This window comes from Allobosea sp. P1_A7 (assembly GCF_056406775.1).
The window spans coordinates 1-44,018 of sequence record NZ_JBFTZN010000050.1; the positions used below are offsets into that span (position 1 = coordinate 1).

Genomic DNA, 44,018 nt, shown 5'->3' on the forward strand with positions numbered 1-44,018 from the left:
CGCCCGGACCGACGCGCCAGGACGCGAGCAGGCCCTCGGTCATGGTCAGGCCGAGCTTGGGCATCACGATGGGGGCGGCGCTCGACATGGTCACACGCCCCGGAAGCTGGCTTGGCGCTTCTGCAGGAAGGCCTGGCAGCCTTCATGTGCGTCGGCGGAATCGAGCACGAGGCCGATCATCGCCTGCTCATGGCGCAGCGCCGAGGGCAGCGGCATATCCGCACCGTCATTGAGCGTGCGCTTCAGGAGTTTCAGGACGAGCGGGGATTTGGTCGCGATGCTGGCCGCAAGCGCCAGCGCCTGGTCGAGCAGTTCGGCATCGGGCACTACGCGGTTGATCAAGCCGAGCCGCTCCGCCTCGGCCGCATCGATGCGGCCGCCGGTGAACATCAGCTCCTTCGCCCGGCACAGCGGGATCTGGCGGATCAGCCGCTGAGAGCCGCCTGCGCCGGGGAACAGGCCCAGATTGATCTCGGGCAGGCCGAACTTGGCCGAGCTCGCGGCAAGGCGAATATCGAGGCAGAGCAGCAATTCGGTGCCGCCGCCCAGCGCCCAGCCGTTCACCGCGGCGATCGTCGGCTTGTCCAGCGTCTCGATGCGGCGGAAGACGCTGTGCAGCCGCTCGCCGAGCTCGAGATAATGCGGCAGGCCCTGGCGGCTATCGAGATCGGCGATATCGCCGCCGGCGACGAAGGCGCGCTCGCCGGCTCCGGTCAGGACGACGACCTTGACCAGCGGATCGGCCCCGGCGCGGCCCACGGCCTCGTCGAGCGCCGCAAGCGTCGCCATGTCGAGCGCATTCAGCGTCGCTGGCCGATTGATCGTGATCAGGGCGGTGGCGTCACGGCGCTCATAGAGAATGCTGTCGGACACGGGTGTTCCTCTCGATCTCAGGCGAGTGTGCGGCGCACGGCTTGCACCACCCGCTCGGCGGAAGGCAGGTAGGCCGTCTCCAACCCCTTGGAGAACGGCACCGGCATGAAGGGTGCGCCGACCCGTACGATCGGCCCGTCGAGTTCGTCGAAACCGATATCGGCCATCCGGGCGACGATCTCGGCGCCGACGCCAAAGGCCTCGACGGCCTCGTGCACCACGACGAGGCGATGGGTTTTGGCGAGCGAGCGCAGGACGGCCTGCTCGTCCCAGGGCTGGATGCTGCGCAGGTCCAGGATTTCGGCCTCGACGCCCTCCCCCGCGAGCTGGGAGGCAGCGGCCAGGGCCGTGTGGACGGCGGCGCCATAGGCAATGATGCTGACATCCCTGCCCTCGCGCAGCGTCGCCGCCTGGCCGAGCGGGATGACCGGCAGCTCGGCCGGCACGTCGGCCTTCATGGCGTAGAGCGCCTTGTTCTCGACGAAGACGACCGGGTCGGGATCGGCGATCGCCGCGCGCAGCAGGCCATAGGCGCTGGCCGGGTCGGAGGGGCAAACGACCTTCAGCCCCGGCACATGGGCAAACCAGGCCTCCAGGCATTGCGAATGCTGGGGGCCGGCGCCAAGGCCGCCGCCATGCGGCGTGCGCAGCACCATCGGCACGGAGCTCTGGCCGCCGAACATGAAGCGCGCCTTGGCTGCCTGGTTCACCATCGCGTCCATGACCAGCGTGGTGAAATCCATGAACATGATCTCGACGACCGGCCTGAGGCCGCTGAGCGCGGCTCCCACGGCGGCACCCGCGATCGCGGCCTCGGAGATCGGCGTATCGACGATGCGTTCGGCACCGAAGCGCTCGCGCAGGCCGCGGCTGGCCCCGAAGGCGCCGCCGGCCTCGGAGACATCCTCGCCGATCAGGATGACGGTGGGGTCGGCCGCCATCGCGTCGGCCAAGGCGAGGTTGATCGCCTTGAGATAACGAAGCTCCGGCATCAGTGTGCCTCCATCCCGGCTGGCGCCGCTGTGTAGACATCCGCGAGCGCAGCCTCGAAACCGGGGCCAGGTGCCGCGCGCGCCGCCTCGACCGCGGCATGAATGCGCGCCTTGACCTCTTCGGTGATGCTGGCCAAGGCGTCCTCGGCGATGCCGGCCTCAACCAGCTGCGTCGCGGTGATCCGCAGCGGGTCGCGTTCGCTCAGCGCAGCGAGGTCGGCGGCATCACGGTATTTCTGGGCATCGCCCTCGAAATGGCCACGCACGCGCGTCGTCATGCATTCGAGGATGCGCGGGCCGTCCGCCCGGACCTCGGGCACGATCCGCGCGGCGGCCTCGGCAACGGCAGCGACATCGTTGCCGTCGACCAGGACATGCGGGATCCGGTAGGCGGCGGCCAGATCCTTCAATGCAAAGGAGAGCTGCTTCGAGGTCGGCAGGAATTCGCCCCAGCCATTGTTCTCGCAGACGAAGAGCATGGGCAGCCGCCAGAGCGCCGCCATGTTCAGGCATTCATGCACGAGGCCCTCGGCCAGCGCCCCGTCACCGAAGAAGGCAACCGCGATCGCGCCGTTCTTCTGCGTCCGATGCGCGAGCGCGCTGCCGAGCGCGATCGAGAGCCCGGCCCCGACAATGCCGTTGGCGCCAAGCATGCCGACCGACATGTCGGCGACATGCATCGAGCCGCCGCGGCCGCGGCAGAGCCCGGTATCCCGGGCCAGCAGTTCCGCAAAGAACCCGTCGAGCGAAAGCCCCTTGGCGATGGCATGGCCGTGGCCGCGATGGGTCGAGGCGATCGTATCCTGCGCCGTCAGGGCCGCCATGACGCCAACCGACACCGCCTCCTGGCCGATGCTCAGATGGATGAAACCCGGCACCTCGCCATCGGCGAACATCGCGCTCAGCCGCTCTTCGCTGCAGCGGATCAGCACCAGCGAACGATAGAGCGCGAGCAACCCGTGGGCGGCGTTGTGGCCGGCCGGCGCGACGGAAGGGTCCAATGGTTCTGTCATGAAGCTCTCAATCACCAGGAGTCGCATTTAACATAAAATGATTTATGAGTCATAATTCATTTTTTGAGAATGCAACTGCTTCGATGCCAGGACGTTGATGCGAAGCGGGTCACGCCAAGTGGATCACGCCGGGCTACGCCGCCCGGCGCCGGCCTTCGATCTCCGAGAAGAGCCCGACGACCTCCGCGATGGCGCCATGCGGCAGGGCATCGACGACGGCCTCGATCCGCTCGAACAGAGATCGCGGCAGCCCCTGCTCGCTGCCGATGCGACCGAGCAATTCACGCAAGGTCGCGCGATCGAAGGCATAGTCGGCGGGCGTCATCCGCTGTTCATGGATCAGGGTCTCGCCGTCCAGCGTGTCGGCCTCGAGCACTGCGCTGAGCACCGGCACGCCGGGATCGGTGACGAGCGCGATCCTCTCGACCAGCGCATTCACCGCGGCATCGTCATAGGTCGTCATCTGCCGCGTGCTCGGCGCGCCGTGGACCAGGGTCGTGGCAATGCAGAACGGAATGCTCATCAGCGTGCCTGAAATCGAGCTGAACGGGCCGGTGGCATCCATGCCGGCATAACCGGTCTCATAGGGGTTCATCCGCACGCGCACCGCCGCGAGCGGCCTGCTAGCCAGCACCTCGCGCAGGGCGAGCGCACCGGTCACCGGCGTCTGGTTGAAAGCGCAAACCGGAAAGGGCTTGAAGGTGACGCGCAGGATCGCCCAGTCGCGGCCGAGGCTGGCGGCGAGACCGGCCGGCGCCTCCACCCCGGCAAAGCTGCGCGCGAGCCCCGCCCTGCCCTCCACGGCATGCGGCGCGGAGACCGAGCCGGCCGCGGCAAGCTCGGCGGCGGCCAGGCCGTTGCGGGCGACGATGCCGACCTGGTAGCGCCATTCGTCGGTGCCGTCGGCAAAGGATTGCAGGACGCCGCCGGTGAACGAGACGGCATTGGCCAGCGCTGCCGCGAGCGTCGCCTCGTCAAGCTCCATCAGCGTGCCGGCCGCAGCCGCAGCCGCAACGGTGCCATAGGTCGCGGAGGAGCGGAACCCGGCCGGCGTCGTGCGGCCGGCGAAGGCCTGCTCCAGCAAGCCGCCAGCCTCGTAGCCCGCGACCAGCGCCGGAAGCAGCCTTGCGAGCGGATAGGCCCTGGCCTCGATCATCGCCAGCAGCATCGGGATCAGGATCGTGCCGAAATGCGCCGCCCCGCAGGTATCCTCCTGGGCCCGGCCATGGAACAGCGCTGCATTGGCGAGGCAGGCAGCGCCGATCGTGCTGCGCCTGCCATCGCCGAGCAGGGTCGCCCCGTGGGCGATCTCGCCATCGAGCGCCAGGGCGGCCTTGCGCGCCACCGGCGCATAGGGCGTATCGAAGCCATTGACCGCCATGCCGAGCGCATTGACGAGGCAGGACCGGGCCTTGGCCACAACCTCGGGCGGCAGGGTCTCCGTGCGCAGCTGCACGACAAAACGGGCGATCTCGCGGGTGAGCGTCGGCACGAGCAATCTCCTGGGCGATCAGAGCGCGAGATAACGCTGGCGGATGTCGTCATTCGCCTTCAGGGCCGCGATCGAGCCCTTGAAGACGATCTGGCCCTTGTCGATCACGGTCGCGTCCGTCGCGAGGCCGAGGCAGAAATGCATGTTCTGCTCGGCGATCAGGATCGTGACGCCGGTCTGGCGCAGCGTGCGGATCAGCTCGCCGATGCGCTGCACGATGATGGGCGCGAGGCCTTCGCTGGGCTCGTCCAGAAGCAGCACCGAGGGGTTGCCCATCAGCATGCGGGCGATCGCGAGCATCTGCTGCTCGCCGCCTGAGAGGCGCCCGGCCATGCGCTGGCGCAGGGGCACGAGCAGCGGGAACACCTCGTAGATGCGTTCGAGGTTCCACTCGTCCCGCCCATCGGGGCCCTTCTTCGCGGCGATCAGCAGGTTGTCCTCGACGCTGTGCTGCGGAAAGACCTGCCTGTCCTCGGGCACGAAGCCGAGCCCGGCGCAGGCGATGCGATGCGGTTTCTGGCGCGTCGTCTCGGCGCCGTTCAGGCGCACGCTGCCGCGCCGCGGCGGGGCAAGACCGGCGATCGCCTTCATCGTCGTGCTCTTGCCGGCGCCGTTGCGGCCGAGCAGCGCCATGGTCTGGCCCTGCTCGACGGAAAAGCCGACACCGAACAGGATCTGGCTCGCCCCATAGAAGACGTCGACGCCGGACAGCGCGATGACCGCAGGGCTGGTGACGGAACCGCCGCTCATGCCGCCACCTCATGCTCGCTGCCGAGATAGGCCTCGATCACGGCCGGATTGGTCCGGATCTGCTGCGGCGTGCCTTCCGCCAGAACCCGGCCATAGCTCAGGACGCGGATCGACGGGGCGATCTTGAAGACGATGTCCATGTCGTGCTCGATGAAGACCACGGTCATCTTCTGCCGTTCCCAGAGCTCATGGACCTTGTCGATGACGCCCCAGCGTTCCTCGGGGCCCATGCCGGCGGTCGGCTCGTCGAGCAGGAGCACGCGCGGCTCGAGCACCAGGGCAAGCGCGATATCGAGCAGCTTCTGGTCGCCATGCGAGAGATTGGCCGAGAGGATGTGGCGCTTGTCGTGAAGCCCGACCATCGCGACGCAATGGCCGGCATGGGCGCGCGTCGAGGCGAGCGGGAAACGCGTGCCGAGGCGGCCCGCGTGGCGGTGATGCGCGGAGACCGCGGCCAGCAGGGTTTCCTCGACCGTCAGCGACGGGAAGATGCTCGCGACCTGGAAGGCCCGCCCGACCCCGCGCCGGACGATCTCACCGATGCTCAATCCGACGAGGTTCTGGCCATCGAGCCGGATCTCGCCGCTATCGGGCCGGATCGCCCCCGAGAGCTGGTTGAAGAAGGTGCTCTTTCCCGCGCCGTTCGGCCCGATGATCGCGGTCAGCGAGGCGGTCTCGAAGGTCAGCGTGACGTCGTCGGTCGCGCGCACCCCGCCAAAGGCCTTCACCAGATTGCGGATCTCAAGCATCGCTGCCGTTCCCCGGATCGCGGAAGCCGCCATAGCTGTGCCAGGAGGTGCCCGCGAGCCAGCCGCAATCGACGGGAACGTCGATGCCCGTGATCGCGGACGCGTCGGGCGAGGCCAGGAAGGCGACGACGCGCGCGACCTCGTCAGGCTCGACCAGGCGGCCGAGCGCTGCGCTGCCGACGAGGTTGGTGATGTCGCGCTCACCCTTGTCGATCGCGGCCTGCAATGCCGGCGTGCGGGTATAGCCCGGCGAGACGCTGTTGACGCGGACCTGGGCTGGTCCCCATTCGGCGGCGAGCCCGCGCGTGATCGCGATGACGGCGGCCTTGGCCGGCGCATAGGCGTGAAGCGGGACCGAGCGCGAGCCGGTGATCGAGGCGATGTTGACGATGCTGCCGGCGCGACGCGTCAGCATCGCCGCCCCGAAGACGACGCAGGCCAGATAGGTCCCGCGCTGGTCGATATGGATGACATGGTCCCAGACCGCCATCGGCAGCTCGGTCGGCCGCAGGGGCGGCTGCAGCACGCCGGCGCTGTTGACAAGAATGCCGACCGGGCCGATCTCGGCCTCGATCCGCGCCGCCACGCGCCGCAGCCCCTCCTCGTCGCCGACATCGCCCTGGACGGCGTGGCCGCCGAGCTCGGCGGCGACGCTTTCCGCCAGCGCCAGGTCGCGGTCTAGGATCACGATCCGGGCGCCGCGCTTGGCCAGTTCGCGGCAGCAGGCGGCGCCGATGCCACTTGCGCCCCCGGTGACGACGGCGATGGTCTTCTCGGTCATGTCGACGTCCCCTTCACTGCGACGGGAGCAGGCGTGGCGGCACCGCGCGTGCGCCGCGCCGCCAGCCATTCCATCACGAAATCCAGCAGGCCTTTGCGCAGGCCGAGCGCGAAGAGCAGGATGACCGAGCCGAGCACGAGCCCGTGATGCTCGGCCGTGCGCGTGACGAAATCGTTCAGCAGCAGCAGGATTCCGGTTCCGACCAGCGGCCCGAGGAAGTTTGCCGTGCCGCCGAGCATGACGATGAAGACGGCCTCGCCCGACATCGTCCAGAAGGCGAACTCGGGATAGGCGCCCGAGACGAACAGACTCATGATCACGCCGCCGAGGCTGGCGAAGGCGCCGGCGAGAACGAAGGCGGTCAGCCTCGTGCGATAGACATTGATGCCGAGAAAGCCAGCGCGGGTGGCGTTGTCGCGGACCATGCGCAGCGCATAGCCGAAGGGCGAGGACACGATGTGCCGCATCGCCAGGAGCCCGAGCACCAGCAGCGCGGCGCTGAACAGATAGAGCTGCTTCTGGTCGGAGAGGTTGATGCCGAGGAAGGCCGGGCGCGGGATGCCGCCGCGCAGGCCCTGGTCGCCACCGGTGACCGGCACCCAGGCGATGATCATGCTGTGGATCAGCATCTGGAAGGCCAGCGTCACGAAGGCGAAATAGATCTCCTTCAGCCGCACGYAGATCGCGCCGACGACGAGCGCGACCAGCGCCGAGATGCAGAGCGTCAGCAGGACGGCGAGCGGGATCGGCATGCCGGTGCGCTGCATCAGGATGCCGAAGCTGTAGGCGCCCATGCCGAAGAACAGGCCATGGCCGAAGGAGACCATGCCGCCATAGCCGACGAGCAGGTTGAGCGAGGTCGCAAACAGGCCGAGCGCGGCGCAGCGGATGACGAAATCGATCAGCGCGCTGCTGCTGGTGATGAGCGGCAGGATGGCCAGGACGAGGAAACCGGCAAGGGCGAGCGCGGCGTCGCGAAGGGCTGGGCGGGTCATCTCAGGCCGCCTCGCGTCCGAACAGGCCGGTCGGCTTCACGATGAGGACGAGCGCCATGCAAAGATACATCAGAGCCTCGGTGAAGAGCGGAAAGCCGAGCGCGCCAAAGGCCCTGATCAGCCCGATCAGGATCGCGCCGACCAGCGCGCCCATGATCGAGCCCATGCCGCCGATCACGGTGACGATGAAGGACTCGATCAGGATCGAGAAGCCCACGCCCGGCGTCAGCGAACGGACCGGCGCAGCAAGCCCGCCGGCGAGACCCGCGAGCAGGCAGCCGAGYGCAAACAGGGCCGTGAAGAGCAGGCCGGTATTGATGCCCAGCACGGAGACCATCGCCGGGTTGTGAGCAGCCGCACGGATCGTCTTGCCGATCCTCGTCTTCGCGATGGCCAGGCCGAGCACCCCCGCCATCAGCAGCGCCGCGGCGATCAGGAACAGATAGAAGGGCGGAACGACCCCGCCCATGATGAAGAGCGGCGGCACCTGGAAGGCCGGCGGCATGCCCATGGCGCGGAATTCCGGCCCCCAGACGATCCGCACGAGATCGTCGAGGATCAGCACCAGCGCGTAGCAGACGAGCAGCTGCATCAGGACGTTGCCGCCATAGATGCGCTGCATGAAGAAGCGCTCGATGACGATCCCGATCAGGCAGGTCCCGACCGCGGCACCGAGCAGTGCGAGCGCATAGCTCTGCGTCGCCTGGAACACCGTCATCGCGAGATAGGCGCCGATCATGTAGAAGGCGCCATGGCTGAAGTTCACGATCTTCATCACGCCGAAGATCAGCGTCAGCCCGACCGCGACGAGGAAGAGCAGCATCCCGATAATGAAGCCGCTCGTCGCCTGCGTCACGAGGCAGGATGACGAGGACAGGCAGTCCGTCAGGGCGTTGAGGTCCATCGCGCGCTCGCCGGGAGGAAATGGGCCGGGCCGCGCGCCAGGGCGCGGCCGGATCTGATGGGACGCAGGCGTCGGGTCGACCCCGACGGATCAGGACGGGCTTCAGACGAAGCCCTTGTCCTTCTTCCACTCGGCCTCGAGCTCGAAGATGCGCTGCCAGGACACGCTCTTCATCTCGGGAACATAGGGCTCCTTGGCGATCGTCGTGCCCCAGCCGACGGCATAGTCGACGAGCGTCTGGTCGTCGGCCCGCATCGTGACCTTGCCCTCGGCGCCAAAGGGCGACTCGATCGTCAAGCCGCGCAGGACCTCGGCCAGCTTCTTGCCGTCGGCCGAATTCGCCTTCTTCGCGGCAGCGGCGAGGAAATTGACCGCCAAGGCGTTCTGCCAGGCCCAGTTGGTCGGGTACTCGCCATATTTCGCGCGATAGGCGTCGCCCCAAGCGGCGTTCTGGGGCGTCGCCGGGAAGGTCTTGATGTAGCGATTGCCGGAATGGATGCCGGGCGGCAGGTTCTTGACCGTGGTCAGCGCCGTGTAATCGGCCATGTTGACCGCGAAGAACTGCATCTGCGCGAAGAGCGCATAGATGCCGGCCTGGTCGATGAAGGAGGTCAGGTCGCCGCCCCAGAGGCAGGAATAGAGCGCCTGCGGCTTGGCCTGCAGCAGCTTGGTGATCGACTCGGTATAGTCGGGCTGGAAGATCTTCGGCCAGGATTCCGCGACGACCTCGGCCTTGGGCGCGAAACGCTTGAGATACATCACGAATTCGGCGGTCGTATCGCGGCCGTAGGCGTAGTCCGGCGAGCAGGTCGCCCAGCGCGTCAGCCCCTTGGCATTGACGATCTCGGCCGCATAGGTTCCGCCCGCGACGGAATCATGGATGCCCTGGCGCGCGCAACGGAAGGCGTTCGGCAGTTTGAGCTTGGGATCGGCCGTCAGGGACGAGGTTTCGGAATTGCTGTGAATGCAGAGAACGCCGAGATCGCGCGCCACCTCATGGACGGCGAAGGCGCCGGTCRAGGCTTCCGCGTCGATCAGGATCTCGCAGCCGTCGGAATTGACCAGTTCGCGGGCGACGCGGGCGGCCTCCTGCGGCTGCCCCTTGGTGTCGCGCACCACGAGCTCGATCGGCCGGCCGGCAAGCCCGCCGGCGGCATTGGCCTTCTCGACCTCCATCTGCGCGGCATTGCGCGAGGATGTGCCGAGCTGGGCGACGCGCCCCGACAAAATGGTCGGCATGCCCACCTTGACGGCCTTGGCCTGGGCGCGGGCGACCCAGGGCGCGGCCATCACGCCGGCGGCTCCGGCCGTCAGCGCCAGAACGGCGCGCCGATTCATCGGCAAGGACGGTGTTTTGGTCATCACGCTTCTCCCTGGGGCCTTTGGCCGTTTCCTTTCCGGGTTGATCCGGAAGGCGGCATCTTGTCGGCGCCGCTGTGCGGCACGCGCTTCTTGCAGCGATATTCGGCAGCCGCCGGGGTGACGTCAAGAGAAAAATGAATTACGAGTCATAAATCAGAAAAAGGAGATGGCGAGGCCTCGCGAGCTTTGCCAAGAGGGTGGAATGATCAATCTCTCGAGCTTCGTCCGCTACCACGCGAGCCGGACGCCGGACCGTACCGCTGTCATCTTCGACGAGGCCCGCATCTCCTATGGCGCGCTTGCCGGGCGGGTCGCGCGGAGCGCCGGCTGGATTGCCGCGCGCGGCATCGTGGCGGGCGATGTCGTTGCCGTGCTGATGAAGAACAGCGCCGCCTTCGTCGAGCTGGCGATCGCGGTCGGGCATCTCGGMGCCGTCTTCCTGCCGATCAATTTCCGCCTCTCCGCCGACGAGGTGCGCTACATCGTCGAGGATTCCGGCGCCAGGCTGCTGATCGCCGATGAGGAGCTTGCAGCCTCGGCCCGCGAGGCCGGCCCGGTCGTCCTGGTCGATGCGGCAGCGCGCGCCGACAGCACGCGGCTCGGCTCCGGGGCTGCGCCTGCCGATCCGGTGCCGCGCAAGCCGTCCGACCTGTTTCGGCTGATGTACACGTCGGGGACCACCGACCGCCCCAAGGGCGTGATGCACAGCTACGAGAATTTCTACTGGAAATGCAGCGACCATATCGTGGCGCTTGGCCTCACCCGGGAGGACCGGCTTCTCGTCGTCGGGCCGCTCTACCATGTCGGAGCCTTCGACCTGCCCGGCCTGGCCGTGCTCTGGGTCGGCGGCATCCTGTGCATCCAGCGCGAGTTCTCGCCGGTTGCCGCGCTCCAGGCGATTGGCAGGGAACGGTTGAACTGCGCCTGGCTCGCCCCCGTGATGATGAGCGCGATGCTCGCAGCCACGGAAGAGGTAGGCCAGGATCTGTCCAGCCTGCGCTGGGTCATCGGCGGTGGCGAGCGCACGCCCGAGGCGCGCATCCGCAGCTTCAGCGCCGCCTTCCCCAATGCCCGCTATATCGACGCCTACGGCCTGACGGAGACCTGCAGCGGCGATACGCTGATGGAGGCAGGTCGCGAGATCGAGAAGATCGGCTCTGTCGGCCGGGCGCTTGCCCATGTCGAAATCCAGATCAGGGACGAGGCCGGCAGGGTCCTGCCGCCGGGCGCGACCGGAGAGATCTGCCTGCGCGGCGCCAAGATCACCAGCGGCTACTGGAACGATGCGGCCAAGACCGAAGCCGCGTTCTACGGCGACTGGTTCCGCAGCGGCGACATGGGCTATCTCGACCCGGACGGCTTCCTCTATCTGACCGACCGCATGAAGGACATGATCATCTCCGGCGGCGAGAATATCGCCTCCTCGGAGGTCGAGCGCGCCATCTTCGAGCTGCCGCAGGTGCGCGAGGTCGCGGTGATCGRCGCGCCCGACGAACGCTGGGGCGAAAGGCCGGTTGCCTTCGTCGTTCTCGAGCCCGGCAGCGCCCTCACCCTCGATGCGCTCGCCGCCCATTGCCGCAGCCGGCTCGCCGCCTTCAAGGCCCCGCGCCAGCTGATCCTGCGGGAAAGCCTGCCGCGCAATCCATCGGGCAAGATCCTGAAGCGGGTCCTCCGCGACGAGTTGCGATCCTAGCCCGATCTGCGAGTTTGATCACACGTCAGCCCAAGAGCCCCGGATACGAGACCGCATGACGACACAAGCCCGTGCGAGCAGCAGCGCAAAACGCCCGAAGCTGACCCGCAGCGAGAAGAATGACGACGTCAAACGCCGCCTGTTCGGCGCCGCGGCGAAGGTCGTCGGCAAATACGGCTATGCCGAGGCCTCGGTGGCCCGCATCACGGACCTGGCGGGCGTGGCGCAGGGAACCTTCTACAATCATTTCGAGAACCGGCAGGAACTGCTCGAGCAATTGCTGCCGGTCATCGGCCAGCACATGGTCGACTTCATCCGCGAGAAGATCGAGGCGTCAGCCTCCGAGCTCGAGAAGGAGGTCGCCCGCTTTCGCGCCTTCTTCGAATTCCTGCAGGATACACCTGAATTCCTGCGCATCCTGAACGAGGCCGAGGTTTTCGCGCCGCTCGGCTACCAGCAGCATCTCGACAATATCTCCGCGGCCTATGTGCGGCTGCTCAAGCGCGCACGCGGCCCCGGCAAGATCGGCGACTACAGCGACGAAGAGCTGGAGGTCATCGTCCATATCCTGATGGGTGCACGCGGCTATCTCAGCCGGCGCTATGCCTATGGCGAGGACGGCGTGAACCCCGTCCCCGAGCATGTCATCACCGCCTATGAGAAGCTGATGCGCTCAGGCCTGATCGAGGGATAGGCCGCGAACGCCGCCGGCCGGTCGGATCATCATGCCGTGTTTGCATCGGCTTTACCGAAAACCGCGATCCACTTTTCGGGCCGATGCTTTAGGGCCGTTCGGCGGGGCAGCTGCCCGGCCCGCGTCCTTCGTTTCCGGCCCTGGCCAGTTCGAGCGCGCTGATCGACCGGACGCAATGCGTCAGCCGGTCGAGCAGTCGCGCGGCCAGGCGCGTGCGCTGCCAGTACAGCGTGACGGAGATAGGCCGATGCGGCGGCAGCTCCACCAGGCGACCGGCATCGAGATGCGGCGTTGCCAGCGGCAGCGGCGTCATCGACCAGCCCAACCCGGCCAGCGTCATGTCCAGCATGCCCTGGGTCGAGGGTATCCAATGGACGGGGGGCGAAACCGGCGTCCCCCAGGACTGCCGCACCCAGCGCGCCTGCAACTCGTCGCGACGGTCGAAGCGCAGCATCGGCGCTTCCTGAAGGCTCGCGGCATCGACGCCGTCGGGAAAGAACCGGCTGATGAAGCCGGGGCTGGCCGTCGCCACATAGTCGATGGCGCCGAGCGGATAGATCTTGCAACCGGGAACGGGGGCGGGATCGGCCGTCACAGCCGCCAGAACCTCTCCCGTGCGTAGCCGCTCGGCCGTATGGGCCTCATCATCCATGACGAGGTCGAGCATCGCACCGGTCTGCGCCGCGAACTGTGCCGCCGCCCGGGGAAACCAGGTGCTGACGCTGTCGGCATTGACGGCGACCCTGACCGTGGTCGCGCCGGGCTCCTGAACCGCCAGTCCCGGCAGATCATGGACGACTTCGCCTTCGAGCAGCCGAACCTGCTCGACATGGGCGCAGAGCTTGGCGCCGATCTCGGTCGGGCGACAGGGAACGCCCCTTGTCAGCAGGATCGCGCCGAGCCGTTCCTCCAACCCCTTCACACGCTGAGACACAGCCGATGGCGTGACGCCGAGCGCCACTGCGGCCTTCTCGAAACTGCCCTCGCGGGCGACGGCAGCGACGGCCGCCAGGGACGCATAGTCCAGCATTAACTTGCCTAATTCATGATTAGCTTCTTTAGCTAGACTACATCGGCAGTCGCGCGCATCAAGGCCGGCATGACCAGCTCTCTCATGCCCTCTCTTTTGCCCGCCTTCGCCAAGGGTTTTGCCCTTTCCGCCGGCCTGATCATGGCCATCGGCGCCCAGAACATGTTCGTGCTGCGCCAGGGGCTCAAACGGGAGCATGTCTGGCCTATCGTCCTGTTCTGCGCGGCGGCCGACGCTGCGCTGATCGTGGCAGGCGTCAGCGGCCTCGGCAGCGCACTCGCCCTCATTCCCGGCCTGTCGCTCGGCCTCAGCCTGGGTGGCGCGGCCTTTCTCAGCTGGTACGGCGTTTCGGCGCTCAGGCGGGCCGCCAACCCTTCCGTCCTCCTTGTCGAGCAACAAGGCGGCATGACGCTCGGCGCAGCGCTGGCCGGCACCGCCGCCTTCACCTTCCTCAACCCTCACGTCTATATCGACACGGTCATGCTCATGGGGGCCGTCGGGACGAGCCTTCCGCCGATCGAGCGGCCTCCGTTCATGGCCGGCGCGGCGATTGCCAGCTTTGCCTGGTTCGCTTCGCTTGGCTTCGGCGCGCGCTTCCTCGCCCCGCTCCTGTCCCGGCCCGCCTCCTGGCGCGTTCTCGACCTCGGCATCGGCGCGATGATGCTGGCGCTCGCGGCAAGCCTGCTCCGCGACGCGCTGATCCCCTGACCCAACGCCCTCGCCGAGCGGCCCACTCCGCGGAAAAGGCGGGAGCGCCCTAACAAAATTCGCATTCCCTTCCCCCCGACCGGGAACGGGCAGTGTTCTGGCACGTTCTCAAACAGGAGCCCGCCCATCTCTCCTTCGCCAGGAGCGGAGCATGAGCCGTTATTTCTTCGACAGCACGGATGGCGACTTCGTCGATATCGACGAGGACGGAATCGAACTTGCCAGCGACGGAGAAGCGCGGCTGTCGGCTTTGGACGCCTTGCCCGACATGGCCCGCGCGGTGATGCCAAACGGCGACTGTCGGTTGTTCGTGGTCAGCGTCCGCCGGGACGATGGCGGCGTCATATATCGGGCGAGCATGGAACTCTTGGGTGAGCGGACCGAACGCTGGACCGCAACGGAGGTCGACATGGCGAAGGCAGATCAAGACAAGCCGACCGGACAGCCCGGCAGGACAAGCGATAGCCGCCCACGGCCGGGGACAGGCATACCCACGGACGATCGGGCGAAGCCGGCGGCGGACGCGAATGTCGTTGCGCCAGCAAAGGGCGATCCAAAGCCCTCCAGTTCACCGAGCGCCCTCGACCCTGGGCGTCCCGTGAAGAAGAACTGATTGCGGTGGCGATGGACCTTGCGATGGCGGTGGAACACTCGGGATTCTGCGAGTGGACGGGTTTGGTGGCATGCCAGCCCGACCATGACAGAGGTCCGCTTCCCGGCTGCGCCGACGGACCTGCGTCAGGACGCGTATCAGGCCTCAAGCCGGACTGAAGCTCTTCCCTTTGGAAGCGGTTGGTCGTCGGGCCTCGGGTGCACGTAGCGCCGTCTTGATCTTTAGCCTTCGAACGAGGAAGAAGCGCGCCATCTCCTTGGAGGCGTCGGGTCCGGCACTGTCCGTAAGCGCCCCAAAGACTTTGCCGCCGGACCAGGCGTGTCCAGTACCATGGACAAGCCATGTCTCCAGCAGGACATCGCCGCCAAGGGGACGGTAGCTTGTTCGGGTGAAATCACGCCCTCGATCAGATCGTCCGGTGCGGGTCTCGACCGCAAGCGTCGATCCGCAGGACTGTCGCAATCGATGGACAAAGCCGTCCGCATTCGCCGGATGTACCGTCGTGTCGCGATCGCCGTGAAAGAGGATCGTCGGAGGCGGCTGGGCGATCTGTCCGGTCGGAGCCGGAGGATTTGATCCTGGCCCCTGCCGCATGGCCAGGCGGGCTTGCGTCAGGCCGCTGACGGCCTCGCCCGAGAGGCCGGAATGGACGCCTACCGCGGCATAGAGATCGGGATACGCCGCGCCAGCGATCGCCGCTGCCGCGCCTCCCGCGGAGATGCCCGCAATATACACGCGCGTGGGGTTACCCTTGCAGAGGGTGAGCACGTTTCGCGTCAGCGCCGCGATCATCGCGGGTTCGCCGGAGCCCCGCTTTTGATTGGCAGGCCGATGCCAGTTCCAGCAGCGTGCCATATTGGCCGACGCCGCCTGCTCGGGATACAGCACGAGGAAGCCGAGTTCGTCCGCGACATCGTTCATGCCTGTTCCGGACGCGAAGTCCGAAGCCGATTGAGTGCAACCATGGAGCATGACCAACAGGGGCAAGCGCCTGCGGGTTGAGCCAATGGGCGTGTAGAGCTTGTAGCGCAGTGTGCCCTTGGCTCCACTGAATCGATCGCTGATGAAACTGCCCGCCGCGGGTCTGCGCGGCGGAACCGCGCTCCGTTTGGCCGTTTTGGTGGTCTTCTTGGCGCGTGCCGGCTTCGGCAGCTTTGTCAGCTTTCGGATGAGGGCAGTTGAGCGGGCCGCGCTCCTGTTTGCGGCGCGCGTTGCTCTCAACAGCGATCGAAAAGGATTTCTCACGCGCAGATCCCCTGCCGGGCGCTTTCAACTGCGCATGAGAGCCCAACCGTTCACGGCTCGAAATGATCCCGCACTGCAGCATTGTTTTTGAACGGCGCACCACTCCCGTCCCCTCGTCAGCGATCGGTCGCTGCCGCGCTAAGGAACGACCGGGAGATCCCCTGGATTCACCGCCCCGAGCTGGCTGTGAAAGGTCAGCGTCCGGTCGAAACTCTGTTGTTGCGAAACCCCGGAAATGACGTGTTCGCCGGTGTCGTAGACCGTTCRCCTAGTTCCATCATCGATGACCAGGCGCCGCGCTGTCGGGAAGAACGCATACCGCATGTCGTTTTGGCTACCAGCCGTTGCCGCGTCCCCAAATTCTGCTGGCCAGCTCCTGGATTCCCGGTCTTTCCGCGCCTCGGCTTCGTTTGCGGCATGTGGCGCTTCCATCGCGCCTTCGCCGCGCCGAAGCGCGTCCGCCAGATCCCCAAGAACACCGTCGAATTTCGCCTTGGTCGCAGTATTGAACATGTCACCGATCATGCTCATTCCGCCGGTCGACCATTGGGCCATGCCGCCGAAGGCAGGGTGAGAAAACTGGGCCATCGTCCCCCGACCTCGACGAAGCGCTGCCAACGCCGCCTCCACAGCGTCGACGGCGACCCCATGATTCTGCGCCGTCCGTGTGATCAGGTCAGATGTCCCGTCCGCCAGTCCCTCCTCGGACGGGCGGGCATCGGTTCGGGATGTAAAATCCTGCTCGGGGGGAAGAGGGTTTCCGTGTCCGTCTTTCACCATGACGTCGTCCTCCATCTAGCACACCAAAGGGCCGGTCGGAACGCGGTCTCAGTCGATCTCGAGACGGTCACTGGTCCGAGAGCGTAACCCACGCCATGGCTGATCCCTGGACCAGTCTCGCSCGTGCGACGGCGCAATCCTCGACATAGAGCCGTCGCGCTGCCGACGTGTTGCGCAGCCCATGATCCGAGAGCCATTTCAGGAGCGGGGTGCGCCGAACCGTCACGATCTGGATTGCCATTCCCGCGTTCAAGAACCGGGAATAGACGCCCGAAGCACGCTGGTGCCACTCGGAGTAGGACCGCGGCAAAACTGCTCGGTCTTCCGCAAGCGCCCAGAGTTCATCGAAATCCGACTGCTTGTACCAGGGAAGCGCAAGCCGATAGGTTTCAGACGGTGTATCCATGAAAACGTCTACCTACCTCGTGCGCATATCCTAATAGTGAACGCTTGATCGAGCTTTCATTCGATACTCGAAAGATGTGTCAGAAGAGAGTCCCTCCCTTCTTCGGATTGTCTGGCCAACAATTCGATCGACGATCCGATGGCCGGCGCAGTCGTCTCCACGAAAGGGGAACCGCTGTTCAAGTCCTTTGTTCCCACCGGCTGATCCATCAAGAATCCGCGAGTCCATTACAGCCCGCGCAGAATCACGCCCAGTCGCTCGTTACCGCACCAGAGCGAGGCGCCCTTGCGTACGAGTGCGCTTCAGCCGCAAGGCCGAGCCAGAACGCCACAGGAAGCGTTCGTCGCTGAGGAACATCGTTGCGACATTGCGGTTCCATGGGGCTCCAAGGAGGTTACCATGCCGGACGATCTTACCAACCGCGACGCGCAAGACCGCGCCCGCATCAATCTGAATGAACCTCACGACGTCAAATACTGGACCCAAAAATGGGGCGTGAGCCTTGAGCAATTGAAGATGGCCGTTGCAAAGGCGGGCTCACGCTCGGCCGCGGTCGCGAAGCTATTGGGCCGACCCCTCTAGCGCATCGCAGGGAGTAGGCCTTTTCCGCGTCGGCAGTCGCCAAACGTCCGCCGGTCAGCGACCCTTCCGGAACACTCTCTGTGGGTGCGGGTTCAAAGGCCTCCACCGGGAGAGATCATCATGGGTCGCGGTATTTTGCTTTGGATGCTCGGCATTCCTCTTCCGCTCATCATCCTCCTCGCGTTCTTTCGGTAGCGACCTGAAGCGTCGTTCGATCGCCACATGACGTTCGGACGCTGGCCGCGCATCGCTGGATTTGTGCGATCACTCGACGTTTCCGCTGACTGCGGAAACGTCACGGGGACCATTATGGATGTCGGCTGGTTCCTGGCTCGCGTCCGAGACGCCAGTGCAGACTCGCGGCGCGTCGCCCCAGCAACGACCGTGTGAAGTCAGCCTCGACCGCCTGCCGAAATCGGGGCGCAACGTCCCGGCCCGCATCAGGGAGCGTGATTGCGTCGTCGTTGCCACCACGCCCGCAGCCTGATCCATAGATTCACGGTGGCAAGAGCAAAGCGCGCCATCGGCTTTCTCAATGGCGGGAAGTCTGCGGCGATCAGCAACAGGCCAAGAGGCAGCATCCAAAGCCCGAGCGCGGGTAAGATCGAAAAGATGCCGCCGACGATCAGGAGAAGCCCCACGGGCAGTCGAACCCAACGCGAGGCCGGGTGCCGCAGCCAACGCAATGTTGCTGAGAACCGCTCTGGAACCTCCCGCTCGATGTGCTTGAATGCCCGCCGGAGTTCCTGCTTCCCCTCGTCCATCATGCCTCCCGAACGCTCGCGCCGGTGGACAACGCGCGACGCCGGAGTTCGTTCATCGCACGGGCGCAGCCGACCTGGTCTCAGCATTGACGATCAACCGGTCAGGCCGCGTTCGGCTTCCAGTCGGCGACCGCGACGGCGAGTTCCGCCGCGGCCTCGACGATCGGCCGCGCCGGCATCGTCACATAGGATGCGGTGAAACTCATCGGGGTCGGCACCCAATCGCAGTTGAGGGCGACGAGTTCGCCGGATTCGACGAAGCGCTCGACCAGCGGCGACGGCAAGGTCGCGATGCCGAGGCCATCCAGCGTCATGTTCAGGCAGGCCGCCAGATTACTCGACGAGACCGGGCGGCTGAGCCGGCTGCTGTTGCGCTTGAAGTAGTCGACGACCTCCGCATAGGGCCGCGTGTTCTTGGCATGGGTCAGGATCGGAAACCGGGCGAGGTCATCGGCCCCGACGGGGTCGGGCAAGGCTGCGGCAAACCGGGGGGCAGCGACCCAGGGCAGCGCCACCGTCCCCAGCGGCAGATTGGTGACAGAAAGGTCGGAGATCGGCCCGTTGAGGAAGGCAATGTCGAGTGAGCCGTCCATGAGGTTGCGCTGGAGATTGAAGGTCAGGTCGACACTCAGCTCGACCACGACCTCGGGAAAGCGCACGGCCATCTCGCGCAGGAAGCGATGCAGCCAGGTCTGGGCCACGGTTTCCGCGACGCCGAGCTTCAGGATGGATTGCCGGCTCGCCGCATCGCCCGCCTGGAGCAGCGCCTCGGTCGCCTCGAGCGCCCGCGCCGCGAGCGGAAGCACGCTCTTGCCTTGATCCGTCAGCACGACCGATCCGGCATCGCGTTCGAACAGGCGCAGGTTCAGGACCGTCTCGAGCGCCGATATCCGCGCCGAAATATTCGGCTGCGTCGTGTTCATCTGTTCGGCGACGCGGCGGAAATTCCTGAGCGAGGCCAGCCGGACGAAGGTTTCGATCTGCTTGAGCGTGATCTGCATCGAGAACCCCGGTCTGCGCCGCCTGGGACCGCGCCACAGGATCAATATTTTCTATCATCACGAGACAATCAAATAATTAGACGTGATCATCGATCGCGGCCATCTTTTTGGAGGTTCGGCTCTCCCGCAGCGCCGGGCATCTCCTTGCACTGAAAGGTGGTTTCGATGAGGGGCGCTGCATCCTCCCAAGGCAATCTGGGCGCCGATATTGGCGGCACTTTCACGGATGTCGTGCTGGAAATCGGGGGCGAAAGTTACTCCGCCAAGGTGCTGACCACCTATGACGCACCCGAGCGCGCCATCATCGAGGGCATGCACCGCGTCTGCGCCAAGGCGGGCGTGACGCCCGCCGCCATCGGCCGGATCATCCACGGCACGACGCTTGCGACCAACGCTCTGATCGAACGCCGCGGCGCGAAGACGGCGCTGATCACGACCGAAGGTTTTCGCGACGTGATCGAGATGCGGACCGAAAGCCGGTTCGAGCAATACGACCTCAACCTGACGCTGCCCCAGCCCCTGCTGCCGCGCAACCGGCGCTACACGCTGCGCGAGCGCGTCGCGGCCAGCGGCAAGACGCTGATCCCGCTCCGGCGCACGGATATCGTCGCGCTGGCCGAGCAGATCGCAGAAGCGGGCTATGAGAGCGTCGCGGTCGGGCTGATCCATTCCTATCTCGACCCCAGCCATGAGCGGCTGGTCCGCGAGGTGCTGCTGGAGCGGATGCCGGGTCTTGCGGTCTCGATCTCGTCGGAGGTGTCGCCGCAGATGCGCGAATACGAGCGCTTCAACACGGTGGTGGCCAATGCCTATGTCAAGCCGATGATGAAGCGCTATCTCGCCAGCCTGGCCGCAAGACTGGCTGGCGAAGGTGCGGACTGCCCGATATTCCTGATGCATTCCGGCGGCGGCATCATGTCGCTCGAAGGGGCGGCGGAGTTCCCGGTTCGCCTCGTCGAATCCGGCCCGGCCGGCGGCGCGATCTATGCCGCCGATGTCGCCGCGCGCTTCGGCCTCGACCGGGTGCTCTCCTTCGACATGGGTGGGACGACGGCCAAGATCTGCCTGATCAAGAACCAGACACCGAAGACGAGCCGGGTCTTCGAGGTGGCACGGAGCTACCGCTTCAAGAAGGGCTCGGGCATGCCGATCTCGATCCCGGTGATCGACATGGTCGAGATCGGCGCTGGCGGCGGCTCGCTCGCCCAGGTCGATTCGATGCGCCAGATCCGCGTCGGGCCGGAGAGCGCCGGCTCGGAGCCCGGCCCCGCCTGCTATGGCCGCGGCGGCACACGGCCCGCCGTGACCGATGCCGACCTCCTGCTCGGCAAGATCGACCCTGCCAATTTCGCCGGCGGCAGCATGGAGCTGGACACAGCCGCCTCGCGCACAGCCGTGACGGCTGCGATCGGCGAACGGCTCGGGATGAGCGGCGAAACCGCCGCCTTCGGCATCGTCGAGGTCGTCGACGAGAACATGGCGAATGCCGCCCGCGTCCACGCCGTCGAGAATGGCGATGATCTCTCCGGCTATACAATGATCGCCTTCGGCGGCGCGGCGCCGCTCCATGCCGGACGGCTCTGCGAGAAGCTCGGCATTGCGCGCCTGCTGGTGCCGCCCGGGGCCGGTGTCGGCTCGGCCATCGGCTTCCTGCGGGCGCCGTTCAGCTTCGAGGCGACGCGCAGCGTCTATATGCGCCTGGCGGATTTCGACGCCTCGCTGGTGCGCGGCCTGCTCGCAGAACTCGAAAGCGAGGCTACGAGCTTCGTCCGCTCCTGCGACGCGCAGGCGCCGCTCAGCGTCGAGACCAAGGTCTATATGCGCTATGTCGGCCAAGGCTGGGAAATCCCGATCGATGTCAGCCGGGCCGCACCGACGATCGATGCCTATCGCGACCTGTTCGAGGCCGAATACGCCAAGCTGTTCTCAAGGACCGTCCAAGGTCTGGACATAGAGATCACCGTCTGGGCGGTGAATGCGAGCACGGCGAAGACGGTGCCGGTGCGGGCCGAGGGGCTGGGCGCCCTGGCGCCGCTGACGGCGACCGCACAGCGCGAGGTCTTCGACCCTGCGCTCGGCGTTCGGGTGACGGCCGGCGTGTTCGCGCGCTCGGAGGTCGCAATCGGCCGGCTCGTGGCCGGCCCCTGCGTCATCGTCGAGGATGAAACCACGATCATCGTGCCGGCCGGCTGCGCGGCGACCTGCCGCTCGGATGGTTGCATCGAAGTCTTCAAGCAGAGCACCGACGCGGTGGAAGCCCGTCTCGCCGACATGATCGAGGCCTGACCATGATGACGCTCTCCACCGTCTCGCTGCAGGTGATGTGGAACCGCCTGATCTCGATCGTCGAGGAGCAGGCCCAGGCCCTGATCCGCACGGCCTTCTCGACCTCGGTGCGCGAGGCAGGCGACCTCTCGGCCGGCGTCTACAACCGGGCCGGGCTGATGCTGGCCCAGGCCGTGACCGGCACGCCAGGCCATGTCAACGCCATGGCCGACGCGGTCGCGCATTTCATCCGTGAGATCGGCCCCGGCAACATCCTCGAAGGCGATATCTACATCACCAACGACCCCTGGATGGGGACCGGGCACCTGCACGACATCACCGTGGTGACGCCCTCCTTCTACCGGGGGAGGCATGTCGGCTTCTTCGCCTGCACGGCCCATGTCGTCGATATCGGCGGCCGCGGCTTCGGGGCGGACGCCAATTCGGTCTATGAGGAAGGCCTCTATATCCCGATCATGAAATTCGCCGACCAGGGCAAGGTCGACCAGCCCTTCGTCAGGCTGGTGCGCGGCAATATCCGCGAACCCGACCAGGTCGTCGGCGACATCTTCGCGCTGGCGACCTGCAACGATGTCGGCCATCGCCGGCTGACCGGCATGCTCGACGAATTCGCCCTCGACGGACTGGAGCAGGTCGGCGATTTCATCCTCGAGAACTCGCGACGGGCGACACTGGAGAAGATCGCGGCGCTCAAGCCCGGCGCAGCCGAGGGCGCCATGCTCAGCGACGGCTTCGCTACGCCGATCCTGCTCAAGGTCAAGGTCACGATCGGCGCCGACGAGGTTTGCGTCGATTTCGCGGGCTCGTCGGGCGTCGACCCCAAGGGCATCAACTGCCCGATGGTCTATTCCAAGGCCTATGCCTGCTATGCCTTGAAATGCGCGATTGCGCCCGAGATCCCCAATAATGCGGCCTCCCTCGAGCCCTTCCGCATCACGGCTCCGGAGAACACCATCGTCAACGCGCTGCATCCGGCGCCCGTCGCGCTGCGCCATGTCATCGGCCATCTCATCCCCGACACGGTCTATGATGCGCTCGACAAGCTCCTGCCCAGGACCGTTCCAGCCGAAGGCGCAGGACCGCTCTGCAATTTCCAGGTCTCGCTGCGTCCGGCCTCGGAGGCGGCGCGTCTTTCCGGGGCGAGGCGCGCCGAGGTCTTGATGTTCAATTGCGGCGGATCGGGCGCACGCCCGACGCTCGACGGCATGAACACCACCGCCTTCCCCTCAGGCGTCATGACCATGCCGATCGAGGCAACCGAGCATGCCGGCCCGATCATCATCTGGCGCAAGGAATTGCGGCCCGATTCCGGCGGCGCCGGCCGCTTTCGCGGCGGGCTCGGCCAGTTCATGGAGGTCGGCGCGGTCGAGGGCCATGTCTTCGACATGTCCGCGATGTTCGACCGCGTGAAGCATCCGCCGCGCGGGCGCCTTGGCGGAGCCGATGGCGGCGCGACCGAAATCCGCCTCGACGACGGCAGGGCCATGGCCGGCAAGGGGCGTCAGGCCGTTCCCGAGGGCCGCAAGGTCATGCTGTCGCTTCCCGGTGGCGCCGGTTACGGCCCGGCCGCCGAGCGCAGCCGCGCCGCGGTGTTGCGCGACCTTGCGCTCGGCTATGTCTCGGCCGAGATGGCCAAGGCCGCATATGACGTCAGCGACGCCGAGATCGCGGCGGTCGAAGCCGGACTGAAGCGCGGCGAACTGCCCTCCCCCGGATGACGCCGTGCCACGAGATCCGGAACGCCGATTCTCCCCATCGCCGCCGCGCTGGCCTGGTGCGGCGGTCAGCCTGTGACGACGCGAGGACCGCATGCCCCATTATGACCGCATCCTGATCACCGGCGCGGCCGGCCGCCTCGGCTCTCATCTTCGCACCGGGCTTGCGCATCTCGCCGGGACGATCCGTGTCGCCGATCGCGAGCCGCTCGGCCCGCTTGCCTCCCATGAGGAACAGGCGATCTTCGATCTTGCGGATATGGAGGCGACGATCGCGGCGACCGAGGGTTGCGATGCCATCGTCCATTTCGGCGGCGCGCCGACCGAGCGGGACTGGCAGACCATCCTCGATTCCAGCATTCGCGCCTCCTACCACATCTATGAGGGCGCCCGGAAACACGGGATCAAACGCGTCGTCTATGCCTCATCCGTCCATGCGATCGGCTTCCATGAGATCGGCGCGCAGATATCGGTCGATGCGCCGGTTCGGCCTGACTGCCTCTACGGCGTCGGCAAGACCTTCGTGGAAAGCCTGAGCCGGCTCTATTGGGACAAGTTCGGCATCGAGACGGCGTGCCTGCGCATCTTCTCGTCCTTCCCCGAGCCCGTCGACCGGCGGATGCTGTGGTCCTATCTCTCCTTCGCCGACTGCGTGCGCCTCGTCGAAGCCTCGCTGACGGCGCCTTTCGTCGGCCACACCATCTCCTTCGGCACCTCGGACAACACGGTGAAGGCGGTCGACAATAGCGGCGCCAACCATCTCGGCTATCACCCGCAGGACAGCTCGGAGCCGTTTCGCGGCAAGGTCGAGGCGAATGCGCCGGCTCTCGACCCCAAGTCTCCGACGGGCCGCTATCTCGGCGGCAAGTTCTGCGAGATGGGCCACCCCGACGACGAAGCGAAGGCCTGACATCTGCGGGCGCCCTCCGCGCCTGCACAATGTTGCGCCTGCACCAAGCCATTCACGGACCTGACAGAGCGGAGCCGATTCAATGCTGGGGGACAAGCGTTCGCACGGGCTCTGGGAACTCTCAGCCCCTCCTGCCCCGCCGACCACGGTCCTGGGCGAAGCCGCATCCGCCGACGTCGCCATCGTCGGCGCCGGCTATACCGGGCTCTCGGCGGCGCTCCATCTCGCCAGGGGCGGCAAGAAGGTCATGGTTCTGGAGGCGGTCGAGATCGGCTTCGGCGCATCCGGCCGCAACTCGGGCTTCGTCAATGCCGGTCTCTGGGTGATGCCCGACGACCTGATCGCCACGCTCGGCCCGGTTCATGGCAACCGCCTGATCGCACTGCTCGGCGAAGCGCCGCGCGAGGTCTTCGCGCTCACGGAACGCTATGGCATGGAATGCCAGACCGACCATCGCGGAACCTATCATTGCGCCGTCGGCGCAAGCGGCCTGAAGCAGCTTCAGGCCCGCCAGGCGCAGTGGAGCAAGCTCGGCGCCAAGGTCGAGCTGTTGAGTGCCGACGATACGCAGGCGAGGACCGGGGCTGCGGGCTATACCGGCTCGCTGTTCGACCCGCGCGCCGGCACGATCCAGCCGCTCGCCTATGCGCGCGGCCTGGCGGGCGCYGCGATGACCGAAGGCGCGATCATCCACACCGGCAGCGCGGTGACCGGCTTCGAGCGCAGCGGCAACGCCTGGCTGGTCAAGACCGCCGGCGGCAGCGTCAGCGCCGACTGGCTCATCCTGGCGACCGACGCCTATTCGACCGGCGCGACCGCCAACATCCGCGAGGAGCAGGTGCATCTGCCCTATTTCCACGTCTCGACGGCTCCGCTCGGCCACAATATCCGCAAGACCATCCTGCCGCAGGGCGGCGCGGGCTGGGACACCAAGACCATCTTGAGCGGGTTCCGGCTCGATGCGGAGGGGCGCCTGATCGTCGGCAGCGTCGGCGCATTGCGCGGGACGGGCTTGAGCGTTCATCGCGCCTGGGTGAAGCGGCATATCCGGAAGCTGTTTCCGCAACTTGGCGAATTCGAGCTCGAAACGGAATGGTACGGCAAGATCGGCATGACGCCGGATCACCTGCCGCGGCTGCACAGCTACGGACCGAACGCGATCGGGTTCAGCGGCTACAACGGCCGCGGCATCGCGCCGGGCACCGTCTTCGGGCGCGAACTTGCCCGGCTCATCCTTGGCGAGATCGATCTCGCCGGCATGCCCTTGCCGGTATCCGAACTCGCCATCCCGGCCTTCCGGGGCGTCAGGGAGGCCTATTACGGGGTCGGCGCGCAAGTGGCGCATCTCCCGATCGCACCGGCCTGAACCACGCAGTCGCGCCATCGGCGAGATCGCGCGGTCGCGATGCAGTGCCTCCACGCTGCCAGGCCTTCATGCCGTGAGCCGGCCCCGAGGCCGCCCGCTATGGCAACTGATCCGCCGCCTCATTGGCCTGATCCAGCCAGAAGCGCATGCCCATCTCGCGGTACATCGTCGTGGCGATCTCGAGCTGGTTGCGAGCCTCGGCCGGCCGGCCTGCGCGCAGGTGCAGATGTCCGAGGCCATGATGGCAGGGCGAGCAAATGCGCATCCCCGAGGGGCACCAGGAACAGGGCCTGGCCAAAGCGATGCCCCATGGCTTCCAGAGCGCTCAGCGCCTGCTCCAGCAGAGGCAGGCCTCGCTCGGTCTGCCCCAGCAGGGCATAGGCATAGCCGAGCGTGCCCGTACTGCCCGCGGCCATGAAGGGCAGGTCGAACTCGCGGGCCACGACGCAAGCGCGCTCCAACCGCGTTATGGCTTCGGCGAACTCGCCGCGAATGACCAGGAGGTCGGCGAGACACCAATAGGCGATCGTCAGGCCGAGCGGATCATCGACCGCCAGCGCGATGCGAATGCCCTCCTCGCCATGCAGGATGCCCTGCTCGAACCTGCCTTGCTCGGCATGGATCCGCGCCAGGAAAGCACGGACCGTCACGGCTGGATATCCAGCGAGACCAAATCGCTCGAAGCGGGGCTGACGATCGAGCAACTCCAGCGCTCGCACGAAGAGCGGCTCGACCTGGGGGAACTCAAGCGTCGAGAAGCAGGCCGTCCCGAGAAACAGGGTCGCCGCCATCTGGAGTGGGACGTCGCCAAGCGAATCCGCCAGCGCCAGCGCCTGCTGGCCAAAACCCGCGGCTTCCGCGGAATCGCCGCCCAGCGCCAGGGTCTGGCACATATGGAAGGCGAACCGCGCCAGGCGGTGTTGATCGTCCAGGCGTCTGGCCAGGCTTTCGGCCTCGCGAAGATGGCCGATGATGCGCTCGAACTGTCCGAGCGGAAGAAGCGATGCCTTCGATTCGAACCGGAGATCGATGGCCTGCTCGTGCGTCTCCCGGGTCTCGGGGAGTGTGGCCAGAACACGCAAGGCCTGCTCGAAGAACCCGGCGGCCTCGCGGTTGGCCCAGCGCGCCTGCGCCAGCCGGGCTGCCTTGACCCAGTAGCCGACCGCCTCGCCCCCGAGCCCGGCTTCCGTGAAATGGTGAGYGACGAGCTCGGGCTGGTCTTCGACCCAGGCCTGGAACTGATCGATCAGCGTCCGGGCGATCGTCGCATGCAGGTCGCGTCGCCGGCTCCTGAGCATCGTGGCATAGGCAGCATCCTGCACGAGCGCGTGCTTGAAGACGTAGCCTTGCCCTGACGATGCACTGCGGCGCGAGACGAGGCCGGATTCCAGCAGCCGCGCGAGCGCTGTCTCGAGCTCCGCGGAGGCAAGACCCGACACCGCAGCGATCAGCTCGTGCGAGAACTCCCGTCCGATCGCGGCGCCGATCATGGCTGCGTCCCTTGCCGGGCCGAGCAGGTCGAGCCGGGCCACCAGCGCGGCCTGCAGCGTCGTCGGGATCGCCACTGACGGCAGGGGCCCGTCGAGGACCCAGCCGTCCCCGGTCTGACGCAACAGCCCGCTTTCAAGGAGCGAGCGTGTCAGTTCCTCGATGAACAGCGGCACGCCATCCGCCCGCGACAGAATCTGGCCGATGACAGCATTGGGGAGCGCCCTGTCCCCGGCGACGCCGCGCATGATGCCGGTGCTGTCGCCCGGGCCAAGGCGGCTGAGCGACAGCGCAGTGACATGTGGCTGGTCGAGCCAGCCGGGCTGGAATTGGGGCCGGCAGGTGACCAGCAGCAGCAGAGGCAGCCGGGCGGCGCGGCTCACCAGGCGCTCGAGCAGATCGAGCGACGACGGATCGAGCCAGTGCGCATCCTCGAACAGGATCAGGACCGGCTTCCCGGCTGCGGCGCGCTCGATCCGGTCGAGGAGCAGACCGAGCGTCATCTCGCGCTTCTGCTGCGGACTGGCCGCCAGCGGGGGGTAGCGGTCCTCCAGCGGCACTCCGGTCAGCTCGGCAAGGAGCGCCACGTCGCGCGGCATATCGAGCGATGTCGGCGCGAGCAACGCCTCCAGCCTGTCGAGCCTCGCGCCGGCGCTGTCGTCGGGGCTGAAGCCGGCATCCTGCTGGACACGGGCAATGAACGGATGCAGCGGGCTCTGTGCAAGATGCGGAGCACAGGAATAGCGCAGGAGGGAATCGGGCCCGGAGCCGGTCCGGGCCGGCACGCTCTCGGCCAGGCGCGACTTGCCGATGCCAGGCTCGCCCGAGATCAGAACGACACGCCCTTCCCCCGCACCGGCCTGATCCCACCGGCGAAGCAGCAGCGCGATCTCTTCCTCGCGGCCGATGAGCGGGCTGAGAACGGCGCCGCGCCGTGCATCGAAGCGGCTCACCCCGGCGATCTCGCCAAGGACCTGCCACGCTTCAAGAACCTGCCATGCTTCAAGGACCTGCCATGCTTCCGGCTGTTGCGCGTCGCTGCGGACCGCGGGCGCCCGGCAGGCGAACTGCCGACCCACAAGCTGCTGCGTGCTCGCGGCAATGACGACTTCGCCCCCTGCCGCACTGCCCTGCAGACGCGCCGCCAGGGCCGGGGCCTCGCCCGTCGCGACATGCTGCCGATTCTTGTCCGCTGTCGATTTCTCCCCGACGACGACGAGCCCGGTGGCGATGCCGACGCTCGCCTGCAGCGCCCCGGCCAACGGCGCGGCCAGGCTGCCGATGGCGGCAAGGAGAGCAAGGCCGGCGCGCACGGCGCATTCGGCATCATGCTCATGGGCGGCCGGATAGCCGAAATACACGACAACGCCATGGCCCTGGTAATGGGCGACGAAGCCGCCAAATCGCGCCGCGACATCGGCGACGGTCGCGTGGAAGGCGGCGATCAGATCGTGGATATCTTCGGGATCGGGGCTCGCTGAGGGGCTGATCGCGCCGACCAGATCGCAAACCAGGATCGTCAGTTGGCGCTGCTCCAGAGCATCCGGGCGAAGCCCCTTCGTCGGGGCCTCGCCGTCTCGCGCCGCCACGATCCCTGCTGCGACAGGCGGTTCTACTGTCCCGGAAGCTGTGGGATGCCGTTCGCCGCTCGCGCGCGGCGCGCTTGCAACACTTGGCACACTTGGCGGCGCTGCGCTGCGAAGCTCAGCTGCCAGCGCCTGCGTGACCGCATCGGGCGCCGCGCCGAGCTCGCGCCTCAGCAGCGCTGTGAGATCCTGATAATGCCTGAGCGCCTCGGCCTTGCGTCCCATCGCGACGAGCGCCTGGAGGGCGACCCGATGCGCATCCTCACGCAGGGCATTCACCTGGATGGCCCGATGAGCCGCCTTGAGCGCAGCCTCCTCGTTCCCCGCCCGCATCGCGTCCTGGCTCTCGCTGACCATGGCGTCGAGCGCCAGGCCTTCGAGGCGTCCTCGCAGCGAGGCGCGCCAACTCAGCCACGCGTCTTCTTCGATATTCAGGTCGGCCAGAAACGAACCCCGGTGGAGATCGGCGGCCGCGGCGAGCGACGCAGCCCCTCCCTCGGTGATCAACGCCTCGAAGCGAACAGCATCGCAATCGATCGCGCCGGGCGCGAGCCAGACCTCGTCGTCGGTACTGACGAGCGTTTCCTGGCCTAAAATCCGACGCAGCCGAAAAATCGCCTGCCGCAGGTTCTGTCGGGCCTGTGTCTCGAAATGCGAGCCCCACAGCAGGTGGGCCAGCCTTTCACGCGGCTGGGGTTGAGGCGCCGTGCAGGCCAGATAGGCCAACAAACCCGACAGTTTCCGGCTCGGCAGCCGGACGATGCCATCGCGCGTTGCCAGCTCGAATCGTCCGAGCAGCGAGAGACGAAAATGGGGAAGAGCGACACCGTCCTTCATTCTGCCGGCAACACGAACAGGTCGATCCTTCTCGAAAAGCACAGATTCTGCCCGGCGCGAACGCAGAGGCAGGCAGAATTAACGCTCGTGTCACGGTGCAATAACGGCCGACCCTCGTGACGGATGGCATTTTGGTCGTGAGCTCCGACGCTCAGCTCGGCGCCGATACCGTCACCGTCGACAATTCGACCAACAAGAATGCCACGCTGCAGATCAATGCCGGCGTCAGCATCGGCAACGAGATCACCGTCAACAACGGTGGCACGCTGAGCAATGCGGGCACCCTTTCGCGCCTGGCTGCGGGGCAGGTTGGCGTGCTGTCCATGGCAGGGGGCGCCACGGTGCATAACCTGCAAGGCGCAACGATATCCGGGCAAACGCAAGGCGTGTTGGTGCACGGAGGCGGCACGCTGACCAATACCGGCGGCACGATCACCGGTGCGACGCTCGATGGGGCGTCGTTCGGCGGAGACGCGACGGTCACGAACACGCAGGGCGGAACGATCAGGGGCAAGCGAGCCGGCGTGCTTGTTTTCGGAAACGGAACAGTGACCAACACCGGAGGCACGATCATTGGCACCGACGTTTCCGGCGTGCAAATCGACACAGGAACGATCTCGAATACGCTGGGCGGAACCATCACGGGCCGGGACAGCGGCGTGACGGTGACTGCCGGCGGCACGATCATCAATGGTGCCGGCTCGACGATCGAGGCCGCGCTGGGGGCCCTGGCGGTGAGCTCGGTCATCGGAAACGTCTCGCTCAGCAATGCGGGCAAGCTGATCGGGCACGTGGCCCTGCGCTCCAACGCCAATRGCGATGAAATCCACGATGTCACGCTGTTCACAGGCTCCAGYATCACGGGCAATCTGAGCTTCGGCGCCAATGCCGCCTCCACGCTGACGCTGGATGGCACCGGCACGCAGCTCTATTCGGCGGCCGTCGGCGGCACGACCAGCTTCAGCGCCGGCACGCTTATCAAGCAGGGCAGCGGCACCTGGACGCTGGACAAGGCGATGACGCGCAGCGGCGCCACGCAGGTCAAAGCCGGAACCCTGGCGGTCGCCAATAATGCGGGCCTGGGCAGCGRCTCCGTCACGGTGGACAACAGCGGCGCTCTCGGCGCCACGCTGAAGATCAATGCGGGCATCAGCATCGGCAACGAAGTCATCGTCAACAACGGTGGCACCCTGAACAACGCTGGCACCATTTCGCGAACGGCTGCAGGGCAGGTCGGCGTGCTGTCCACCGCGGGCGTCGCCACGGTGGTCAACGCAGCCACCGGGCGGATCGAGGGGGATTATGTCGGCGTGCAGCTCGGTGATGGCGGCACGGTGACCAACCAAGGCGGCACCATCACAGCCGTGAGCCACGGCGTGCTGCTCGACAAAGGTGGCGACGTGAGCAATCTCGGCGCCACGAGTGTTATCCGCGCCAGCGGCACTGATGGCCTCGGCGTGTTCATCAATACAGACGGCACTGTGACCAACGGGACCGGCGCGAGCATTGCCGGCGGGTTGGGCGGCGTCCGCATCTGGGGTGCCGGCACGGTGACCAACACCGGCGGCACCATCAGCGTGACCGCGGACAACCAGGGTCACGGCGTGGAGATCGTCGTCGGCCAGGGCACCGTCACCAACGAGGGCGGCGGCAGGATCACGGGCAAGCTCTACGGGGTGAGCTTTGCCGATGGCGGGACGGTGACCAACACGGCAAGCTCGATCATCGCCGACGGGACAGATGCCCTTGCCGCGGGCGTGGGCATCAGCGGCGGGGCGGGCACGGTCACCAATACCGGGTCGGGCAGCCTCATCAAGGGCCCCTCGGCGGGGGTCCGTCTGATCAATGGAGGCACGGTGACCAACGGCGCTGGCGCCACCATCGAGGGCACGGCATCGGTGCAGGCTATCGGCGGCAACACCGCGCTCAGCAATTCCGGCGCACTGAAAGGCAATGTGGCGCTGCGCGCCGCGGGCACCAACACGGTCACGCTGTTCACCGGATCCAGCATCACGGGCAACCTGGGTATCGGCACCAACGCAGCCTCCACGCTGACGCTGGATGGCGCGGGCACTCACCTTTACTCGGCGGCCGTCGGCGGCACGACCAGCCTCAGCACCGGCGCACTCGTCAAGCAGGGCAGCGGCACCTGGACACTAGACAAGGCCCTGACGCGCAGCGGCATGACCCAGGTCAAGGCCGGGACGCTGGTGGTCGCCAATACGTCAGGCCTCGGCTTCGGCGGCAACGCGACGATATCGGGCGGCAGGCTGCAATTCGGTGACGGCGCAGCGGCTGGAACCTACACTCTCGCCGGCACGATCGACGTGACCGGTGGCAGCCTGGCGATCCAAAACCTGGCGGCGGTGAAGGTCGCGCAGGATGTCCGCTTTGCCAATGACACGGCATTGTCGATCATCGCTTCCACCGGCGGTCCCTTGCTGCAGGCCGAACGCGTCACGCTCGGCAGCAATGTCGCCTTCAACCTCAGCGGCATCAGCGACGCGAACGGCCTGGACAAGCTCCTGATCGATACGCGCTCGGGCCTCAGCGGCGACTTCGGCACGGTCACGGTCGGCGGCTTCCATGGGACGGTGGACTATCTGACGCTGGCGACCCGGAAGTCGGACGACAGCAAGCACTATCTCGCCAGCTATGGCTTGAGCTGGACTGCGGGCAATTCTCGCGCGCATGGCACGTTCACGCTGACCAATGCTGCCGACAGGTTCGATATGGGCGCAGCGCTGAGCGACCGGGCGCCCAATGCCGCAACCGGCTGGGACGGCAGATCCCTGACCAAGGCGGGCGCCGGCACGCTCGTGCTCACGGGCGCCAACACCTTTACCGGCGCAACCACGGTCAATGCCGGCACGCTCGTCGTCAACGGCTCGACCGCGAGTGCGACGACCGTGAATGGCGGTGGCACGCTCGGCGGCTCGGGCACGATCGGCGGCCTTGCCGTGATGAGCGGCGGCACGGTCGCGCCCGGCAACTCGATCGGCACGCTGACCATTGCCGGCAATGTCGCCTTCGCCGTCGGCTCGACCTATCAGGTCGAAATCAATGCGGCCGGACAGAGCGACCGGATCAATGCGTCGGGCATTGCGACACTGTCGGGCGGCGCCGTCCAGGTCCTGGCAGAGAACGGCAATTACGCGGCCTCGACGAACTATACCATCCTGACGGCGGGCGGCGGCGTCAGCGGGCGGTTCACCGGCGTCAGCTCGAACCTCGCCTTCCTGACGCCCTCGCTGGCTTATGACGCGCAGAACGTCACGCTGACGATGAGCCGCAACGGCACGTCGTTCGGGCCGGGCGGCGGCGGAGCCTTCATCGCCTTGACGCGCAACCAGAGCGGGATCGCGGTCGCGGCGGAACGGCTGGGTGCCGGCAATCGGATCTATGACAGCTTGATCTCGGCGACAGCCGATGAGGCGCGCGCCGGTTTCGACCAGCTCTCGGGCGAGGCCCATGCCCAGGGCGTCGCGGTCGCGATCGCCGAAAGCCGGCTGCTCCGCGAGGCGATCCTCGGGCGCCTGCGCGGGCCGCTGCTGGTGGCGCCAGGCCAGAGCGTCGCGGCGGAGTTCACGGCCGATCTGCCGAACGCGAAGGGCGCAATCATGCTGCCAGCGCCGCGCTTCGAGGAGCGCTTCACCATCTGGGGCGAAGCGGTCGGAGCACAAGCGAACACCAATGGCGACGGCAATGCGGCGAGCCTCTCCCAGCGCACCGGCGGCGCCATCCTCGGCGCCGACCTCAAGCTCTACGAGACGGCGGCGGGCTCGCTTCGGGTCGGCGTTGCCGGCGGCTACACCCGCTCGAATTTCGATGTCGACGCCAGGCTGTCCTCCGGCCGGTTGGAGAGCGGCCATGCCGCACTCTATGCCGGCGCCCGCCTCGGCGCATGGCGGCTCGATGGCGGCCTGGGATATTCGTTCGGCGAAACCAGCCTGACCCGCCAGGTGCAGCTCCGCGGCTTTGGTGACAGGCTGCGCTCGGATCGCGACAGCCAGGTGGCCCAGGCCTTCGCTGAGCTGGGCTATGCCTTCCGTTTCGAGCAGTTTGCCCTCGAGCCCTTCGCCCAGCTCGTCCTGCTCCGGGTCTCATCCGGCTCCGGCCTCGAGCAGGGCGGCGCGGCCGCACTGCGCGTCTTCTCCGGCGACCAGAATCTCGGCTTCACGACCTTGGGCCTGCGCGCCGAGGCGCAGATCGGCACGATGCCGCTCTTCGCCCGCGGCCTGCTCGGCTGGCGCCATGGCTTTGGCGAGCTGACGCCGCGAGCAGCCACGGCCTTCCTTGCCGGCACGACCCCGGCCTCGGTCTACGCGACGGCCATCGATCGCAATGCGCTGGTCGCCGAAGCCGGGCTCGACTGGCGCGCCACCGCCTCGACCACGGTCGGGATCACCTACTCCGCTGCCATCGGCGAGCGAACCCGCGATCACGCCCTCAAGGGACGCATCGACATCAGGTTCTGAAGGCGAGCGCAGGCCGGTTCCGGCGCCGTGGGTCGCGCGGCCGTGCCAGGCGCCGGGAAACGAGATGGGCCTTTTGCGCGGGGGCAGGATGCCCGGGTTGGCCAAGCGCGCCCCGCGCGCCCGCCTCTAGGCCGGGTTCAGAGCGTCATCCGCCTTCCGCACGGCCAAGGCAAAATCCGCCAACTTGACCGGGTCGAGCTGGCCTGCTGTCCGGACGCCCGAAGACAGATCCACGCCGAACGGCCTGACCTGTCGGATGGCAGCGCCGACATTTGCCGGGGTAAGCCCGCCCGCGAGGAACACCGGCAGAGGGCTGGCATCGACGAATTCGGCGCTGATCGCCCAGTCATGCGGGCGCCCGGTGCCGCCCAGTTCCGGCGTCGCTGCGTTCGGACTCCCTGAATCGAGCAGGAAGGCGTGAACATACGGGCTGTAGGCCTGGATCATCTCCAGCGCTGCGCGGCTCTCGACATGGACGACCTGAACGCGGCGCAGATCAGGCTCGATCTCGGCCAGGCGGGCGGACTCCGCCGGATCGATGTTCCAGAGAATCTGGACCGTACTCGGACGCGTCCGGCGCACATGGGCCGCGATCGCCTCGGCTGTCCGCTCGACGGTCAGCAGGAATGTCGCGACGGGAGGCGGCGTGAGTGTCGTGATCGCGGCGACTGTCGGGTCCGCGACATGGCGAGGACTGGAAGGCCCCACACAATTGAAGCCAAGAGCGTCGACGCCAGCCGCTACCGCGAGGCGGGCTTCATCGGCTGACGCGATCCCGCAAACTTTGATCCGGGTTCTCATATCCCAGCAATCCGCCAAATCGGTTCATGACGCAATCTCGGCTCTTCGCCCCGCGGATAGCCTTCGTGCTCGTGGACAGCAGACATTGGCGCATGGGCAGGAGCCGATTTCCGCCCTGCCCCCTATGCCAAGGATATCACCGGCTGGCGAAGGACCGTTTTGAGCCTGGCCGCTTCAGTCTTGCGCGGATCGCTCAGATAGATTTCGTGGTGGGGGCCGTTGAAGGTCACCCCCTTGCGCGGCATCACCTCATCATGGAGCCGGGCCAGGATCGGCCCCTCCTCATCATAGCTGCCGACATGCAGGGTCTGGAGCGAGAGCCCTTCAGCATAGAATTCGTGGCGCAGGCTTTGCGGGCGCTGCCCAAGCTTTCCCTCCGTTTTGGCCACCGCCTTCTCGAACATGTCATGGGTGACGAATTCAGGAACCATAATCATCATCGTCCAGCGCCACAGGTTCTTTTGGCGGGTGATGAAGCTCCGGGGATCGTCGGTCCACCACAACCCTTCCAGCGGCGGCACCACATAGTCCCTGCCGAGCGCAGCCTTTGCGGCGAACTTCACGGCATAGCTGACCCCGTAGAGCCATTCGATCGCCGAACGGTAAGCCGGTGCGGTGTTGGGATCGCCTTCAGCGTTCACCTTCACAAACGGCATCTGCGGCACGTCGACCAAAGCGAAGTCCCCGGTGGGCGGGTCATAAAGTGGTCTGAGGGCTTTCTTGAAATCGATCTTCGCCATCCGCGTCCCCCGTTCGCTGTCACCGAAACGACTGTGCGATGACAAGGAATGGCAGCAGTCGCTCGCGGAACGGGCCCAATGTGCCCGCAGCCGGACATGGGCGTTCAGAACAGGCCAAATCTGTTCGCGTGCCAGATCTATTCGCGTGCAAGTCGGAGGCCGGCCAGATTTCATCGAAAGCCTGGTCGATGAATTCGCCGGGCCCTGCCGCAGCGGGGTCGCGACGCCGTGCGGATGCCGGCGCCGCGGATATCGGTTGCGGCCCCTCACCGAGATGTCCCGGTGAGGGGCTGCTTCGTGCTTAGTTGCGATACCAGGAAGCGAGGTTCCAGGTGTCCACGTCCCAGCCGCTGTGATCATGCGCGAGGGTCAGCGCCGCAGCGACGACCTTGGTCCGCGACAGGACCGGCAGGATCACGTTGGCCTCGCAGAAGATCTCGTTGACCTTGATCAGCAGCGCAGCGCGCTTGGCCGGGTCGAGTTCCTTCTGCGCGGCCTTGTAGGCCTCGTCAGCCGCCGGGTCGGAGTAGCGCGAGACGTTGCGGCCGAGCCACTTGTTCTCCTTGTTGGCGATTTCCCAGGACACGAACTGGTTGAGGAAACGCTCCGGATCCGGCTGCGGCTGCGTCGTGGTGTACATCTCCATGTCGACATAGAGCTTGGTGTAGGTGTCGGGGTTGGCGACGTCCGAGGAGAAGAACACGGACGCAGTCACCGACTTCRGCTCGAGATCGATGCCGGCGCGCTGGCAGGCCTGCTTGATGATGGCCTGGACCTTCTGACGCGGCGCGTTGATCGAGGTCTGGAAGACGAACTTGAGCTTCTTGCCATCCTTTTCGCGGATGCCGTCGGCACCCTTCTTCCAGCCGGCGTCGTCGAGGATCTTGTTCGCCTTCTCGAGGCTGAATTCGTATTTCAGCTTCTCCGACTTGAACTGCTTCGGCTGGTTCACGAAGCTCGCCGTCGCGATGCCGCCGCGGCCATAGATGAACTTCTGGATCGAATCGCGGTCGATCAGCAGGTTGATCGCCTGGCGCACGGCCGGATCGCTGAGCGTCGGATGCTTGGTCTTGACGCTCGAACGCTCGCCATCGACCTCGGTCCACGGGTCGGTGGTGTTCAGGGTGATGAATTCCACGTCGCCGGCCTGCGCTGCACTGATCCTGCCGCGACCACCCGTCTCCATGCGCTTGAGAACTTCGTCCTCGACCAGCGTATCCCAGGCATAGTCGTATTCGCCGGTCTGCAGCACGGCGCGCGCCGCCGAGATCGCGTCACCGCCGCCCTTGACCTCGAGCGTGTCGAAATGCGGCTTGTTCTGGACGTGGTAATTCTCGTTGCGCGTGCCGGTGAGCACGTCGCCCGGCTTGAAGTCGACGAACTTGTAGGGGCCGGTGCCGACCGGCTTCAGGTTGGCCGGAGCCTCACGCGACTTGGCGCCCTTGTACTCGCCGAAATGGTGCTTCGGGATGATCATGCCGGCGACGCCGACGAAAGCATCGGCCCAGAACGGCGTCGCTTCCTTGAAGATCACCTTGACGGTGTGGGAGTCGATCTTCTCGACCTTGATGTCCTTGTAGGCGCCGGTGGTGTAGGCGGCAGTCGCCGGATCGGCGGCATATTCCCAGGTGAAGACGACGTCATCGGCCGTGAACGGCTTGCCGTCATGCCAGGTCACGCCCTGCTTCAGCTTCCAGGTGACGCTTTTGCCGTCCTCGGAGAGGCCGCCATTGGCCTTGGTGGGAGCTTCGGCCGCGAGCTGCGGGAAGAGATTGCCCTCCTTGTCCCAGCCGGCGAGCGGCTCGTAGAAGACGCGCGAGGCGACCTGGTCCTTGGTGCCGGAGGCGAAATGCGGATTCAGCAGGGTCGGTGCCTGCCAGAGCAGGATCTTCAGCGGCCCGCCGCCGCCAGCCTTCGTCGGCTTGTATTCGATCGTTGCGTTCGCCATTGCGACGCCGTTCCAGGCGAGGATCTGGCTCGCGATCGGCGCAGTAATACCCACTGCCGCCATTCGCTGAATAAAGGAACGCCGCGAGAGGCGACCTTCCTTCAGATTGTTCACCATCCCCTGGATATCTTGACTATTCATGACTTACCCTCAGATTCATCTGACAAGAGACCGGTCAATAGATTGACCGGATCCAGCCTTCTTTTATTAAATCTAAAGCGTGACGATGCTTTGGATTCAACGCTGGTGGTAAGAGCTACAGAATTAAGCCCGGCTTAAGGCAATCGGCGAAGGTGGCGCTTAAGGTCCGCTTCCGGCACAAGCCAGATATGCGGGAGCCGCGCAGCGCGACCACGCCGGACACCGGATGCTCGCCGATCGGCCAGAAGTGGAGCGACTGCCCCCTCGCGGACCACTGAGGCCTTCAGCGGGCCGCCAGCCCGGACTCAGGACGGATGGAATGCCGCAATGGGCCGGGTTCAGGCGGGCTACCCATGAGGAAGCCCTGCAAAATCCCCACTTCGCAGTATCCCCATCCTGTAGCAGTAATAGGGCGCAGGCTGCGTCTGCGAGCCTGGCGGCAAGGATCGTGAATCGCCGCGCTCAGCGGCCGGGGCTGCGCGCCATGCAGGCCGTTCTGGAGGAGACTTCCGTCATGTGTGATCTCTGCTGCTCGCCCGCGCCCGGCCTGTCCCGCCGTGGCCTGTTTTCCGGCATGGTGGCCCTTGCCGGCGCCGCCGCCCTGCCCCGGCAAGCCTTCGCCCAGGCCGCGCCCCCGCAGAATGCGATCTCGCCCGACGAAGTGCTGAAGCGGCTGATGGAGGGCAATGCCCGCTATGCCGCGAACACCCCGACCAATCAGGATTACTCGGCCGGCCGGGCTGCCCGCGCCAGCGCCCAGTATCCGGTGGCTGCGATCCTGAGCTGCGCGGATTCGCGGGTCTCGCCGGAACTCGCCTTCGACCAGGGCCCCGGCGACCTCTTCGTGGTTCGTCTCGCCGGCAATTTCGTCAATGACGATGGCCTGGCCAGCCTCGAATATGCCGTGAAATACCTCAACACGCCGCTCGTCATGGTCCTTGGCCATTCGGGCTGTGGCGCCATCGACGCCACGATCAAGGTCGTGCGGGACAAGGCGACCCTGCCGGGCCATCTCCAGGAAATGGTGCGCGAGCTCAGGCCGGCGGTCGCGGCCGCCAAGGCCGGCAAGCCGGACGACCTCCTTGCCGCGGCGATCGCGGAAAACATCCGCCGCGGCAAACGCCGTCTCGAGACCGCCAAACCGATCCTCGCGGAGTTCGTTGCTAGCAGGAAGATCAAGGTCGTCGGGGCACATTACGAGCTGGCGAGCGGCAAGATCACGCTGCTCTGAGGCATGACCGGGGCCGGGCGGTCCCTTGCGACGTGACAAGCCCCCTCACCCGCGCCGTTGTATCGGGTTGATCGTAGCACCTCCCCAGGACCACCCGCCCGAGACAGCTCCCGTAGCGCGGTCTCGGCGCGCGCTGCGGCGATCAGGCGGATCTTTGCAGCGGCGCCTGCTGGTCGAATTGGCTCGGCACCGGATCGAGCCCCAGGCGCTGGCGTAAGGTGCCCTCGCCATACTCGGTCCGGAACAGTCCGCGCTTCTGCAGCAATGGCACGACCTCGCTGGTGAAGAGAGCGAACTGGCGCGGCAGGATCGGCGGCATGACGTTGAAGCCGTCGGCCGCGCCCGAGACGAACCAGTCCTCGATCACATCGGCGATCTGCTCGGGCGTGCCGGTCGCGGTGAAATGCCCGCGCGCTCCGGCAAGGCTGTGCAGCAACCCGCGCAGCGTCGGCCGCTCGCGCCCGACCAGGGCGGTGATCGCCTGCGCCCGGCTGCGCGAGGCCTGCACCTGCGAGGGATCGGGAAAATCGTCGACCGACAGGACCTGGTCGAGCTGCAGATGCGAGAAATCATGGCCGCCGAAGCGGTTCGACAGGCGCGACAGGCCAACTGTCGGGTGGGACAGCTCGTTCAACTCCTCCCATACCCGCTTCGCCTCGACTTCAGTCGAGCCGATCGCAGCGCTGATCCCGGGCAGGATGACGATCTGGTCGCCCCGGCGGCCGAGCACGCGGGCTTGCGTCTTGATGTCGGAATAGAAGGCAATCGCGCTCTCCTTGGTGAGATGCGCGGTGAAGATCGCCTCGGCATAGCGGGCCGCGAAAGCACGGCCATCGGTCGAGGCGCCCGCCTGGACGAAGACGGGCCTCCCCTGCGGCGAGCGCGGGATGTTCAGCGCGCCGGCAACCCCGAAATGCGTGCCGCGATGGTCGGCGCGGCGGATCCGGTCGGGCCTGGCGAAATGCCCGGTCTCGCGGTCGTCGAGGATCGCGTCCGCCGCCCAGCTGTCCCAGAGTTTCGAGGCAACCTCGACGAACTCGTGAGCCCGCTCATAGCGCTGGTCGATCCCGGCCTGCCGCTCCTGGCCAAAGTTCCCCGCGGCCGCCGGCGCCCAGGAGGTCACGATGTTCCAGCCGATGCGGCCGCCGCTGAGATGGTCGAGCGAGGCGAGCTGCCGGGCGAGATTGTAAGGCTCGCTATAGGTCGTCGAGGCCGTCGCGATCAACCCGATGCGCTCGGTCAGCGCCGAGAGTGCGCCGAGCAGGGTCAGCGGTTCGAGTTCCCCGCGCGCCGCATGTTCAAGCTCGTCGCCCAGCGCGACATGGTCGGCGAAGAAGACGGAATCGAGCTTTGCCGCCTCAGCCGCCAGCGCCAGGTCGCGGTAGTAGGCGACGTCGGTCAGCGCCCGCTGCGTCGAACCGTCGTGACGCCAGGCCGCCTCGTGATGGCCGCGACCGTTGATGAAGAGATTGAGGTGAAGTTCACGGGTCATGGGTTCGCTCTCTCGGGTGTCGGTCAGATGGGATCGGTGACGCCGAGGGCGGCGAGGAGTTCGCCACGCAGCACAGCAAAGCCCGGGTGCCTGGCGCGCGGGTGGGCCAAGGAAACCGGCTGGTCGAGGGTGATGCGTCCTTCGTCGATGACGAGCACGCGATCGGCGAGCTTGATCGCTTCGTCGACGTCATGGGTGACGAGCAGGACGGTCGGGCGATGCTGCCGGATCAGGCGGAAGAGGAGATCGTGCATCCGGATCCGCGTCAGCGCGTCGAGTGCGCCGAAGGGCTCGTCCGCCAGAAGCAGGCGCGGCTGGCGCACCAGGGAGCGGGCGAGCGCCACCCGTTGCTGTTCGCCGCCGGAAAGCGCGTTCGGCCACGCCTCCTCCCGCCCGGAGAGGCCGACATCGGCCAGCGCCTGCCGCCCGCGAGCGTCGCTGTCGGCCGCATGCAGGCCGAAGACGACATTCTGCAGCACGCTCTTCCAGGGCAGCAGCCGCGAATCCTGGAAGAGGACGGAGCGGTCGGCCGGCACCGTGAGCGTGCCCTCGCCCTCGACACCATCGTCGAGCCCGGCGATGGCGCGCAGCAACGTGCTCTTGCCCGAACCGCTCTTGCCGATGAGCGCGACGAACTCGCCCGCGGCGAAATCCAGCGAGGCGGGCCCGAGCACACTGCGGCCGGAGAAGCGGCGCGTGACGTCGCGCAGGCTGACCGCGAGGGCGTCCGGCTGCGGCAGGCGGAGCGGATGAGCCGAGGCGTTCATGACGCCAGCGCCTTGCGATAGGACAACGCCTTGCGCTCCCAGAGCCGGACGGCGAAATCGGAGCCGAGGCCGAGCACCGCATAGATCGCGAGGCCGACCACGATGATATCGGTCTGGCCATAGTCGCGGGCGCGGTTCATCAAGTAGCCGATGCCCTGGCTGGTATTGATCTGTTCGAGCACGACGAGCGCCGTCCAGCAGGTGGTCACGGCAAGTCGCAGGCCGGTGAAGAAGCCCGGCAACGCGCCGGGCAGCGCCACCTCGCGCAGGAAGGCGCTGCGCGTCAGCCCGACGCTGCGGGCGAGCTCGACATGGCGGATATCGATGCCCCGCAGCGCCGCATGGGTGTTGATATAGATCGGCACGAAGACGCTGGAGGCGATCAGGGCCACCTTCATGGCCTCGCCGATCCCGAGCCAGAGGATCGCGAGCGGGATCAGCGCGAGCGTCGGGATCGCCCGCTTGATCTGGACGAGGCCGTCGATCGAGGCCTCGCCGATCCGGCTGAGACCGGATGCGAGCGCCAGCAGCAGGCCGACCGCGACGCCGATGCCGAGCCCCAGATAGGCGCGCCCCGCCGATGCCAGGAAATGGTCGGCAAGCGTGCCCGATTGCAGCAGCTCGAAGCCGGTGAACAGGGCGATCGACGGCGCCGCGAGGAATTTCGGCGAGAGCCACCCCGTCAGCGAGGCGAGCTCCCAGAGAACGACCAGCGCGACCGGCCCGAACAGGATGGCGCCCGCAGGCAGGCGGCCCGGCGCCAGTTTCGGGAGCTTGCCCTGCGCGGGGGGCGTCGGGTTTGCCTGCGCCGGAACGCCCGCAATCGCGGCGAAGGGCACCGAATAGGCCGTGGCAATCAGCGCGTGGCTTTGATCGGACATGGACAGCCTCAATTGGATTTGGCGGCGATGATGTCGTCGAAGCGCAGATCGAATTCCTCGCGTGCATCGAGCCGTTTCGGCAGGTCGCCAGCCTCGTGGATGACGTCGATCAAGGCCTGCTGCTTCGGGATCAGGCTGGCGAGCAGGGGAAATTCGAAGCGCCCCTCGGCTTCGACGATCCTGCGCCCATCCGCCGGCTTGAGGTTCTGGCGCTTGACGTAATAGGCCTCGACCCAGCCCTCGGCATTCGCATGCGACCAGCGGTTGGCATCGATCCAGGCCGCCACGAACTCGCGAATGGCTGCGAGCTTGGCCGGATCGTCCAGGGCCCGCTTGCTCGCATAGAGATAGGTCAGGCTCTTCGGCAGGCGGTCGTTCTGGTCCTTCGGCAGGGCGCTCGCGCCGCGATCGGCGAAATCGGCGAGATAGCGCGAGAAATGCGGCTCGTTCAGCGCCGCTACATCGACCTGCCCCGTTCGCACCGCATCCGGGAAATCGGCGGCCCGCAAGGGCACGAGCCGCACATCCTTCTTCGTCAGCCCCGCGAGCTTCAGCGCGTTGAGAACGAAGGGCTGACGGCCCGTCCCCTCGCCATAGGCGATGCTCTTGCCGCGCAGTTCCTCCAGCGAGGCGATCTTCAGCCCGGGGCGTACGGCCAGCGCGTAGTCGGTTTCGGACGAGGTGCGCGCCGCCACGATCGGAATCTGCTCGCCAGCCGCATGGGCCTGGATGGGCGGCGTGTTGCCGACGGTCGCGAGATCGAGAGCCCCCGCCCGGAAGGCTTCGAGAATGGCCGGGCCGCCGAGAAAATTGGCATAGGTCACCTGGCTCGACAGCCTGTCATGGGCGCCCGACGCCCGCATCAGGCTCTGCAGCGCCTCATTCTGATCGGCGACGACCAGCCTCGTGCCGACCGGAGCCTTCGCAAGTGGTGCGGGCTGCCCCTGGGCCGCCGCAAGACCGGGGGCGGCGACCGAAAGCAGGAGCGACATGGCCAGGATCGTGCGGCGCCTCAGCCCTTGTGTCCCTGCGGAAAGCGCATCGCTCGACATGGTTGTTCCTCACTCAGCTCGTGCCCGGCCAGGGATGAATGTCGCGACCGGCCGTCGAAATACTGGCGAAGAATCGTTCTTTTAGTCAAACAGAATGTTCTTTCTGAAATACAACGAAACGGCGAACGTCATTCTCCTGGAGCTGCGCATGCGAGAACGCTGCTGCTCGGCGAAAAATTCTGTCTCCGGGAGGACGATGACGGAGCAAAGCGTTCGCTGTTGCTGCGGAGGCACGGCCAGTATTGCGGCGGCACCGGAAAAGGGCCTTCGACGCCTGCCGGCCGAAACCCAATCCGGGATGCCGATCCGGGGTCCGGAGTGAAGCGGTGAGCTCCCCCTATGGGTTATGCCGAGAACGCCAATCAGGTTATCGCTGGTGAGACGAGACCCAACAGCGAACCGGACATGGGCACAGAGATTGAACGCAAATTCCTCGTCATCGCCGACGATTGGCGGGAGAAAGCTGGCCCGGGGCAGCCCCTGCGCCAGGGCTATCTTACGCCGAAGGGGACAACCAGCGTCCGCATCCGCTGTGCCGCCGCTGAGGCGTTCCTCACCATCAAGGGGGAGACTCATGGTCTGGCCCGCCCGGAGTTCGAATACGAAATCCCCGTCGCGGAAGCCGAGGAGATGCTGCTGACGCTGTGCATCGGCCCACCCCTCGAAAAGACGCGATACAGGGTCGAGCATGGCGGGTTGACGTGGGACGTGGATGTGTTCTCAGGCCGCCATGCAGGGCTTGTGATCGCCGAGGTCGAACTGATCGAGGCCGCTCAGCATGTCGATCTTCCGTCTTGGGTCGGACTCGAAGTCACGAATGATCCTCGCTACCGAAATGCCGCGCTCGCCGAGGGGGACGTTCTGCCTCCAGC

37 protein-coding genes are annotated in these 44,018 nt (G+C 66.5%); 13 read left to right on the plus strand and 24 right to left on the minus strand.

Annotated elements, in window-relative coordinates; genetic code table 11:
- Positions 1-90: 90 nt before the first annotated feature.
- The 10 genes from AC1D34_RS11090 to AC1D34_RS11135 all read right to left on the minus strand — a co-directional run bounded on the left by AC1D34_RS11090 (position 91) and on the right by AC1D34_RS11135 (position 9,911).
- Positions 91-873 carry an enoyl-CoA hydratase/isomerase family protein gene (locus AC1D34_RS11090; protein ID WP_441478142.1) on the minus strand — a complete coding sequence of 261 codons (783 nt, stop codon included), beginning with the start codon at positions 871-873 and terminating at the stop codon, positions 91-93.
- Positions 874-890: 17 nt separating this feature from the next.
- Positions 891-1,865 carry an alpha-ketoacid dehydrogenase subunit beta gene (locus AC1D34_RS11095; protein WP_441504519.1) on the minus strand — a complete coding sequence of 325 codons (975 nt, stop codon included), beginning with the start codon at positions 1,863-1,865 and terminating at the stop codon, positions 891-893.
- Positions 1,865-2,878 carry a thiamine pyrophosphate-dependent dehydrogenase E1 component subunit alpha gene (locus AC1D34_RS11100; protein WP_441504520.1) on the minus strand — a complete coding sequence of 338 codons (1,014 nt, stop codon included), beginning with the start codon at positions 2,876-2,878 and terminating at the stop codon, positions 1,865-1,867. The genes AC1D34_RS11095 and AC1D34_RS11100 overlap by 1 nt, the downstream gene beginning before the upstream one ends.
- A 133-nt stretch (positions 2,879-3,011) precedes the next feature.
- Positions 3,012-4,370 carry an MmgE/PrpD family protein gene (locus AC1D34_RS11105; RefSeq protein ID WP_441504521.1) on the minus strand — a complete coding sequence of 453 codons (1,359 nt, stop codon included), beginning with the start codon at positions 4,368-4,370 and terminating at the stop codon, positions 3,012-3,014.
- An 18-nt stretch (positions 4,371-4,388) separates the two neighbouring features.
- A complete protein-coding gene (locus AC1D34_RS11110) occupies positions 4,389-5,120 on the minus strand; it encodes an ABC transporter ATP-binding protein (RefSeq protein WP_441504522.1) in 732 nt (243 codons plus the stop codon).
- The gene (locus AC1D34_RS11115) at positions 5,117-5,869 is read right to left on the minus strand and encodes an ABC transporter ATP-binding protein (RefSeq protein WP_476824245.1); all 753 of its coding nucleotides are present in this window, start codon (positions 5,867-5,869) and stop codon (positions 5,117-5,119) included. Before AC1D34_RS11115 ends, AC1D34_RS11110 begins: the two co-directional genes overlap by 4 nt.
- Positions 5,862-6,650 carry an SDR family NAD(P)-dependent oxidoreductase gene (locus tag AC1D34_RS11120; RefSeq protein WP_441504523.1) on the minus strand — a complete coding sequence of 263 codons (789 nt, stop codon included), beginning with the start codon at positions 6,648-6,650 and terminating at the stop codon, positions 5,862-5,864. Before AC1D34_RS11120 ends, AC1D34_RS11115 begins: the two co-directional genes overlap by 8 nt.
- Positions 6,647-7,645 carry a branched-chain amino acid ABC transporter permease gene (locus AC1D34_RS11125; protein ID WP_476824246.1) on the minus strand — a complete coding sequence of 333 codons (999 nt, stop codon included), beginning with the start codon at positions 7,643-7,645 and terminating at the stop codon, positions 6,647-6,649. The genes AC1D34_RS11120 and AC1D34_RS11125 overlap by 4 nt, the downstream gene beginning before the upstream one ends.
- Before the next feature lies 1 nt (position 7,646).
- Entirely contained in the window at positions 7,647-8,549 is a 903-nt protein-coding gene (locus AC1D34_RS11130; protein WP_476824247.1) for a branched-chain amino acid ABC transporter permease, read from the minus strand.
- Between the two features lie 102 nt (positions 8,550-8,651).
- The gene (locus tag AC1D34_RS11135) at positions 8,652-9,911 is read right to left on the minus strand and encodes an ABC transporter substrate-binding protein (protein ID WP_476824248.1); all 1,260 of its coding nucleotides are present in this window, start codon (positions 9,909-9,911) and stop codon (positions 8,652-8,654) included.
- 202 nt (positions 9,912-10,113) lie between these two features.
- On the opposite strand from AC1D34_RS11135, the gene AC1D34_RS11140 reads away from it, so the two are divergent.
- Together AC1D34_RS11140 and AC1D34_RS11145 are read left to right on the plus strand one after the other, a co-directional pair.
- Complete coding sequence (locus AC1D34_RS11140) at positions 10,114-11,604, plus strand: AMP-binding protein (RefSeq protein ID WP_476824249.1); 1,491 nt, start codon at positions 10,114-10,116, stop codon at positions 11,602-11,604.
- A gap of 55 nt (positions 11,605-11,659) precedes the next feature.
- Positions 11,660-12,298, plus strand: coding sequence for a TetR/AcrR family transcriptional regulator (locus AC1D34_RS11145; protein WP_441504527.1), 639 nt, complete (start codon positions 11,660-11,662; stop codon positions 12,296-12,298).
- A gap of 88 nt (positions 12,299-12,386) precedes the next feature.
- Here the strand turns inward: AC1D34_RS11145 and AC1D34_RS11150 are convergent, their stop codons facing one another.
- The gene (locus AC1D34_RS11150) at positions 12,387-13,328 is read right to left on the minus strand and encodes a LysR family transcriptional regulator ArgP (protein ID WP_441488426.1); all 942 of its coding nucleotides are present in this window, start codon (positions 13,326-13,328) and stop codon (positions 12,387-12,389) included.
- A 69-nt stretch (positions 13,329-13,397) separates the two neighbouring features.
- On the opposite strand from AC1D34_RS11150, the gene AC1D34_RS11155 reads away from it, so the two are divergent.
- Both AC1D34_RS11155 and AC1D34_RS11160 read left to right on the plus strand, forming a co-directional pair.
- Positions 13,398-14,036 (plus strand): LysE/ArgO family amino acid transporter, encoded by a 639-nt coding sequence (locus tag AC1D34_RS11155; RefSeq protein WP_441504528.1) that lies wholly within the window; start codon positions 13,398-13,400, stop codon positions 14,034-14,036.
- Positions 14,037-14,187: 151 nt separating this feature from the next.
- On the plus strand, positions 14,188-14,649 hold the full coding sequence (locus AC1D34_RS11160) for a DUF6894 family protein (RefSeq protein ID WP_441504529.1): 462 nt from the start codon (positions 14,188-14,190) through the stop codon (positions 14,647-14,649).
- Between the two features lie 144 nt (positions 14,650-14,793).
- Here AC1D34_RS11160 and AC1D34_RS11165 read toward each other — a convergent pair whose 3' ends face one another.
- The gene (locus tag AC1D34_RS11165) at positions 14,794-15,819 is read right to left on the minus strand and encodes an extracellular catalytic domain type 1 short-chain-length polyhydroxyalkanoate depolymerase (protein ID WP_441504847.1); all 1,026 of its coding nucleotides are present in this window, start codon (positions 15,817-15,819) and stop codon (positions 14,794-14,796) included.
- Between AC1D34_RS11165 and AC1D34_RS11170 the strand changes: the two genes are divergently transcribed.
- Complete coding sequence (locus AC1D34_RS11170; protein WP_476768306.1) at positions 15,713-15,985, plus strand: hypothetical protein; 273 nt, start codon at positions 15,713-15,715, stop codon at positions 15,983-15,985. The genes AC1D34_RS11165 and AC1D34_RS11170 overlap by 107 nt on opposite strands.
- A 47-nt stretch (positions 15,986-16,032) precedes the next feature.
- Here AC1D34_RS11170 and AC1D34_RS11175 read toward each other — a convergent pair whose 3' ends face one another.
- Positions 16,033-16,689 carry a hypothetical protein gene (locus AC1D34_RS11175; RefSeq protein ID WP_476824250.1) on the minus strand — a complete coding sequence of 219 codons (657 nt, stop codon included), beginning with the start codon at positions 16,687-16,689 and terminating at the stop codon, positions 16,033-16,035.
- A gap of 52 nt (positions 16,690-16,741) precedes the next feature.
- A complete protein-coding gene (locus AC1D34_RS11180; RefSeq protein ID WP_441504531.1) occupies positions 16,742-17,080 on the minus strand; it encodes a hypothetical protein in 339 nt (112 codons plus the stop codon).
- Between the two features lie 399 nt (positions 17,081-17,479).
- Here AC1D34_RS11180 and AC1D34_RS11185 point away from each other — a divergent pair, with 399 nt between their 5' ends.
- The gene (locus AC1D34_RS11185; RefSeq protein WP_441504532.1) at positions 17,480-17,662 is read left to right on the plus strand and encodes a DUF3606 domain-containing protein; all 183 of its coding nucleotides are present in this window, start codon (positions 17,480-17,482) and stop codon (positions 17,660-17,662) included.
- A 440-nt stretch (positions 17,663-18,102) separates the two neighbouring features.
- Here the strand turns inward: AC1D34_RS11185 and AC1D34_RS11190 are convergent, their stop codons facing one another.
- Positions 18,103-18,426: a hypothetical protein gene (locus AC1D34_RS11190; RefSeq protein WP_441488432.1), complete on the minus strand. Its 324-nt coding sequence runs from the start codon at positions 18,424-18,426 to the stop codon at positions 18,103-18,105.
- Between the two features lie 101 nt (positions 18,427-18,527).
- Positions 18,528-19,427 carry a LysR family transcriptional regulator gene (locus AC1D34_RS11195; RefSeq protein WP_441488433.1) on the minus strand — a complete coding sequence of 300 codons (900 nt, stop codon included), beginning with the start codon at positions 19,425-19,427 and terminating at the stop codon, positions 18,528-18,530.
- A 165-nt stretch (positions 19,428-19,592) separates the two neighbouring features.
- On the opposite strand from AC1D34_RS11195, the gene AC1D34_RS11200 reads away from it, so the two are divergent.
- The 4 genes from AC1D34_RS11200 (at position 19,593) to AC1D34_RS11215 (ending at position 25,704) form a co-directional block, all read left to right on the plus strand.
- Positions 19,593-21,713: a hydantoinase/oxoprolinase family protein gene (locus tag AC1D34_RS11200; RefSeq protein ID WP_441504534.1), complete on the plus strand. Its 2,121-nt coding sequence runs from the start codon at positions 19,593-19,595 to the stop codon at positions 21,711-21,713.
- Complete coding sequence (locus AC1D34_RS11205; RefSeq protein WP_441504848.1) at positions 21,710-23,431, plus strand: hydantoinase B/oxoprolinase family protein; 1,722 nt, start codon at positions 21,710-21,712, stop codon at positions 23,429-23,431. Before AC1D34_RS11200 ends, AC1D34_RS11205 begins: the two co-directional genes overlap by 4 nt.
- 91 nt (positions 23,432-23,522) lie before the next feature.
- Entirely contained in the window at positions 23,523-24,338 is an 816-nt protein-coding gene (locus AC1D34_RS11210) for an NAD-dependent epimerase/dehydratase family protein (protein WP_441504535.1), read from the plus strand.
- Between the two features lie 82 nt (positions 24,339-24,420).
- Complete coding sequence (locus tag AC1D34_RS11215; RefSeq protein ID WP_441504536.1) at positions 24,421-25,704, plus strand: NAD(P)/FAD-dependent oxidoreductase; 1,284 nt, start codon at positions 24,421-24,423, stop codon at positions 25,702-25,704.
- 119 nt (positions 25,705-25,823) lie between these two features.
- Here the strand turns inward: AC1D34_RS11215 and AC1D34_RS11220 are convergent, their stop codons facing one another.
- On the minus strand, positions 25,824-29,615 hold the full coding sequence (locus AC1D34_RS11220; RefSeq protein ID WP_476824251.1) for an AAA family ATPase: 3,792 nt from the start codon (positions 29,613-29,615) through the stop codon (positions 25,824-25,826).
- 137 nt (positions 29,616-29,752) lie between these two features.
- Here AC1D34_RS11220 and AC1D34_RS11225 point away from each other — a divergent pair, with 137 nt between their 5' ends.
- Complete coding sequence (locus AC1D34_RS11225; RefSeq protein WP_476824252.1) at positions 29,753-34,093, plus strand: autotransporter domain-containing protein; 4,341 nt, start codon at positions 29,753-29,755, stop codon at positions 34,091-34,093.
- 126 nt (positions 34,094-34,219) lie between these two features.
- Here the strand turns inward: AC1D34_RS11225 and AC1D34_RS11230 are convergent, their stop codons facing one another.
- The 3 genes from AC1D34_RS11230 to AC1D34_RS11240 all read right to left on the minus strand — a co-directional run bounded on the left by AC1D34_RS11230 (position 34,220) and on the right by AC1D34_RS11240 (position 37,723).
- Complete coding sequence (locus AC1D34_RS11230) at positions 34,220-34,894, minus strand: phosphoribosylanthranilate isomerase (RefSeq protein WP_441504539.1); 675 nt, start codon at positions 34,892-34,894, stop codon at positions 34,220-34,222.
- A 122-nt stretch (positions 34,895-35,016) separates the two neighbouring features.
- Positions 35,017-35,634, minus strand: coding sequence for a GyrI-like domain-containing protein (locus tag AC1D34_RS11235; protein WP_441504540.1), 618 nt, complete (start codon positions 35,632-35,634; stop codon positions 35,017-35,019).
- A gap of 301 nt (positions 35,635-35,935) precedes the next feature.
- A complete protein-coding gene (locus tag AC1D34_RS11240) occupies positions 35,936-37,723 on the minus strand; it encodes a peptide ABC transporter substrate-binding protein (protein ID WP_476824253.1) in 1,788 nt (595 codons plus the stop codon).
- Positions 37,724-38,237: 514 nt separating this feature from the next.
- Between AC1D34_RS11240 and AC1D34_RS11245 the strand changes: the two genes are divergently transcribed.
- Positions 38,238-38,954, plus strand: a complete 717-nt coding sequence (locus AC1D34_RS11245; protein WP_441504541.1) for a carbonic anhydrase — start codon at positions 38,238-38,240, stop codon at positions 38,952-38,954.
- Positions 38,955-39,096: 142 nt separating this feature from the next.
- Here AC1D34_RS11245 and AC1D34_RS11250 read toward each other — a convergent pair whose 3' ends face one another.
- From AC1D34_RS11250 to AC1D34_RS11265, 4 genes are read right to left on the minus strand one after another with little or no spacing between them, the layout of a single operon-like run.
- On the minus strand, positions 39,097-40,446 hold the full coding sequence (locus tag AC1D34_RS11250) for an LLM class flavin-dependent oxidoreductase (RefSeq protein WP_441504542.1): 1,350 nt from the start codon (positions 40,444-40,446) through the stop codon (positions 39,097-39,099).
- 23 nt (positions 40,447-40,469) lie between these two features.
- Positions 40,470-41,213 (minus strand): ABC transporter ATP-binding protein, encoded by a 744-nt coding sequence (locus tag AC1D34_RS11255; RefSeq protein WP_441504543.1) that lies wholly within the window; start codon positions 41,211-41,213, stop codon positions 40,470-40,472.
- Positions 41,210-42,094, minus strand: a complete 885-nt coding sequence (locus AC1D34_RS11260; protein ID WP_441504544.1) for an ABC transporter permease — start codon at positions 42,092-42,094, stop codon at positions 41,210-41,212. The genes AC1D34_RS11255 and AC1D34_RS11260 overlap by 4 nt, the downstream gene beginning before the upstream one ends.
- 8 nt (positions 42,095-42,102) lie before the next feature.
- Positions 42,103-43,146 (minus strand): PhnD/SsuA/transferrin family substrate-binding protein, encoded by a 1,044-nt coding sequence (locus tag AC1D34_RS11265; protein ID WP_441504545.1) that lies wholly within the window; start codon positions 43,144-43,146, stop codon positions 42,103-42,105.
- Positions 43,147-43,551: 405 nt separating this feature from the next.
- On the opposite strand from AC1D34_RS11265, the gene AC1D34_RS11270 reads away from it, so the two are divergent.
- On the plus strand, positions 43,552-44,018 hold a 467-nt coding region (locus tag AC1D34_RS11270; protein ID WP_476824254.1), incomplete at its 3' end, for a CYTH domain-containing protein.

Bases quoted from the DNA above. Each gene is read 5' to 3' on its own strand.
- AC1D34_RS11255 (WP_441504543.1), bottom strand. From the start codon at position 41,213: ATGAACGCCTCGGCTCATCCGCTCCGCCTGCCGCAGCCGGACGCCCTC.
- AC1D34_RS11245 (WP_441504541.1), top strand. From the start codon at position 38,238: ATGTGTGATCTCTGCTGCTCGCCCGCGCCCGGCCTGTCCCGCCGTGGC.
- AC1D34_RS11195 (WP_441488433.1), bottom strand. From the start codon at position 19,427: ATGCAGATCACGCTCAAGCAGATCGAAACCTTCGTCCGGCTGGCCTCG.
- AC1D34_RS11250 (WP_441504542.1), bottom strand. From the start codon at position 40,446: ATGACCCGTGAACTTCACCTCAATCTCTTCATCAACGGTCGCGGCCAT.
- AC1D34_RS11190 (WP_441488432.1), bottom strand. From the start codon at position 18,426: ATGGACGAGGGGAAGCAGGAACTCCGGCGGGCATTCAAGCACATCGAG.
- AC1D34_RS11230 (WP_441504539.1), bottom strand. From the start codon at position 34,894: ATGAGAACCCGGATCAAAGTTTGCGGGATCGCGTCAGCCGATGAAGCC.
- AC1D34_RS11265 (WP_441504545.1), bottom strand. From the start codon at position 43,146: ATGTCGAGCGATGCGCTTTCCGCAGGGACACAAGGGCTGAGGCGCCGC.
- AC1D34_RS11210 (WP_441504535.1), top strand. From the start codon at position 23,523: ATGCCCCATTATGACCGCATCCTGATCACCGGCGCGGCCGGCCGCCTC.
- AC1D34_RS11110 (WP_441504522.1), bottom strand. From the start codon at position 5,120: ATGAGCGGCGGTTCCGTCACCAGCCCTGCGGTCATCGCGCTGTCCGGC.
- AC1D34_RS11160 (WP_441504529.1), top strand. From the start codon at position 14,188: ATGAGCCGTTATTTCTTCGACAGCACGGATGGCGACTTCGTCGATATC.
- AC1D34_RS11115 (WP_476824245.1), bottom strand. From the start codon at position 5,869: ATGCTTGAGATCCGCAATCTGGTGAAGGCCTTTGGCGGGGTGCGCGCG.
- AC1D34_RS11200 (WP_441504534.1), top strand. From the start codon at position 19,593: ATGAGGGGCGCTGCATCCTCCCAAGGCAATCTGGGCGCCGATATTGGC.
- AC1D34_RS11145 (WP_441504527.1), top strand. From the start codon at position 11,660: ATGACGACACAAGCCCGTGCGAGCAGCAGCGCAAAACGCCCGAAGCTG.
- AC1D34_RS11170 (WP_476768306.1), top strand. From the start codon at position 15,713: ATGAAACTGCCCGCCGCGGGTCTGCGCGGCGGAACCGCGCTCCGTTTG.
- AC1D34_RS11100 (WP_441504520.1), bottom strand. From the start codon at position 2,878: ATGACAGAACCATTGGACCCTTCCGTCGCGCCGGCCGGCCACAACGCC.
- AC1D34_RS11120 (WP_441504523.1), bottom strand. From the start codon at position 6,650: ATGACCGAGAAGACCATCGCCGTCGTCACCGGGGGCGCAAGTGGCATC.
- AC1D34_RS11260 (WP_441504544.1), bottom strand. From the start codon at position 42,094: ATGTCCGATCAAAGCCACGCGCTGATTGCCACGGCCTATTCGGTGCCC.
- AC1D34_RS11235 (WP_441504540.1), bottom strand. From the start codon at position 35,634: ATGGCGAAGATCGATTTCAAGAAAGCCCTCAGACCACTTTATGACCCG.
- AC1D34_RS11185 (WP_441504532.1), top strand. From the start codon at position 17,480: ATGCCGGACGATCTTACCAACCGCGACGCGCAAGACCGCGCCCGCATC.
- AC1D34_RS11150 (WP_441488426.1), bottom strand. From the start codon at position 13,328: ATGCTGGACTATGCGTCCCTGGCGGCCGTCGCTGCCGTCGCCCGCGAG.
- AC1D34_RS11095 (WP_441504519.1), bottom strand. From the start codon at position 1,865: ATGCCGGAGCTTCGTTATCTCAAGGCGATCAACCTCGCCTTGGCCGAC.
- AC1D34_RS11155 (WP_441504528.1), top strand. From the start codon at position 13,398: ATGACCAGCTCTCTCATGCCCTCTCTTTTGCCCGCCTTCGCCAAGGGT.